General features: G+C 66.8%; 51 protein-coding genes, 1 pseudogene and 1 riboswitch (2 of these 53 only partly in view). Of the genes and pseudogenes, 25 read left to right on the top strand and 27 right to left on the bottom strand.

The annotated features are described in order from the left end of the window. The 10 genes and pseudogenes from AZKH_RS02770 to AZKH_RS27600 form a co-directional block, all read left to right on the top strand. Nucleotides 1–1,204 carry the 3' portion of a hydantoinase/oxoprolinase family protein gene (locus tag AZKH_RS02770; protein WP_015434215.1) on the top strand. It extends 944 nt beyond the left edge of the window, so 1,204 of the gene's 2,148 nt are visible here — the last part of the coding sequence; the start codon falls outside the window, past its left edge; its stop codon occupies nt 1,202–1,204. 14 nt (nt 1,205–1,218) lie between these two features. Beyond that, nucleotides 1,219–3,543 (top strand): hydantoinase B/oxoprolinase family protein, encoded by a 2,325-nt coding sequence (locus AZKH_RS02775; RefSeq protein ID WP_015434216.1) that lies wholly within the window; start codon nt 1,219–1,221, stop codon nt 3,541–3,543. Nucleotides 3,544–3,566: 23 nt separating this feature from the next. Next, a complete protein-coding gene (locus tag AZKH_RS02780; protein ID WP_015434217.1) occupies nt 3,567–4,070 on the top strand; it encodes an acetone carboxylase subunit gamma in 504 nt (167 codons plus the stop codon). Nucleotides 4,071–4,268: 198 nt separating this feature from the next. Then, complete coding sequence (locus AZKH_RS02785) at nt 4,269–5,288, top strand: YCF48-related protein (RefSeq protein WP_015434218.1); 1,020 nt, start codon at nt 4,269–4,271, stop codon at nt 5,286–5,288. A 10-nt stretch (nt 5,289–5,298) separates the two neighbouring features. After that, nucleotides 5,299–7,674 (top strand): RND family transporter, encoded by a 2,376-nt coding sequence (locus AZKH_RS02790; RefSeq protein ID WP_015434219.1) that lies wholly within the window; start codon nt 5,299–5,301, stop codon nt 7,672–7,674. Nucleotides 7,675–7,757: 83 nt separating this feature from the next. Continuing rightward, entirely contained in the window at nt 7,758–9,326 is a 1,569-nt protein-coding gene (locus AZKH_RS02795) for a DUF1302 family protein (protein ID WP_231874455.1), read from the top strand. 17 nt (nt 9,327–9,343) lie between these two features. Beyond that, on the top strand, nt 9,344–10,639 hold the full coding sequence (locus AZKH_RS02800; RefSeq protein ID WP_015434221.1) for a DUF1329 domain-containing protein: 1,296 nt from the start codon (nt 9,344–9,346) through the stop codon (nt 10,637–10,639). A 154-nt stretch (nt 10,640–10,793) separates the two neighbouring features. After that, entirely contained in the window at nt 10,794–12,782 is a 1,989-nt protein-coding gene (locus AZKH_RS02805; protein ID WP_015434222.1) for an AMP-binding protein, read from the top strand. 19 nt (nt 12,783–12,801) lie between these two features. After that, nucleotides 12,802–13,485, top strand: a pseudogene (locus AZKH_RS27595) (CoA transferase subunit A); the annotation flags it as partial. A gap of 48 nt (nt 13,486–13,533) precedes the next feature. Further along, nucleotides 13,534–14,187 (top strand): 3-oxoacid CoA-transferase subunit B, encoded by a 654-nt coding sequence (locus AZKH_RS27600; protein ID WP_231874524.1) that lies wholly within the window; start codon nt 13,534–13,536, stop codon nt 14,185–14,187. A 132-nt stretch (nt 14,188–14,319) separates the two neighbouring features. On the opposite strand, the gene ruvA is transcribed toward AZKH_RS27600, so the two are convergent. After that, nucleotides 14,320–14,919, bottom strand: a complete 600-nt coding sequence (gene ruvA / locus AZKH_RS02815; RefSeq protein WP_015434224.1) for a Holliday junction branch migration protein RuvA — start codon at nt 14,917–14,919, stop codon at nt 14,320–14,322. A 21-nt stretch (nt 14,920–14,940) separates the two neighbouring features. Beyond that, entirely contained in the window at nt 14,941–15,888 is a 948-nt protein-coding gene (locus AZKH_RS02820) for a prenyltransferase (RefSeq protein WP_015434225.1), read from the bottom strand. A 505-nt stretch (nt 15,889–16,393) separates the two neighbouring features. Here AZKH_RS02820 and AZKH_RS02825 point away from each other — a divergent pair. From AZKH_RS02825 to AZKH_RS02845, 5 genes are read left to right on the top strand one after another with little or no spacing between them, the layout of a single operon-like run. After that, on the top strand, nt 16,394–17,815 hold the full coding sequence (locus tag AZKH_RS02825) for a UbiA family prenyltransferase (RefSeq protein ID WP_041655838.1): 1,422 nt from the start codon (nt 16,394–16,396) through the stop codon (nt 17,813–17,815). Beyond that, nucleotides 17,812–19,131: an FAD-binding oxidoreductase gene (locus AZKH_RS02830; RefSeq protein ID WP_015434227.1), complete on the top strand. Its 1,320-nt coding sequence runs from the start codon at nt 17,812–17,814 to the stop codon at nt 19,129–19,131. The genes AZKH_RS02825 and AZKH_RS02830 overlap by 4 nt, the downstream gene beginning before the upstream one ends. After that, nucleotides 19,128–19,868, top strand: coding sequence for an SDR family oxidoreductase (locus AZKH_RS02835; protein WP_015434228.1), 741 nt, complete (start codon nt 19,128–19,130; stop codon nt 19,866–19,868). Before AZKH_RS02830 ends, AZKH_RS02835 begins: the two co-directional genes overlap by 4 nt. Further along, nucleotides 19,865–20,875, top strand: coding sequence for a lysylphosphatidylglycerol synthase transmembrane domain-containing protein (locus AZKH_RS02840; RefSeq protein WP_015434229.1), 1,011 nt, complete (start codon nt 19,865–19,867; stop codon nt 20,873–20,875). Before AZKH_RS02835 ends, AZKH_RS02840 begins: the two co-directional genes overlap by 4 nt. 48 nt (nt 20,876–20,923) lie before the next feature. Then, a complete protein-coding gene (locus AZKH_RS02845) occupies nt 20,924–22,372 on the top strand; it encodes a hypothetical protein (protein ID WP_015434231.1) in 1,449 nt (482 codons plus the stop codon). Between the two features lie 95 nt (nt 22,373–22,467). On the opposite strand, the gene rng is transcribed toward AZKH_RS02845, so the two are convergent. Then, nucleotides 22,468–23,922, bottom strand: a complete 1,455-nt coding sequence (gene rng / locus AZKH_RS02850; protein ID WP_015434232.1) for a ribonuclease G — start codon at nt 23,920–23,922, stop codon at nt 22,468–22,470. A gap of 100 nt (nt 23,923–24,022) precedes the next feature. Beyond that, nucleotides 24,023–24,643, bottom strand: a complete 621-nt coding sequence (locus AZKH_RS02855) for a nucleoside triphosphate pyrophosphatase (RefSeq protein WP_015434233.1) — start codon at nt 24,641–24,643, stop codon at nt 24,023–24,025. Between the two features lie 197 nt (nt 24,644–24,840). Here AZKH_RS02855 and AZKH_RS02860 point away from each other — a divergent pair, with 197 nt between their 5' ends. Together AZKH_RS02860 and AZKH_RS02865 are read left to right on the top strand one after the other, a co-directional pair. Beyond that, nucleotides 24,841–25,308, top strand: coding sequence for a cupredoxin domain-containing protein (locus tag AZKH_RS02860; protein ID WP_015434234.1), 468 nt, complete (start codon nt 24,841–24,843; stop codon nt 25,306–25,308). A gap of 4 nt (nt 25,309–25,312) precedes the next feature. Continuing rightward, nucleotides 25,313–26,236 carry an ethylbenzene dehydrogenase-related protein gene (locus tag AZKH_RS02865; RefSeq protein ID WP_015434235.1) on the top strand — a complete coding sequence of 308 codons (924 nt, stop codon included), beginning with the start codon at nt 25,313–25,315 and terminating at the stop codon, nt 26,234–26,236. A gap of 27 nt (nt 26,237–26,263) precedes the next feature. Here AZKH_RS02865 and rlmH read toward each other — a convergent pair whose 3' ends face one another. From rlmH to AZKH_RS02905, 8 genes are all read right to left on the bottom strand, one after another. Next, entirely contained in the window at nt 26,264–26,734 is a 471-nt protein-coding gene (gene rlmH, locus AZKH_RS02870; protein ID WP_015434236.1) for a 23S rRNA (pseudouridine(1915)-N(3))-methyltransferase RlmH, read from the bottom strand. A gap of 16 nt (nt 26,735–26,750) precedes the next feature. After that, nucleotides 26,751–27,104 carry a ribosome silencing factor gene (gene rsfS / locus AZKH_RS02875; RefSeq protein ID WP_015434237.1) on the bottom strand — a complete coding sequence of 118 codons (354 nt, stop codon included), beginning with the start codon at nt 27,102–27,104 and terminating at the stop codon, nt 26,751–26,753. Further along, the gene (gene nadD / locus AZKH_RS02880; protein ID WP_015434238.1) at nt 27,104–27,787 is read right to left on the bottom strand and encodes a nicotinate-nucleotide adenylyltransferase; all 684 of its coding nucleotides are present in this window, start codon (nt 27,785–27,787) and stop codon (nt 27,104–27,106) included. The genes rsfS and nadD overlap by 1 nt, the downstream gene beginning before the upstream one ends. Next, nucleotides 27,768–28,541 carry a BPSS1780 family membrane protein gene (locus AZKH_RS02885; protein WP_015434239.1) on the bottom strand — a complete coding sequence of 258 codons (774 nt, stop codon included), beginning with the start codon at nt 28,539–28,541 and terminating at the stop codon, nt 27,768–27,770. Before AZKH_RS02885 ends, nadD begins: the two co-directional genes overlap by 20 nt. Nucleotides 28,542–28,546: 5 nt before the next feature. Then, entirely contained in the window at nt 28,547–29,359 is an 813-nt protein-coding gene (locus tag AZKH_RS02890; protein ID WP_015434240.1) for a BPSS1780 family membrane protein, read from the bottom strand. Between the two features lie 3 nt (nt 29,360–29,362). Further along, the gene (locus AZKH_RS02895) at nt 29,363–30,304 is read right to left on the bottom strand and encodes a homoserine kinase (protein ID WP_015434241.1); all 942 of its coding nucleotides are present in this window, start codon (nt 30,302–30,304) and stop codon (nt 29,363–29,365) included. A gap of 46 nt (nt 30,305–30,350) precedes the next feature. Further along, on the bottom strand, nt 30,351–30,671 hold the full coding sequence (locus AZKH_RS02900; RefSeq protein WP_041655840.1) for a DUF2782 domain-containing protein: 321 nt from the start codon (nt 30,669–30,671) through the stop codon (nt 30,351–30,353). A gap of 73 nt (nt 30,672–30,744) precedes the next feature. Then, nucleotides 30,745–31,470, bottom strand: coding sequence for a TIGR00730 family Rossman fold protein (locus AZKH_RS02905; protein WP_041655841.1), 726 nt, complete (start codon nt 31,468–31,470; stop codon nt 30,745–30,747). Nucleotides 31,471–31,562: 92 nt separating this feature from the next. On the opposite strand from AZKH_RS02905, the gene polA reads away from it, so the two are divergent. Continuing rightward, the gene (gene polA / locus AZKH_RS02910; RefSeq protein WP_015434244.1) at nt 31,563–34,298 is read left to right on the top strand and encodes a DNA polymerase I; all 2,736 of its coding nucleotides are present in this window, start codon (nt 31,563–31,565) and stop codon (nt 34,296–34,298) included. A gap of 55 nt (nt 34,299–34,353) precedes the next feature. Then, nucleotides 34,354–35,985: a carbamoyltransferase C-terminal domain-containing protein gene (locus AZKH_RS02915; protein ID WP_015434245.1), complete on the top strand. Its 1,632-nt coding sequence runs from the start codon at nt 34,354–34,356 to the stop codon at nt 35,983–35,985. A 4-nt stretch (nt 35,986–35,989) separates the two neighbouring features. On the opposite strand, the gene AZKH_RS02920 is transcribed toward AZKH_RS02915, so the two are convergent. The 6 genes from AZKH_RS02920 to AZKH_RS02945 are packed head-to-tail and all read right to left on the bottom strand — an operon-like array spanning nt 35,990 to nt 42,432. Then, nucleotides 35,990–36,751: a polysaccharide deacetylase family protein gene (locus tag AZKH_RS02920; RefSeq protein WP_015434246.1), complete on the bottom strand. Its 762-nt coding sequence runs from the start codon at nt 36,749–36,751 to the stop codon at nt 35,990–35,992. Nucleotides 36,752–36,808: 57 nt separating this feature from the next. After that, nucleotides 36,809–37,882 carry a glycosyltransferase gene (locus AZKH_RS02925; protein ID WP_015434247.1) on the bottom strand — a complete coding sequence of 358 codons (1,074 nt, stop codon included), beginning with the start codon at nt 37,880–37,882 and terminating at the stop codon, nt 36,809–36,811. Continuing rightward, nucleotides 37,879–38,970 (bottom strand): glycosyltransferase, encoded by a 1,092-nt coding sequence (locus tag AZKH_RS02930; protein ID WP_015434248.1) that lies wholly within the window; start codon nt 38,968–38,970, stop codon nt 37,879–37,881. The genes AZKH_RS02925 and AZKH_RS02930 overlap by 4 nt, the downstream gene beginning before the upstream one ends. Further along, on the bottom strand, nt 38,967–40,034 hold the full coding sequence (locus AZKH_RS02935; protein WP_015434249.1) for a glycosyltransferase family 9 protein: 1,068 nt from the start codon (nt 40,032–40,034) through the stop codon (nt 38,967–38,969). The genes AZKH_RS02930 and AZKH_RS02935 overlap by 4 nt, the downstream gene beginning before the upstream one ends. Beyond that, entirely contained in the window at nt 40,031–41,356 is a 1,326-nt protein-coding gene (locus tag AZKH_RS02940) for an O-antigen ligase (protein WP_015434250.1), read from the bottom strand. Before AZKH_RS02940 ends, AZKH_RS02935 begins: the two co-directional genes overlap by 4 nt. Continuing rightward, on the bottom strand, nt 41,353–42,432 hold the full coding sequence (locus AZKH_RS02945) for a glycosyltransferase family 4 protein (protein ID WP_015434251.1): 1,080 nt from the start codon (nt 42,430–42,432) through the stop codon (nt 41,353–41,355). The genes AZKH_RS02940 and AZKH_RS02945 overlap by 4 nt, the downstream gene beginning before the upstream one ends. Before the next feature lie 97 nt (nt 42,433–42,529). On the opposite strand from AZKH_RS02945, the gene AZKH_RS02950 reads away from it, so the two are divergent. The 5 genes from AZKH_RS02950 to AZKH_RS02970 are packed head-to-tail and all read left to right on the top strand — an operon-like array spanning nt 42,530 to nt 47,469. Next, complete coding sequence (locus tag AZKH_RS02950) at nt 42,530–43,465, top strand: sulfotransferase (RefSeq protein ID WP_156822030.1); 936 nt, start codon at nt 42,530–42,532, stop codon at nt 43,463–43,465. A 2-nt stretch (nt 43,466–43,467) separates the two neighbouring features. Further along, nucleotides 43,468–44,577, top strand: coding sequence for a glycosyltransferase (locus AZKH_RS02955; RefSeq protein ID WP_015434253.1), 1,110 nt, complete (start codon nt 43,468–43,470; stop codon nt 44,575–44,577). Beyond that, on the top strand, nt 44,574–45,683 hold the full coding sequence (locus AZKH_RS02960) for a glycosyltransferase (protein WP_015434254.1): 1,110 nt from the start codon (nt 44,574–44,576) through the stop codon (nt 45,681–45,683). The genes AZKH_RS02955 and AZKH_RS02960 overlap by 4 nt, the downstream gene beginning before the upstream one ends. After that, nucleotides 45,680–46,804 carry a glycosyltransferase gene (locus AZKH_RS02965; protein ID WP_015434255.1) on the top strand — a complete coding sequence of 375 codons (1,125 nt, stop codon included), beginning with the start codon at nt 45,680–45,682 and terminating at the stop codon, nt 46,802–46,804. The genes AZKH_RS02960 and AZKH_RS02965 overlap by 4 nt, the downstream gene beginning before the upstream one ends. Nucleotides 46,805–46,806: 2 nt before the next feature. Further along, on the top strand, nt 46,807–47,469 hold the full coding sequence (locus AZKH_RS02970) for a sulfotransferase family 2 domain-containing protein (RefSeq protein WP_015434256.1): 663 nt from the start codon (nt 46,807–46,809) through the stop codon (nt 47,467–47,469). Nucleotides 47,470–47,487: 18 nt separating this feature from the next. Here AZKH_RS02970 and msbA read toward each other — a convergent pair whose 3' ends face one another. The 9 genes from msbA to cobU form a co-directional block, all read right to left on the bottom strand. Beyond that, nucleotides 47,488–49,266, bottom strand: a complete 1,779-nt coding sequence (gene msbA / locus AZKH_RS02975) for a lipid A export permease/ATP-binding protein MsbA (RefSeq protein WP_015434257.1) — start codon at nt 49,264–49,266, stop codon at nt 47,488–47,490. Beyond that, nucleotides 49,263–49,925: a tyrosine-protein phosphatase gene (locus AZKH_RS02980; RefSeq protein WP_051071727.1), complete on the bottom strand. Its 663-nt coding sequence runs from the start codon at nt 49,923–49,925 to the stop codon at nt 49,263–49,265. Before AZKH_RS02980 ends, msbA begins: the two co-directional genes overlap by 4 nt. Before the next feature lie 17 nt (nt 49,926–49,942). Then, a complete protein-coding gene (gene rfaD / locus AZKH_RS02985; RefSeq protein WP_015434259.1) occupies nt 49,943–50,890 on the bottom strand; it encodes an ADP-glyceromanno-heptose 6-epimerase in 948 nt (315 codons plus the stop codon). A gap of 14 nt (nt 50,891–50,904) precedes the next feature. Next, entirely contained in the window at nt 50,905–51,855 is a 951-nt protein-coding gene (gene rfaE1, locus AZKH_RS02990) for a D-glycero-beta-D-manno-heptose-7-phosphate kinase (protein WP_015434260.1), read from the bottom strand. 84 nt (nt 51,856–51,939) lie between these two features. Continuing rightward, nucleotides 51,940–52,491, bottom strand: a complete 552-nt coding sequence (gene cobC / locus AZKH_RS02995) for an alpha-ribazole phosphatase family protein (protein WP_015434261.1) — start codon at nt 52,489–52,491, stop codon at nt 51,940–51,942. Next, nucleotides 52,476–53,246 (bottom strand): adenosylcobinamide-GDP ribazoletransferase, encoded by a 771-nt coding sequence (locus tag AZKH_RS03000; RefSeq protein WP_015434262.1) that lies wholly within the window; start codon nt 53,244–53,246, stop codon nt 52,476–52,478. The genes cobC and AZKH_RS03000 overlap by 16 nt, the downstream gene beginning before the upstream one ends. 13 nt (nt 53,247–53,259) lie before the next feature. Continuing rightward, nucleotides 53,260–54,297, bottom strand: coding sequence for a nicotinate-nucleotide--dimethylbenzimidazole phosphoribosyltransferase (cobT, locus tag AZKH_RS03005; protein ID WP_015434263.1), 1,038 nt, complete (start codon nt 54,295–54,297; stop codon nt 53,260–53,262). A gap of 58 nt (nt 54,298–54,355) precedes the next feature. Next, nucleotides 54,356–55,765 (bottom strand): diguanylate cyclase, encoded by a 1,410-nt coding sequence (locus AZKH_RS03010; RefSeq protein ID WP_015434264.1) that lies wholly within the window; start codon nt 55,763–55,765, stop codon nt 54,356–54,358. 210 nt (nt 55,766–55,975) lie between these two features. Beyond that, nucleotides 55,976–56,527 carry a bifunctional adenosylcobinamide kinase/adenosylcobinamide-phosphate guanylyltransferase gene (cobU, locus tag AZKH_RS03020; RefSeq protein ID WP_015434265.1) on the bottom strand — a complete coding sequence of 184 codons (552 nt, stop codon included), beginning with the start codon at nt 56,525–56,527 and terminating at the stop codon, nt 55,976–55,978. Nucleotides 56,528–56,611: 84 nt separating this feature from the next. Beyond that, a riboswitch (cobalamin riboswitch) is annotated at nt 56,612–56,857 on the top strand. A 126-nt stretch (nt 56,858–56,983) separates the two neighbouring features. Here cobU and AZKH_RS03025 point away from each other — a divergent pair. Further along, on the top strand, nt 56,984–57,169 hold the 5' portion of the coding sequence (locus AZKH_RS03025; RefSeq protein WP_015434266.1) for a TonB-dependent receptor. The gene runs 1,749 nt beyond the window's last position; only the first 186 of its 1,935 coding nucleotides appear in the window; its start codon is at nt 56,984–56,986; its stop codon lies off the right edge, out of view.

Here is a 57,169-nt window from a genome sequence, read left to right on the forward strand (position 1 = left end):
GCTGATCACCAAGGGCAGCTTCGCGATCAAGTCCGACCCCGACATGGCGCGCCTGGTGCTGTCACTGCCGCTGGTAGCGATGGACTCGGTCGGTGCCGGTGCCGGCAGCTTCGTGCGCCTCGACCCCTACAGCAAGTCGATCAAGCTCGGCCCCGACAGCGCCGGTTACCGCGTCGGTACCTGCTGGCCGGAAAGCGGCCTCGATACGGTGTCGGTGTCCGACTGCCACGTCGTGCTGGGTTACCTCAACCCCGAGAACTTCCTCGGCGGCGCGATCAAGCTCGACGTGCAGCGCGCGCGTGACCACATCAAGGCGCAGATCGCCGATCCGCTCGGCCTGTCGGTCGAAGACGCGGCGGCTGGCGTGATCGAGCTGCTCGACCTGACGCTCTCCGAATACCTGCGCGCCAACATCAGCGCCAAGGGCTACAACCCGGCCGAGTTCACGTGCTTCTCGTACGGCGGTGCCGGCCCGGTGCATACCTACGGCTACACCGAAGGGGTCGGCTTCAAGGACGTCGTCGTGCCCGCCTGGGCCGCCGGTTTCTCGGCCTTCGGCTGCGCCTGCGCCGACTTCGAGTACCGCTACGACAAGTCGGTCGATCTGGGCGTGGCGCAGTTCGCCAGCGACGCAGAGAAGGCGGCGGCTTGCGCCAGCTTGCAGGAAGCCTGGAGCGAACTGGCGGTCAAGGTCATCGATGAGTTCATCATCAATGGCTACAAGCCCGAAGACGTGATGCTGATCCCCGGCTACAAGATGCAGTACATGGGCCAGTTGAACGACCTCGAGATCGTTTCGCCCGTATCGACCGCGGCCACCGCGGCCGACTGGAACCAGATCATCGAGGCCTTCGAGAACACCTATGGCCGCGTCTATGCCAACTCGGCACGCTCGCCGGAACTCGGCTTCTCGATCACCGGCGCGATCCTGCGCGGCATGGTCGTGACGCAGAAGCCGGTGCTGCCGGAAGACGCGGATTGCGGCCCGACACCGCCGAAGGAAGCCTATCTGGGCACGCGTCCGTTCTATCGCCACAAGCGCTGGGTCGATGCCGCGCTGTGGAAGATGGAGTCGCTCAAGGCCGGCAACCATATCGTCGGTCCCGCGATCATCGAATCCGACGCGACGACCTTCGTTGTGCCCGACGGCTTCGAGACGACGGTCGACAAGCACCGCCTGTTCCATCTCAAAGAAGTGAAGTAAGGAGGAGACCCGCCATGAACATGATGACAACCAAGGAAGTCGGCTTCGCCGATTTGCTGAAGAACGGCCAGACACTCAAGCAGTTCCGCGACGGCATCATCGAGCGCACCAAGGCCACCGGCTACTACAACGGCCAGGAAAAGCTCGAATTCCGCGACAGCGATCCGATCGGCTACGAGAAACTGTTCTCGAAGCTGCGCGGCGGCCTGGTGCATGCCCGCGAAACCGCGAAGAAGATCGCCGCGAGCCCGATCGTCGAGCAGGAAGGCGAGCTGTGCTTCACGCTGTACAACGCCGCGGGCGACTGCGTGCTGACCTCGACCGGCATCATCATCCACGTCGGCACGATGGGCGCGGCGATCAAGTACATGATCGAGAACAACTGGGAAGGCAACCCCGGCATCAATCCCGGTGACATGTTCACGACCAACGACTGCGCGATCGGCAACGTGCACCCCTGCGACATCGCGACGATCGTGCCGATCTTCTGGGAAGGCAAGCTGATCGGCTGGGTCGGCGGCGTGACGCACGTGATCGATACCGGCTCGGTGACCCCGGGCTCGATGTCGACCGGCCAGACGCAGCGCTTCGGCGACGGCTACATGATCACCTGCCGCAAGACCGGCATCAACGACGAGCCGCTGCGCGACTGGCTGCACGAGTCGCAGCGCTCGGTGCGCACGCCGAAGTACTGGATCCTCGACGAGAAGACCCGTATCGCCGGCTGCCACATGATCCGCGAGCTGGTCGAGGAGGTGATCAAGGCGGACGGCATCGAGGCCTACGAGAAGTTCGCCTACGAAGTCATCGAGGAAGGCCGCCGCGGGCTGATGAGCCGCATCAAGGCGATGACGCTGCCGGGCAAGTACCGCAAGGTGTCCTTCGTCGATGTGCCCTACAAGCATGACGACGTGCAGGTGTCGAACGCCTTCGCGAAGCTCGACTCGATCATGCATTCGCCGTGCGAAATGACGATCCGCCCCGACGGCAAGTGGCGGCTCGACTTCGAAGGCGCGAGCCGCTGGGGCTGGCACACCTTCAACGCGCACCAGGTGGCCTTCACCTCGGGCATCTGGGTGATGATGTGCCAGACCCTCGTGCCGACCCAGCGTATCAATGACGGCGCCTACTTCGCCACCGAGTTCCGCCTGCCCAAGGGCACCTGGTGCAACCCGGACGACCGCCGCACCGGCCACGCTTACGCCTGGCACTTCCTGGTGTCCGGCTGGGCGGCGCTGTGGCGCGGTTTGAGCCAGTCCTACTTCAGCCGCGGCTACCTCGAGGAGGTCAACGCCGGCAACGCCAACACCTCGAACTGGCTGCAGGGCGGCGGTATCAACCAGGACGGCGAGATCCACGCGGTCAATAGCTTCGAAGCCTCGTCTTGCGGCACCGGCGCTTGCGCGGTGAAGGACGGCCTCAACCACGCCGCCGCGATCTGGAACCCCGAAGGCGACATGGGCGACATCGAGATCTGGGAGATGGCCGAGCCGCTCCTGTATCTGGGCCGCAACGTCAAGGCCAACTCGGGCGGCTACGGCAAGTACCGCGGCGGCTGCGGCTTCGAGACCCTGCGCATGGTGTGGAACGCCCAGGACTGGACGATGTTCTTCATGGGCAACGGCTTCATGAACAGCGACTGGGGGATGATGGGCGGCTACCCGTCGGCGACCGGCTACCGCTTCGAAGCGCACAAGACGGGCCTCAAGGAGCGCATCGCGATCGGCGACTCGCTGCCGCTCGGGGGCGACCTCGATCCGACGCATCCAGACTACGAGCGTCACATCGATGCGACCGCCGTGGTCAAGCGCGACAAGCAGTGCATCACGACCGAAGACTGCTACGACAACCATGACCTGTACCTGAACTACCTGCGCGGCGGCCCGGGCTTCGGCGATCCGATCGATCGCGAGCCGAAGGCGATCGAGAACGACCTGAACCAGAAGTTCCTGCTGCCGGAGTACGCGCAGAAGGTCTATGGCGCGGTCTTCACGCAGGACGCGAAGGGCGTGTTCACGGTCGATGTCGCGAAGACCCAGGCGCGTCGCGCCGAGATCCGCAAGGAGCGTCTCGCCCGCGCGCTGCCGACCCGCGAGTGGATGAAGGAAGAGCGCGAACGCATCGTCAACAAGCATGCGGCCGTGCAGGTGCAGCACATGTTCGCGACGAGCTTCGCGCTGTCCGAGAAGTTCACGAAGGAGTTCAAGGCGTTCTGGAGCCTGCCGGCCGACTGGCAGCTGCTCGAGGAGGAGCTGGGCGTGCCGTCCTACGGCTCCAAGCACCGCATGGACCTGTCGCTGCTGCCGGACGTCACGACCGTCGTCCAGGTCGAAGAGTGATCACCGAATCGAGGAGTTGAGAAATGTCTACCTACACCAATGAGCAGGTCGCCCACCTCATCGAGGGCACCCTCGACTGGGAAACCACCTTCCGCATGCTGTCGATGCCCAAGGACAACGGCCGCTTCGAGCAGTACCTGAAGGCGCTGCAGGCGAAGGTGAGCTTCAAGGAGAAGATCGTCCTGCCGCTCGGGCCGCATCTGTACATCGTGCAGAACGCGAAGAAGCAGTGGGTCACGCAGTGCGACTGCGGCCATGTGTTCGGCGACTACCGCGAGAACTGGAAGCTGAACGCGGCGATCTACGTGCGCGACACCGAAGAGGCGATGACCGAGGTGTATCCGAAGCTGATGGCGCCGGATACCCAGTGGCAGGTCTACCGCGAGTACTACTGCCCGACCTGCGGGACGATGCATGACGTCGAGGCACCGACGCCGTGGTATCCGGTGATCCACGACTTCGAGCCGGACATCGAGGCCTTCTACAAGGAGTGGGTCGGCCTGCCGGTGCCTGAACACGCGGCGTAAGCCGTCCCGGCCGGGCGGGATGCCCGGCGGCTGATGGCCGGCGCTTTCGGTTGGAAAGCGCCGGCGGGGGCCGCAGTCCGGGGCCCCCAAAATTTTCCCGAACAAGGTAACGAACCATGCGAGGCGAATGCCTTGCAGGGATTCGGCTGCCCAAAAAAAGAAAGCGCGCGCCGTTCCCGGGGCGTGAAGGAGACTCTGATGCTGCGTCGATTGAGAAAATATGGAGGCGGCGCCCGCGGCGTCGTCACCTTGATGACGTCGTCCGCACCCCTTGTGATCGTTGGCGGACTGCTGTACGCGGGCCTGTTCGTCAAGGCCGAGGCGGTGGTGCAGAAAGTCGAACCGCCTGCGATCGAGCGTCGCGACACGTTTTACGGCGTCGCCGCTTCCGACGACCGCGTGATCTGGGCGGCCGGGGCGGGCGGCAAGATCGTCCGCAGCGAGGATGGCGGCAATTCCTGGGCGCGTCAGACCTCCGGTACCGACGTCAATCTGCAGGGGATCGCCGCGTGGGACAGCGCCGGCGCCATCGCCGTCGGCAATGACGGCGTCGTGATCGTGACGGCCGACGGCGGCCACAGCTGGACGAGTGCGGCGCTTCCCGCGAGCAGCAATCCGAACAAACTGTTTCGCGTCCGTATCGCGAACGGGGTGGCGTGGGCGGTCGGCGAATTCGGTGCCGTGCTGCGCTCGGATGACCGCGGCGCGACCTGGTCGCGCGTGCTTCCCGAGGAAGACCGTGCGTGGAACGACATCGGCTTTGTCGGTGACGCCGGTTGGCTGGTCGGGGAGTTCGGCGCCTTGATGCGGACCACCGACGGCGGTTCGACATGGACGCCAGTGAGCACGCCGAACAAGGTCAGCCTGATGGGCGTCGCCTTCCGCGACGCCCGGCACGGCGTTGCCGTGGGCCTCGCCGGCACCTTGCTGGTCACGGCCGACGGCGGCGCGTCGTGGCGCCAGGTGCCGGCCTTCACCCGCGAACATTTCTACAGCGTGATGTGGGACGACGGCCGCTGGCTCGTGGTCGGCGACAAGGGCGTGATGGCCAGCGCCGAAGCGGACGCGCAGCAATGGCAGCTTGGCCGGGTCGCGGACGGCGACGTGTCGTGGCGCACCCAGGTTGCCCGTGCCGGCACGCGCTACTTCCTCGCCGGCAGCAATCTCGGCGTACTCGACAACGGCGCGCTGCGCGTCGCCGGCCAACAGCGGATGTGAGGGAACGACGGTGAAAAACACGACATTCGGCAAAGTCGATCGCGCCTTTGCCTTCCTCATCCGTTTTCGCGCGCTGGTGGTGACGGCGGTGGCGCTGGTGACGCTGGTGATGGGCTACCAGGCGAGCCAGATCGAGGTGAAGACGATCTTCAGCGATCTGTTGCCGCGCGACCATCCCTACGTCGAGGTGAACCAGCGCTTCAAGCAGACCTTCGGCGGCTCGAACATGGTCAGCATCATGCTCGAGGCCGAGCACGGCGACATCTTCAACCCCGTGGTGCTGGGCAAGGTGCAGAAGCTCACCGTCGATCTGCAGCAGGTCGAAGGCGTCGATACCTACCAGATCATTTCGCTCGCGTCGAAGAAGATCAAGGAGGTGCGCGCCTCGACCGAGGGCGTCGAATCGCGTCCGCTGATGTGGCCCGAACTGCCGCGCGACGACGCTGGGCTCGCCGCGCTGAAGGCGTCGGTCCTCAACAATCCGTTGGTCTACGGCCCCTACGTGTCGACCGACATGAAGGCGACGCTGGTCACGGTCGATTTCAGCGACGGCAACATCGACTACACGCGTGCCTTCAACCAGCTGATGACCCTGGTAGGAGAGGCGAGCGGCGATGGCGTGCAGGTGCGCATCGTCGGCGAGCCGGTGCTCTACGGCTGGGTGAATCACTACCTGCACGAGACGCTGACGATCTTCTTCATCGCGGTGGCCGCGCTGGTGCTGCTGCTGTGCCTGATCACGCGGACCTGGCACGGCACCACGCTGCCGCTGCTGGCGGGGACGGTGAGCGCGATCTGGGCGCTGGGTGCGGCGCGGCTGATGGGCTTCCACCTCGACCCGCTGGTCGTCGTGGTCGCGTTCCTGATCACCGCGCAGGCGATCTCGAATTCGGTGCAGCTCATCGCCCGCTTCGACGACGAGACCGGGCACGGCGTCGCCTCCGCGGAAGCCGCCGCGCGGGCGAGTGCGCGCAACCTGTTCAAGCCGAGCATGCTGGCGATCGTCGCCGACGCCGGCTGCGTGCTGGTGGTCGCGCTGACGCCGATTCCGCTGCTGCAGAAGATTTCCTTCATCGGCACCGTGTGGGTGCTGACGATCCTCATCAGCGCGCTGGTGCTGACGCCGGTGATGTTGTCCTGGGTCAGCGCGCGCCAGCGCTACATCCACCCGGTGAACATCCACCCGGTGCTGATGGGCATCCTCAGACTGTGCTCGGCGATCGTCACGACGCGCTGGCGCTACGCGGTGCTCGGGGCGGCCGGGGCGGTGTTCGTGGTGTCCGGCCTGTACGCCTTCAACCTGAAGGTCGGTGACGCCAATCCGGGCTCGCCGATCCTGTGGCCGGACTCGAGCTACAACCGCGACGCCGCCGAGATCAATCGGCAGTTCCAGGGCTCGGACCGGATGTTCGTTGTCGTCGCCGGCGACAAGCCGGGGGCGCTGCGCGAGCCGGAGGTGTTGTCGAGCATGACGCGCTTCCAGAAGTACATGGAGGCCCAGCCGGAGGTCGGCGGCAGCATCTCGCTCGCCGACATCCTGCCGCAGGTCAAGCGCGTACTGCGTGAAGGCAACCCGATGTACCAGGAGCTGGGGCAGAGCAGCGACGAGAACGGCGAGCTGATGTACATGTTCGTTTCCGGCTCCGATCCCGGGGACATGGACCGCTACGCCGATGCCGACGCGAAGAACGGGGCGGTGACGCTGTTCTTCCGCGACCACCAGGGCGAGACGATCCGCACGGCAGTGGCCCGCGTGCGCGATTACGTCGCCCAGCATCCGGTCAAGGACGCCCAGTACCTGCTCGCCGGCGGCCTCGTCGGGGTGCTGGCCGCGGTCAATGAGGTGATCCTCGCCGGGCAGATCGAGGCGATCGCGCTCGCGCTGCTGGTGCTGGTGGTGTGCTGCACGATCACCTACCGCTCCACGGTCGCGGGGGTGTTCTTCATGATCCCGGTGCTGCTCTCCAACACCATCACCTTCAGCTACATGGCGTGGCAGGGCATCGGCATGAACATCAACACCCTGCCGGTGGTTGCCCTCGGCATCGGCCTCGGCGTCGATTACACCTTCTACATCGTCGATGGCATCCGCGAGAACCTGCACCGCTCGCACAACGTCGAGCGCGCCATCGTCAATGCGCTGATGGGGCCGGGCAAGGGCGTGCTGATCACCGCGATGACGCTGATCACCAGCGTCGTGCTGTGGCACTTCTCGTCGCTGCGGCTGCAGGCCGACATGGGCGTGCTGATCGCGCTGTGGCTGTTCATCTCGGCGTTCAGCGCCCTCTTCATCATGCCCGCCCTGGTCTATGTGTTCCGGCCGGAATTCATCGTGGGCAGCAAGCGACATCCGATCGAGCAGGCCGAGCCGGTGATGGTGGCCTGACGCCGTCCGCCAATGAATCCCTTCCATGCAGTGCCAAAACCATAAGGAGCGAGGAGATGAGCAAGGGAGTTGCAAGAAGAGGAGTGGCAAGAAGAAAGATCGCAGCGGCCGCCGTTGCCGCCGCGATGGCCGGGCTCGCGGGGAGTCCGGCCCGGAGCGCCGAGAGTCCGGCCCGCGGCGCCGAGGATGATGGGTCCTGGGCCAAGGATTTCAGCTTCAACCTGTCCGGCTATGCCCGTGGCTGGGTGTCGATGAACCTGGAGGACCAGCCCGAGCTGGACGCGATCGACAAGAAGAGCAAGGGCAAGCTGTCGATGGTGCGCGGCTCGCTGCTGCTCGACGCCGACGCCCGCACCGGGCCGGTGAAGTGGAAGGCGATCGGCCGCCTCGATCGTGAAGCCAAGACCGACTACCTCCGCGATCTCGAGAAGCTGCGCGAAACGAACGGCACCGCCGGGGGCAACAGCATCCTCGACAACTACAACCAGCGCGAGCTGCGTGAGCTGTGGGCCGAGTTGCCGCTCGGCGACCGGGTGACCGTGAAGGCCGGCAAGCAGCAGCTGGTGTGGGGCGAATCCGACTTCTTCCACGCGATGGACCTCGTGCATGGCTACGACATGTCGTGGCGCTTGTTCTTCGAGGGCGAGAACGAGGAGTGGCGCAAACCGCTGACGCTGATCTCGACCAAGATCCGCGTGCCCGAGGCCGACGGCATGCTCGCGGCCTACGTGCGACCCGGCTGGGACAGCTGTGAGTCGATCGGCAACACCTACGATATCCGCGGCGGGCGCTGGTTCTTCCAGCCCTATCGCGGTTTCGACCTCAGCAAGGTGACCAACAAGGACTGCAAGCACCCGGATGGCGACTACCGCGACGTCACCGGCGGCGTGCGCTGGTCGGGCGAGGCCCTGGGGCTGAGCTATTCCTTCGCCTGGCTCACGACCTTCTCCGCCGATCCGGTCGCGAACTCCACGTTCAAGCCGTTCGAGAAGGCACCGTCCGGTTCGGTGTTCGACCTGATCCACCCGCGCATCGACGTCTACGGCATGACGGTCAGCGGCTACAGCGGCCCGCTCGACGCGGTGCTCAGCGCCGAGATCGCCTACACCCAGGACCAGCCCTACAACATCGGTACCGGGGCCTTCCTCGACCCGCGCGTGCCGGGCAATGTCGGGATCGGCCTGGGGGGGGTGAAGAAGAAGGACACGCTGACGACGATGCTGCGCATCGACAAGAACCTTGGTCTCGAAAGCCTCCTCGGCACGTCGCGGCCCTCGTTCTCGTCGATCCAGCTGTTCGACACCCAGGTGCTGAACTTCAAGGAGTCCGACGACCTCGTGCGCCTGTTCGCCTATGGCACGCCGCTCACCGAGCACAACACCATCCTGACCGCGTTCACGACGCTGAACTACCGCAACGACACGATCAACCCCGGTTTCGCGATCGGCTTCGACCTCACGCATGGCGGCGGCTTCGCCATCCCCAGCGTGTCGATGACGCTCTCCGAGCAGTGGCTGGCGAAGATCGAGGCCGACCTGTTCTGGACCGGCGACCGATCGAACAAGGTCCCGTTCAGCAACCAGAAGTCGCAGTTGTTCGGCTATTTCGACAACGCCAGCCAGATCGTTTTCCGCTTGACCCGGCAGTTCTAAAAAAGGAGGAGACCACCATGCATAACGAATCCCGAATCATCGGCGGCGCCGTCGGCCTGATGCTGCTGTTCGCGGCACAGGGTGCGCAGGCCAAGGTGCTGGAGCCCGGCTTCATCATCACCAAGGACAACCTCGCCAGCGTCAAGAACGACACTTTCGAGGGCAAGACCATCGCGAGCATGATTCCCGAAAAGCTCGAATGGATGATCAACAACTACGACCTGACGATCAAGATCGCCCACTCGAAGAAGATCGAGATGGATCCGAAGTACGTCGAGGCGACCAAGAACTGGTCGAAGGACGTCAAGTTCAACCCCGCCGACCGTACCGTCACGGGCTGGAAGGCGGGCATGCTGTTCCCGCCCGAGGCGATCAAGCTCGACGACCCCAACGCCGGCGACAAGGTGATCTGGAACCTGCGCGCGGCGACCTACGGCGCGACGATGGACCTGCGCGACATCGCCTGGGTCTTCCTCGACGCCAAAAAGGGCTTCGAGCGCGTGCAGCGCTTCCAGTCGCGCCGCTACTACATGGAAGGGCGCCTCGACGGCGGGCCGATCTCCGTCGGCGACGGCAACATTGCGCAAAAGACCTACTTCGTCGCCACCAGCCCGCAGGAGATCCGCGGCATCGGCTCGTTCTCGGTGCGCTACAACGAGGCCGACTCGAAGAAGCCGGATGACGCCTACGCGTATCTGAAGTCGGTGCGGCGCACCCGGCGACTGTCCGGCGGGGCGTGGATGGACCCGATCGGCGGCACCGACCAGCTCTATGACGACTGGGATATCTGGGATGCCTGGCCGACGAAGTACACGTCGAACAAGCTGATCGAGAAGCGCTGGATCTTCGCCATCGCCCACAGCCCCGAGATGAGCGTCGACAACAGCCAGACCGGCAAGTCGATCGAGAAGGAATATCCGCGCATCGGCATGAGCGAGCCGCCGTACTTCAACCCGGCCAAGGACATCGAGTGGGAGCCGCGCGAGGTGTATGTCGTCGAGGGCACGCCGCCGCCGGAGCACCCGTACAGCAAGAAGGTGGCCTACATCGAGGTCGATTTCCCGCGCCCGTATCTGGGCTACGCGCTCGACCGCAAGGGGGAGTTCTGGAAGATGTTCATCTTCCAGAATCGCCCCGATACCGGTGACGACGGCTACAAGGCGGTGATGCCGGTCGTGGGCCACATCATCGACGTCAAGCGCGGTCACGCCACCAATTGGTCGTCCAACATGAAGTCCAACCCGAAAGGCGTGAAGGAGACCGATGTGTCGCTGAACGTTCTGGAGGAGGTTGCGACGGGGGCGGGCCGCTAAGCGGCCCCTGCGGACGCCCCCTGCGCCGGGACTGCAGGCTCTCCCCCGCTTGGTCCGCCCCTGGTTGCTTCGGGGGCGGACATTTTTCCCGCGCGACGGGCGGGAGCGGTGCGGTCTGCGGCATCGACCACGACAACGGAGGGAGAACTCCGACATGAACATCTATACGCCCACGGGCGATGAATGGCGCACGACGCAACTCGCGCGCTTCATCGCGCGCCACGGCTACCGCGACCTCGACGACCTGCGCGAGCAGGCGGCGCGCGAACCCGGACTTTTCTGGGACCAGGTGATCCAGGCGATCGGTCTCGACTGGGTGATGCCGTACCGCCAGACGCTCGACGTGAGTGACGGCGTGATGTGGCCGAAGTGGTTTGTCGATGGGCGCCTCGACCTCGTCGACAACCTGGTCGGCAAGCACGCCCGCGCCACGCCGACCAAGATCGCGATCCGCTGGGAGGGCGACCGCGGCGAGCTGCGCACGATCAGCTACGCCGAGCTGGCCGCCGAGGTGGAGCGCGTCGCGGCCGGGCTGTGTGCGATGGGCGTCGGCGCGGGCGATCGCATCGCGCTCTATCTGCCGATGATCCCCGAGGCCGCCGTGACGATGCTCGCCGCGACCCGCATCGGCGCGATCTTCATCCCCTTCTTTTCCGGCTACGGCGCCGACTCGGTCGCGCAGCGCATCGCCGACTGCGAGGCGCGCGTGCTGGTGTGCGCCAATGGCTATTACCGCCGCGGCAAGCGCGTGCCGATGCTCGACGACGCCCGTGCCGCGGCGCGCGCGAGCCCGTCGCTGCGTCAGCTCGTCGTCGTGGACCGGCTGGGCATCGGTCCGGCCGACGCCGATGACGCCGGCGAAGCGTCCTGCGTCGAATTCGAATACCGGCGGCTGCCGGGCTACCTGTCTACCTGTTCGCGGGTGGCCTTTCCGGCCGACCAGACGCTGATGCTGATCTACACCTCGGGCACCACCGGCAAGCCGAAGGGCGTTGTGCACACCCATGCCGGCTTCCCGGTGAAGGGCGCGCAGGATCTGCAGATGGCCTTCGATCTGCGCGCCGACGACACGCTGATGTGGATCACCGACATGGGCTGGCTGATGGGGCCGTGGATGGTCTATGGCGGACTGATGCTCGGCGCGACCCTGGTGTTCTACGAAGGCACGCCGGATTACCCCGACGCGGGGCGGTTGTGGGATGTCGTCGCGCGCCACCGGGTCACGCATTTCGGCCTGTCGCCGACGCTGGTGCGGATGCTGATGGCGAGCGATGGGAGCTTGCCGCCGCCGGGCGCGCTCGACACGCTGCGCGTATTCGGTTCGACCGGCGAAGCGTGGAACGAGGCGCCGTGGCGGTGGCTGTTCGAGCAGGTCGGCGAATCGCGCCGGCCGATCATCAACTATTCCGGCGGCACCGAAATCGGCGGCGGCATCCTCGCCTGCTTTCCCGGCCTGCCGCAAAAGCCATGCGCTTTCAATGGACCGATCCCCGGCATGGCGGTCGAGGTCCTCGATGGCGACGGCCGCCCGGTGCGCGGCAGCGTCGGCGAACTCGCGATCCGTCAGCCCTGGCCGGGCATGACCCACGGCTTCTGGCGCGATGCGGAGCGATACCGCGAGGCCTACTGGTCGGTGTGGCCGGACGTGTGGATGCATGGCGACTGGGCATCCGTGGACGAGGACGGCTACTGGCTCGTGCATGGCCGCAGCGACGACACGATCAAGATCGCCGGCAAGCGCGTCGGTCCCGCCGACTTCGAATCGGCGCTGGTGTCGCACCCGCTGGTCGTCGAGGCGGTGGCGGTCGGTGTCCCCGACGAACTCAAGGGCGAGGCGGTGGTGTGCTTCGTCACGGTGCGCGACGGCGAGGCGCTGGCCGCGCGCCCCTGGGACGAGTGGGAAGCGGAACTCGTCGAACACGTGGGCCGCCAGCTCGGCAAACCCTTGCGGCCGGCCCGTGTGCATCGCGTCGAGGCGATCCCGAAAACACGTAACGGCAAGACGGTGCGGCGCGTGATGCGCGCCGCCTACCTCGGCACTCGCCCAGGCGATCTGTCGGCAATCGAAAACCCGGATGCGATCGACGCGGTGTCCGCGATCGGGCTCACCGCGCGACGCGTGGTGGATGCAGTCGGAACATGATCTTTACCAGGAGAACAATATGAGCAAGGTGTATCCGGACGCCGAATCCGCGCTGGCTGGCGTCGTGCGGGACGGGCAGACCATCGCCGCTGGCGGCTTCGGCCTGTGCGGCATCCCCGAGAACCTGATCGGCGCGCTGCTCGAGACCGGCACGCGGGAGCTGACCATCGTCGGCAACAACGCCGGCGTCGACGACTTCGGCATGGGTCTGCTGCTGCAGGCGCGGCAGGTGAAGAAGGTCATCGCGTCCTACGTCGGCGAAAACAAGGAGTTCGAACGCCAGGTGCTGGCGGGCGAGCTGGAACTGGAGCTCGTGCCCCAGGGCACGCTTGCCGAGCGGCTGCGCGCGGGCGGCGCCGGCATTCCCGGCTTCTACACGCGCACCGCCTTCGGCACCCGTCTCGCCGCCGGCAAGCCGGTCGAGATCTTCGACGGCAAGGAATACGTCCTCGAACGCGGCATCACCGCTGACGTCGCGATCGTCAAGGCCTGGCGCGGCGACCGCGCGGGCAACCTCGTCTTCCGCAAGACCGCGCGCAACTTCAACCCGATGATCGCGACCTGCGGCCGCATCACGATCGCCGAAGTCGAGGAACTGGTCGAAATCGGCGATCTCGATCCGGACCAGATCCACGTCCCAGGCATCTACGTCGACCGCATCCTGCAGGGCGCAGGCTATGAGAAGCGCATCGAATTCCGCACGACTGCCGGCGCGGCGGCGACCAAGAAGGAGACGCCGGTACGCCTCCGGATGGCGCGCCGCGCGGCGCAGGAATTGCGCGACGGCTACCATGTGAACCTCGGCATCGGCATCCCGACGCTGGTCGCGAACTACATCCCTTCGGGCATGCAGGTCACGCTGCAGTCGGAGAACGGCCTGCTCGGCATCGGCCCCTTCCCGAATGACGACGCGGTCGACGCGGACCTCATCAACGCCGGCAAGCAGACCATCACCGCCGCGCGCGGCGCGAGCTTCTTCTCCAGCGCCGACTCCTTCGCGATGATCCGCGGCGGCCACGTCGATCTGTCGATCCTCGGCGCGCTGGAAGTCTCGGCGACCGGCGACCTCGCGAACTGGATGGTCCCCGGCAAGATGGTCAAGGGGCCGGGCGGCGCGATGGATCTCGTCGCCGGGGTGAAGCGCGTCGTCGTACTGATGGAGCACTGCGCGCGCGACGGCTCGCCGAAGATCGTCGAGCGCTGTTCGCTGCCGCTCACCGGCACCGGAGTCGTCGACGCGATCATCACTGATCTATGCGTGTTCGCGGTCGAGAAGGGACGTGGACTGGTGCTGACGGAGCTGCAGCCGGATGTGACGGTCGGCGAAGTCAGGGCACGCACCGGCTGCGACTTCGCCGTCGCGCCGTCCTTGGGGCAGATGGCCGATGCGGAGGCGATCGCCTGACGATTTAACCCCGCGAGCCGTTTCTTGACGGGGGCACGCAGCACCGGCAAAAGGGACCTGGATCCCTCTCCTCAAACATGCCCTTCTTCGCCGGATGTGCCCCCGTTTTTTTCTGGATGGCAGCGGGCCGAGTCAGCCCTTCGACAAGCTCTTCAGCGCCTGGCGGATGCCGTCCGAGACGCCGCTGTCTTCCGGCACCGCCTTCATCGCGCCGAGCGCTTCCTTCTCGTTGTAGCCGAGCGCGAGCAGTGCATTGAGGATGTCGCTGCGCGCGTCCGGTGCGGCCGCGATGACGCCGGCCGAGACGGTCGCGCCCAGCGTCGGCAGCGCCTTGCCGAGCTTGTCGCGCAACTCCAGCAGCAGGCGTTCGGCGGTCTTCTTGCCGATGCCGGGGATCTTCACGAGGCGCCCGGCCTCCTGCAGCGCGACGGCCTGCGCAAGGTCCGTCACCGATAGGCCCGACAGCACCGCGAGCGCCGTCCGCGCGCCGATCCCCGACACCTTCAGCAGCTGGCGGAAGGCCGCGCGCTCGTCCGCGCTCGCGAAGCCATACAGGAAGTGCCCGTCCTCACGCACCGCGAGATGCGTGAAGAGTGCGACCGGCTGGCCCGTCGCCGGCAGGCCGTAGAAGGTGCTCATCGGCACGTCGATCTCGTAGCCGACGCCGTGCACGTCCACGACGATCTGGGGCGGGTTCTTTTCCAGCAGGATGCCGGCGATGCGTCCGATCATTGGGTCAATCCGAAAGAGAAGTCAGGTGTGGCGGCCGAAGGCGAGCGTCGCCGCGAGCACGAAGCCGTGCAGGTTCGTCGCGAGAATCGTCAGCTTGATCGCCGGTGCGAGCTTCGCCGGTTCGTCGGCATGCTCGCGCAACAGCCGCGCCGCATGGAAGGACAGCACCAGCGTCAGCGCCGCGGCCGCGCAGGCCTGCGGCAGGTTGTAGCGCCCGACCTGCAGCACGAGCCAGCCATAGGCCACGAGCGCGATCGCGAAATAGCCCCATTTCGCGCTGTCGGCGCCGAGTTGCACGACGAGCGTGCGCTTGCCCGCCGCCTCGTCGCCGGCCCGGTCCGGGAACTGGTTGATGTACAGCAGGTTCGCGACGAGCAGCGCGAACGATACGCCGGCCGCGACCGGCGTCCAGGCGAAGGCGCCGCGCTGCACGAAATCGGCTCCGACGACGATGAGCAGCCACGCCGCCGCAACCGCGAACTCGCCGAGGCCGCGGCTCGCGAGCTTCAGCGGCGGCGCCGAATAGGCCCAGCCGAGCACGAGGCCCGCAAGCCCGATCGCAATCAGCCCCGGACCCGATCCGGCCGCGAGCCAGATCCCGGCCGGAACCACCGGCACCAGCAGCGCCCAGCCCAGCCGCGCCGTCTCGCGCTCCGTCAGCACGCCGTTCTGGATGAAGCGGCTGCCGCCGGTGAAGGGGAAGATCCGCTGCGTGTTCGCCGCATCCGCGCCGCTCAAGGCGTCGTGGTAATCGTTCAAGACGTTCGCCCCAGCGTGCGCGAGCAGCGCGAAGACGACCGTGACGACCGCGTGCAGCGCGTCGAACGGAACGCCATCCGAATGCGCCGCGGCGAGCCCGATCAGGCAGCCGGCGAGCGTGACGCTCAGGAAGGCGGGGCGGGTCGCGAGGAACCAGCGCAGCGGGGACGCGCCGAAGCGTTCCGGCGTGGGTTCCGAGGGCAGGGGCAAAGAATCAGGTATCAAGAGGAATGGCCCCCTTCAGGAGGACCGTGCGAGCAGTTTGAGATTCGGGACGAAGCGGGAGGTGGGACTGACCCAGCAGCCCGCTTCGCGGCGCAATTCGTCAGCGATTAGACGGAATGGAAGATTTGAATATGCTTATTGCTTGCGACGATTGCAGTTCCGGCCCGCATTGCCTGTTCGCACGCCATGACCGCTGGCCGACGGATGACTGCGAGTGAAGCGGCGAGATCCTTGTCTTGTGCGTTCGGCAATTCATGCGGTCTCATTCGTTCTCCCTGCGCTTGGGCAGTACGCATCTCTTGTCGAAATTGTCGTTGATTGACCGGCTGCTGACTACCTGTCTTTTCGACTTTGAGATGTTCGTCCGCGGCCCGTGTTTGGGGAATGTCGAGATGACGTGCGACGTACTCTGTGTAGAATGTAAATATTTGTGATTGCCCATAGCTTGGAAAGACACAGTCTATTCACCGACGAGAAGGAACTCGGGTTCGTGGAACCGCCTCTCGTCGTCGACCTCGACGGCACCTTGCTGCGCTCGGACTTGCTGATTGAGACCGGGCTTGAGTTTCTGCGCGACAAGCCACTTCGAGCGCTCGCGCCGCTGCAATGGCTTCTGCAGGGGAAGGCTGCGCTCAAGCACGAGCTTGCGCACGCGACGAACACCGACATGTCGGTCCTGCCGTACGAGCAATCGGTCATCGAGTTCATCGAGGCCGAACGCGGGCGAGGACGGCGAGTGATCCTCGCGACCGCCAGTCACCATCTACTCGCTGAGCGCGTCGCGGCACACCTGGGGCTGTTTGATGAGGTCATCGCTTCGAATGCTGAACGAAATCTCTCCGCTCAGTCCAAGCGCGACGCGTTGATTGCGAGTTTCGGCGATTGCGGTTTCGACTATGTCGGTAACTCGCGCGACGACCTTGCCGTCTGGGGCGCCGCCCGGCACGCCTACATCGTCAATGCATCGCGAGATGTGGAACGACGTGCCCGGAAGGTTGGCAATGTAGCGGCGGTGCTCGATTCCGATCGCTCGACGCCGCGGGACTGGATGAAGGCGCTGCGCCTGCATCAATGGCTCAAGAATCTGCTGATCTTCGTTCCCCTGTTGGCCGCGCACCTTTACACGGACGTGACGCGAGTGGTCGAGGCGATCCTCGCCTTTCTGTGTTTCGGATTGTGCGCATCGAGCGTCTACATCCTGAACGATCTGCTCGACCTGCGTGACGATCGGCACCATCCCCGCAAGCGTTTCCGACCGTTCGCTGCGGGGCGTCTGTCGATTCCTGCCGGATTGGTCGCCTTTCCCGTCTTGCTTGTAACCGCTTTTGCGCTCGCGCTGTGGATGCTGCCCCCGGTATTCACGGCCGGCCTCGCCACCTACTACGTCTTGACGCTCGCGTATTCATTGAAGCTCAAGCGCCTGATGGTCGTAGACGTCATCGCGCTTGCCGGACTCTATACGACACGCGTCATCGTCGGCTCCTTTGCGGTGGAGATTCCGCTGAGCTTCTGGTTGCTGGCCTTTTCGATGTTCATATTTTTGAGCCTTGCGCTCGTCAAGCGCTATGCGGAACTCTTCGAGGCGCGAGCTCGCGGCAGCAAGAAGAGAGCCCGAGGACGTGGCTACTTTCCGAGCGATCTTGAAATGATCGCGTCCCTCGGTGCGGCATCGGGCTATATGGCCGTGATGGTGCTTGCGCTCTATATCAACGAGGTCCGCACGGCTCAACTGTACCGACGCCCGGAAATCATCTGGTTCTGCTGCCCACTTCTTCTGATGTGGATAAGCCGGGTGTGGATGCTTGCCCATCGGGGACGGATGCATGAGGATCCGGTGCTCTTCGCCGTCCATGATCGCGCCAGTCTTGCGACCACGGCACTTCTGGCGCTCGTTTTGTGGGTCGCCAAGTGAGTGCATGCCGGCTGCGCTCGTGGGGCAACTATCCGGACTTTCCGCAAACTCCGTTCGCTTGCCACTGGCGCAGCGAGTTACCCGACCAACTCGCATCACTTCGGGCGGAGAGTGGTTCAACTTTGCCGTATGGCATGGGACGCAGCTACGGCGACAGTTGCCTGGCGGCGAGTGATCATGTGCTTCACATGCGACCGCTCGACCGGTTTATCAGCGCAGACTGGAGTGCCGGGATCCTGAGCGCCGAGGCCGGCGTTACTCTCGAGGAGATCCTTGCGGTTGCGATTCCTCGTGGCTGGTTCCTTCCGGTCACGCCGGGTACGAAGTATGTGACGCTCGGCGGCGTGATCGCCAACGACGTGCATGGCAAGAACCATCACCGCAAGGGAACATTTGGGCGGCACGTACGCCGGTTCGGGCTTCTGCGATCGGATGTCGGACGTCTAACGTGCTCGGCCGTCGAGCAGCCTGAGTTTTTTGCCGCCACGATCGGCGGCCTGGGCCTCACCGGCGTCATTGAGTGGGCCGAGATCCAGCTCATGCGGATCGGCGCGAGCCGCATCCGGAGCCTCACTCAGCGGTTCAACACACTGGATGAATTTTTCGCCCTATCCAGCGAATTGGATGCAAGGCACGAGTTCTGCGTGTCCTGGATCGACTGCTCAGCGACCGGGTCGACCATCGGTCGCGGTATATACACGGCAGGCGATTTTTCGGACGAGGGCCCCCTTGCGACGGAGTCGCCGCAGAAGCGGTCGATACCCTTGACGCCCCCCATCCCGCTTTTCAACCGCCTGTCACTCAAGGTTTTCAACGAAGCCTACTGGCGAAGAGCGCCAGCCGCGCGCACCTCGGCAGATGTCGGCTACGATGGCTTCTTCTACCCGCTCGACGCGATCCGGCACTGGAACCGTATATACGGCCCGAAGGGGTTTCAACAATACCAGTGCGTAATTCCTGAACCCGAGGCACGCGCCGGCGTCCATGCGTTGCTGGAAACCATCGCGAAATCGGGGGCAGGGTCGTTTCTGGCTGTTCTCAAACGATGCGGAGACATCGCCTCGCCGGGCTTGCTGTCCTTTCCCTTGCCGGGGACGACTCTTGCCCTTGATTTCCCCCAATCGGCGCAGCTTGAGGCGAATCTGTTTCCGCGACTCGATGCCATCGTGCGGGAAGCCGGCGGGCGCCTCTATCCCGCCAAGGATGCCCATATGAGCGGCGAGGACTTCCGTCGTAGCTACCCGGAGTGGCGTCGCATCGAGGCCCTTCGCGACCCGGCACTGTTGTCCCGTTTCTGGCAGCGCGTTACCCAATGAAAAAAATCCTCATCATCGGCGCGACTTCGGCCATTGCCGGCGCCTGCGCCCGCTTGTGGGCCGCACAGGGCGCAAGTCTGTTCCTGGTCGCGCGCGACGCGGCGAAACTCGATGCGCTCGCGGCCGACCTGGGCGTACGTGGTGCAGCGGCGATCCATAGTTGGCAAATGGACGCGACGGATCTCTCGTCTCATGCGCCGATGCTGGACGCTGCACTTGAGACCCTCGGCGAAATCGACATTGCCCTGATCGCCCACGGCACCTTGCCCGACCAGGCTGCCTGTGAGGCCGATGCCGCTTGTGCGCTGCGCGAATTCGCGACGAACGGCACCTCCGTGATTGCGCTGTTGACCTTGCTCGCAAGCCAGTTCGAGCGGCAGCGCGACGGTACGATTGGCGTCATCACCTCGGTCGCGGGCGATCGGGGGCGCCCCAGCAACTACGTCTACGGCAGCGCCAAAGCGGCCGTTTCGGTGTTTTGCGAAGGGCTTCGGGCGCGGCTCTTCAAGGTCGGCGTGGCGCTCACCGATATTCGTCCGGGATTTGTCGCCACCCCGATGACTGACGGACTTCCGCTGCCGGGCCCGCTCGTCGCGCAACCCGATATGGTCGCCCGGCGGATCGTGAGCGGCATCGAGCGTCGTGCAGATGTCGTCTACGCCCCCGCATTCTGGGCCTTGATCATGGCCGTGATCCGCAACATCCCGCGCCCCGTCTTCAAGCGCCTGAAACTGTGACCGCCCTTCCATCATCGCCGCGCGCCAAGGAGGATGACTTCGTCGTTCTGTCCGGCTGGCGATACCGTGCCGTCGCGTGGTCAGTCCTGTTCGCCGCGGTTGGCTACCTGGGCTTCGCCATGTGGAGCGGCTGGCACGAGGTCGCAGCCGCCGTTCGCAAGGTAGGCATTGTTGGCGCCGGTGTAGCCTTGCTGCTGTCGCTGCTGAATTACGGGTTGCGCTTCATTCGGTGGCAGGCCTACCTCGCAGCCATGGATCATCCCGTGCCCTGGCGGCCAAGCCTAAAAATCTACCTGGCCGGCTTTGCTCTGACCACGACCCCTGGTAAAGCGGGAGAGGCCTTGCGTGGGGTCTTCCTGCGACGTTGGCACATGCCCTATGCGATGAGCCTCGCCGCATTTCTCAGCGAACGCCTGTCCGACCTGCTCGCGATCGTGGTGTTGACGCTCTTCGGTCTCAGCGAGTATCCCGCCGCGCAGCCACTCGTCGCTGCGGGGAGCGTCGGGATTCTCGCAGCACTGCTCGTGCTGTCGAACCAGAAGGTCCTTGTATGGCTCCATGATGTCGTAAGCGACACGACGCGGACCTCGCGCCTGATACGCCACCTGCTGCAGATTCTTCTCCAGGCCCGGCGTTGCCACGCGCCAGTGCTGCTCCTCACGGCAACCGCCCTGAGCATCGTGGCCTGGTCGGCCGAAGCTTTCGCGTTTCACCTGATCCTGGACTGGATGAATCTCGACATTCCACTGCCGTTCGCATTCTTCGTCTACGCCGTGTCAATGCTTGCGGGCGCGCTGAGCTTCATGCCAGGCGGGCTTGGCGGCGCCGAGGCCTTGATGGTCACTTTGCTGGTTTGGAAGGGCGTCGGCGAGGCCGAGGCGGTTGCCGCTACGGTCCTCATCCGCCTGGCGACCCTGTGGTTTGCGGTCGGCATCGGTGCGGTAATCCTGTCATCGATTGCCGGGGGCAGGTCAGGCAATCGCAACAAGGCCACGCTCACCGGGTAGCGTCCAAGCGGCAAGAATGCGAATCCCGAGAAAAGTCAGAAAACGACCATGATGCAAAACCTGCTCAAACGCTGCTCGTCAGGGCCTGCTCCTCTGGCTCTGATCCTCTTCGTGTGTGCCGTGGTCTTTCACTTCATGAAGAAGCTGACCCTGTCGTTTCACACACGCGACTACCCGTACTACCTGGTCGCGCTCGACTCCCGCATCGGATCACTGTTCGGGGAGACCCGGCAACTCCTACTGCAACCGAAAGGCGTCAACATCTTCGGGTTCAGTGGAATCGATGGCTTTCCCTACGCCCATAACGACGTCCACTTCTCTCCGCTGACCTATATCCTCTCTGCGGGCTTTCAGATAGGAGGCGAACCACTGATCGTCGCTTTCTATGCGGCGCTCAGCGTGCTCTGGGCATTTCAGCTGAGCGGTTATGCCTTGCGGCGACCTGCGGAGGAGCGGAAAAGAACGGTCATCATCCTCGCGCTCGCCGGTTTCTTCCTGCAGTTCTGCACCTATGACCTGCGTGTCTGGATCCCCCTCGTCGGCTTCACGGTTCTCCTCGCCATGGCGGTCGATCGGGACGAAACGCCGAGGAAGATCCTCTTCCTGGCCTTGCTAACGCTGTTCACGCGGGAGGAATCGGTATTCTTTGTCGGCATTGCCGCCGCCCATCTGTTCTGGAAACGCCGGTATGCGCTCGCGCTCACGGTTGGCTTGGCGACAGTCCTGAATGTGGTAGCCGGATACCTCTATTTCTTCAAGACGACCGCCTTTACCTTTTCATTCACGGCACGCAACCTCGTCTTTTTGGCCGCCCCCCTGATGCTATTCGTCGCTTTGGCCGGGGCGCGAGCGGTTGCTGTCTACTCACTCCAGCTCGGCCGCATCGCAGCCCTCGGTCTGCGAGTATCCGCCGCCGGGCGTCGCCTCTACGACAGGCTTTTTGATTCCCCCTTCTTCGTCTGGATCAATATCTACCTGTTCCCGCTGTGGGCCAATTGGGCTACGACCAAGCATAATTTCAAGACGCTCCTGTCGCCGCGATACATGGTTCTGCTCTTCGTCGTCGCTTGCCTGATCATGCGAAAGGTGTCGCTGAACTCGCGGCGGCGCGCGGCGATCGCCTACGGTGTCGCGAGCGTGATCCTGATCCATTCAGTCGTGAGCGCCCGGCCCGCGACAGCACTCAAGAATCTGGCGACTGGTCGAGAGGTCTGGGCTCTTTCGCGGGAAATCGGCCATGACACGCCGATCGTCACGAATTTCACGTACAAACAGGTTTTCTGGAATCATTCTGCTGTCACCGTCGAGCGCCTGCCCGCCGAGTCGGCGGACGACGAGGAGCGCGCTTGGCCGCGAAATCGGCGGCGACTTGTGCCCTACATCGAAGCCGCGGAATATGTCGTGCTGGACAATGAAGGGGGGGCGATGATCGGAAGCCTTCTGCCTGAACGAATCAAGTGCGCGCAAGCGGCCACGGTATCGATTTGCCGCCCGTAGCGCATGGGCACGGGCGATAGACGCCGGAGCCGGGCTGGAGCGTCGATCGTTTTCGGATACCGACGCTCCACCGCTTCAGCGCGGCTGGACTGCGGCTACAGCAGCACGATGTCGAACTGTTCCTGCTGGTAGCTCGCCTCGGCGTGCAGCGAGATCTTCTTGTCGATGAAGTCCGACAGCATCGCGAGCGACTGCGACTCCTCATCGAGGAAGAGGTCGATCACGCTCGGGGCGGCGAGGATGCGGAATTCGCGGGCGTTGAACTGGCGGGCCTCGCGCAGCAGTTCGCGCAGGATCTCGTAGCACACGGTGCGGGCGGTCTTCACCTCGCCGCGCCCGCTGCAGGTCGGGCAGGGCTCGCACAGCAGGTGGGCGAGCGATTCGCGCGTGCGCTTGCGCGTCATCTCGACGAGGCCCAGCGCGGTGAAGCCGTTGACGGTCATCTTCGTGTGGTCGCGCGCGAGCGCCTTGCGGAACTCGTCGAGCACCATGTCGCGGTGCTCCTGGCTTTCCATGTCGATGAAATCGATGATGATGATGCCGCCGAGGTTTCGCAGACGCAGCTGGCGCGCGATGGTCTGCGCGGCTTCGAGGTTGGTCTTGAAGATCGTGTCGTCGAAGTTGCGCGCGCCGACGAAGCCGCCGGTGTTCACGTCCACGGTCGTCATCGCCTCGGTCTGGTCGATGATCAGGTAGCCGCCGGATTTCAGGTTCACGCGCCGCGCGAGTGCCTTCTGGATCTCGTCCTCGATGTTGTGCAGGTCGAAGAGCGGCCGCTCGCCGCCGTAGTGTTCGAGCAGCGGCAGCACCTTGGGCGTGTACTCGGCGGCGAAGGTGCTGAGCTTCTGGTAGTTCTCGCGCGAGTCGACGAGCAGGCGCGACGTGTCGTCATCGACGAGGTCGCGCAGCACGCGCTGGGCGAGGCTCAGGTCCTCATACAGCAGCGTCGGCGGAAAGCGGCCGGTTGCGCTGTTGCGGATCTCGCCCCACAGCTTCCTCAGGTAGGCAATGTCCGCGGACAGCTCGGCGTCGGAGGCCGATTCCGCCATCGTGCGCACGATGAAGCCGCCCGGTTCGTCCTCCGGTACGAGGCGCGTCAGCCGCTCGCGCAGCGCCTCGCGCTCGCTCTCGTCCTCGATGCGCTGCGAGATGCCGATGTGCTTCTCCTGGGGGAGATACACGAGGAGGCGCCCGGCGATGCTGACCTGCGTCGAGAGCCGCGCGCCCTTCGTGCCGATCGGATCCTTCAGCACCTGCACCATCAGGCTCTGGCCTTCGACGAGGATGCGCTCGATCGGCCGTCCCGTGTCGCCGTTGTGGCGGTCGCTCCAGATATCGGCCACATGGAGGAAGGCCGTGCGTTCGAGGCCGATGTCGATGAAGGCGGACTGCATCCCCGGCAGCACGCGCACGACGCGGCCGAGATAGATGTTGCCGACGATGCCGCGACTCGCGGTGCGCTCGACGTGCAGTTCCTGGACGACGCCCTGTTCGACGATGGCGACCCGCGTCTCCTGCGGGGTCACGTTGATGAGGAATTCGATGCTCATGAAGACGGCCGCTTAATGGGGAATGCGCAATCGCAGTGGCAGTGTCGAACAGCGATTGCGCATTGCCCATCGGATGCAATGCGCGCGAACCGGGTGCCGGTCAGAGAGGATAGCCGAAGGTATCAAGCAACTGCGCGGTTTCGTACAACGGCAGTCCCATGATGCCGGTGTAGCTGCCGCGGATCTCCTCGATGAAGATCGCTGCGTGGCCCTGGATCCCGTAGGCGCCGGCCTTGTCCATCGGCTCGCCGCTCGCGACGTAGTGCCGGATCTCCGACTCCTTCAGTTCGCGGAAGCGGACTTCGCTGACGTTGATGCGGCTGCGGATCTTCGTGCCGTCGCTCATCGCGACCGCGGTCAGCACGCGGTGCGTGCGGCCGGACAGGCGCTGCAGGATCGCCGTGGCGTCGGCGGCGTCCGTCGGCTTGCCGATGATCGCGCCGTCCAGTTCCAGCGTGGTGTCGGCGGCGAGCACGGGGTTGAAGGGCAGCGAGCGCCAATGCAGGCGCTTGAAACCGGCCTCGGCCTTGGTCAGCGCGAGGCGCTCGACATAGCGCTCGACCGGCTCATTCTCGAAGGGCGTCTCATCGACGTCGGCGTCCTCGCCGCGCTCGCCGCTGCGGAACACCAGCACATCGAAATTCACGCCGATCTGGCGAAGGAGGTCGCGCCGGCGGGGGCTGCGCGATGCGAGGTAGATGCGTGGGGGCAGGCTGGTCATGGCGTTCTGGTGCCCGAAGCGGTAATGGTCGGGGTATCGCGGATTCTACCCTGCTGCCGGCATGCAGCGTTGCTGCCGCCGGGTCGGAGTGGCGCAGGCGCTTGAAAATAATTGATACAATCGCGGGGTTAATATGCTGCGTCCATCGCCACCGTTTCGATGGCGCGCCGTTCCGACCTTTCGAGGAGATCACCGTAATGCGCAAGTCCTTCCTGGCCCTGGCCGCCTCCGCGGCTTTCGTCCTCGCTGCCCCCGTTGTCATGGCCGCCGACTACATCGTCGACGGTCCCGCGATCGTCAAGGCGGCAAACTGGGACGCAATGGAAACCGTGACCATCGAACTCGAGGACTTCAGCTACTCTCCGCAGGACCTCAAGTTGAAGGCCGGGCAACCCTACAGGCTCGTGATCAAGAACAGCGGCGAGAAGGATCACTACTACACCGCGGCCGACTTCTTCAAGAACGTCGCCTGGCGCAAGGTGCAGACGCCCAAGCCGAGCGGTGCCGAGATCAAGGCGCCGTATTTCAACGCGGTCGAGGTGTATAAGGACGGCGGCACGGCCGAACTCTTCCTCGTGCCCGTCACCAAGGGGGAGTACGAAGTGCATTGCACGATCGACGACCACAAGGACAAGGGCATGCACGGCACGATCACCATCGAATAATCGCATGAAGATCCGCCCGTCGATGACGCTCTCCCCGCTGTACAGGCTGCTCCTTCCGCTGGCGCTGCTGCCGCAGCTCGCATTCGCCGACGCGCCGCCGCAGGTGGTGCCCGTGCAGAACCTCGCCGCGGCGCCGAAGGTCGATGGCGAACTCGGCGAGTGGGGCAGCGACGGCTGGATCAAGGTGCCGGTCAAGCCCGCGCTGCCGCGCGACGAGCGCGCGAAGTATGGGCTCGAACCGTCGGGCGAGCGCAACACGACCGGCAAGCTCGAGGTCGAGATGAAGGCGGGCGTCGCCGGCGGCAAGCTCTTCATCGCCGTGCGCTACCCGGACGACGCCGCGGACACGCAGTACAAGGACTGGGTCTGGCGCGACAACAAGTACCAGCGCGACAACCAGTTCGACGACATGTTCGCGCTGCGTTTCCATCTCAGTGGCGATTACGACCGCACGATGCTGTCGACGAAGGAGTACCGGGTCGACGTCTGGCTGTGGTCGGCCGCCCGCAGCAATCCGACCGGTTTCGCGGAGGACATGAATCACTACATCACGACCAAGATGCAGGATTCGGCGGCCGAGTACCAGGTCAAGGACGGCCCGGTGATCTACATCACCAAGCAGCGCGACGAAGGTGCCGGGCCTTACGACGTGGTGCAGCGCCCGCGCGAGAACAAGGGCGACAAGCTGGTTTCCTTCGTCGCCGCTACGCCTTCGGGCAGCGGAGCCGACGTCGCGGCGAAAGGCGTGTGGAAGGCGGGGCACTGGTCGATCGAATTCGCCCGTGCGCTCAACACCTCGCGTGCGGACGACGTCGTGTTCAAACCGGGCAGCAAGCTGCTCGGCCAGATTGCGGTGTTCAACCGTTCGGGGGCAGAGAACAAGAGCGTCTCCGAGCCGCTGCTCTTCGATTTCTCCGCGGTGAAGTAAGCGACGCGCCGGACCGAGGAGTCGCCGCTACTCGCGATGGTAGGGGTGGTTCTTCAGCACCGTCCACGCCCGGTATAGCGCCTCCGCGAGCAGCGGACGCACCAGCGCATGCGGCAGCGTCAGGCTCGACAGGCGCAGGCGTTCGTGGGCCGAGGCCTTGATTGCCGGGGCGAGCCCGTCCGGCCCGCCGACGATCAGCGCGACGTCCTCGCCTTCGCCCTGCCAGCTCTCCAGGCGGCGCGCGAGTTCCATCGTCGTGAGGTCGGAGCCGCGCTCGTCTAGGATCACGCGGCGGCAGCGCGGCGGCAGTGCGGCCTCGATGCGCGCTGCTTCCGCCGCCATCATCGCTTCGACGGTCTTGCCGGTGGTGCGCGGCTCGGCCTTCACCTCGACGAGCTGTAGCGGCAGTTCGCGCGGCATGCGGCGGGCGAATTCGTCGAAACCCGCCTCCACCCAGGCGGGCATGCGGGTGCCGACGGCGACGATCAGGAGTTTCACCGGAGAGGCGGCGCCGTCAGGCGACGGCGCTGCGCGCGCGGCGGACCGAGCTGCCGGTCCACAGTTCCTCGAGGTTGTAGTAGGCGCGCACTGCGGGCTGCATGACGTGCACGACGATTTCGCCGAGGTCGACCAGCACCCATTCGCCGCTCTCTTCGCCTTCGACGCTGATGACCGTGCCGCCGGCTTCACGCACCTTTTCCTGCACGTTGCGGGCGAGCGCCCGGGTCTGCCGGTTGGAGTCGCCGGAGGCGACGACGATGCGGTCGAACAGCGAAGTCAGCTTCGTGGTGTTGATGACTTCGATGTCCTTGGCCTTGATGTCTTCGAGAGCGTCGACAACGAGTTTTTCGAGCGTGTGGATGTCCATCAGGTTTTGCAATAGAGGTGGTGCAGCCCAATATAGTCGAGAACCGGATCGGGCAGCAAATAACGGGCGCTGTGTCCGGACCGGATCAGGTCGCGGATCAGCGATGCGGAAATGGCCAGTGGCGTCATGTCGAACGGGACGATCTTTCCCGCCGGCGACTGCCGCAGCACGGCGGGGTCGGTGGCGATGCGGCCGGCGCAGGCGGCATCGAGTTCCTGCGATAGCGTCGCCGGCCAGCGCCGGCCGTGCGGGGCGTAGCCCGGGCGGTTGGCGACGGCGACGTGTGCGAGCTCGAAGAGATCCTGCCAGCGGTGCCAGCCAGGCAGGCCGGCGAAGGCGTCGGCGCCGAGGATCAGCACGAGCGGCCGGGCGGGTCCATGCTGTGCGCGCAGTCGTTCGAGCGTGAGTACGGTGTAGCTGGGGCCCTCCGCGAAGACTTCGCCCGCATCGACCATGAATCCGGCATTGCCGGCGGCGGCGAGTTCCACCATCGCGAGGCGTGCCGAGGCCGGCGACTGGGGCATCCCGCGGTGTGGCGGGGAGCCGGCCGGGATCAGCGCGACCTGTTCGAGCTGCAGCGCTTCGCGCGCCTCTTCCGCCAGGCGCAGATGGCCGAAGTGGATGGGGTCGAAGGTGCCGCCGAGCAATCCCAGCGGACCGGCATCAGTCGCCTGCCGAGGCATCGCGGGGCGGGCCGAAGACGTCGCAGGCGTTGACGTAGAAGCTCGCGAAGACGATCGGGATCACGACCAGCGGGAGCGGCACCGACAGGATCGTCGCGAGGACCGGCGACAGCCGGCCCACGAGCGCCAGCACCATGCTCGGCAGCACCGCGGCGAAGATCGCCAGCGCGATCGAGTACATCAGGAAGGGACGCCAGTTGCGCTGGCAGGCGATGAAGCTGAAAAACATCGCCTTCGGCGCCGGAATCTCCCACCAGCCGGCGAGCACGGGGGCAAACCAGTAGGCCATCATCACCGGCGTGGAGAGCGCGATCGCGACCAGCAGCGCGATCGTGAAGCCGGTGCTGCCGGTCGCTTCAGGATCGATCTTGGCGCCGGTGGTCATCATGCTCAGCAGCGTGCCGCCGTCGGCGACGATCGTGATCCCGAGCACGAGGACACTCGCGACGAGATAGATCGCGCCGATCATCACGAGGGCGGGAAGGTTCTGCTGGAAGCCGGAGAACAGCACGTCGGGGCCGGCCTTGCGCCCTTTGTCGATCGCAAGACAGGTGTTGAGCACGCCGAGCGAGAGCACCGGCATCAAGAGCGATGCGATCGGCTGGCCGATGAAGGGGACGATGCTGACGAGGAGCAGCGTCAGCAGGTAGCCGAAGGACACGAAGGTGAGCAGCGCCGGGTTGCGGCGCCAGAGTTTGAAGCCTTCGCTGAGCCAGGCGAAACCGCGCTGCGAGGGGAGTTGTCGGGCATCCATCGCCGTCACGCCGCGTTGTCGGGGGTGGATCGGGAGTCGGCGGCGGGCGCGAGCAGCGCCGGGCGCGACTCGCCAAAGGTGTCCTTCCAAGCCGCATGCAGCGCGCCGGCCAGCACCGGCACGAGCACGAGGATACCGAGCCCGGCGGGCAGCATCGCGAGCCAGGTGACGATGTAGAGCGTCAGGCCGAGCACGAGGAAGCTGACGAAGTTCGACAGACAGGCCTGGGCCGAGAGCTTCATCGCGTCGAGCGGCGAGACGTTCTGCAGCATCACCAGCGCCGGCGCGAACCACAGCGCCATCAGCAGCAGCACCCACAGCACGGTGAATACGGCCACCGCGAGCATCACGCCGCCCGCGGCGAGACCCACGCCCGCGAAGGCGCCGACGAGCATGCCGGTGAGCGCGGCGCTGCTGCCGACGGCGGCCGCGATCAGCGCGGCGAGCAATGCGCCGAGCAAGTGGAAGCCGCCGATCATCAGCAGGTTGCCGGCGTGGCGACGCACGCCGTCGAAAAGGTGGTCGATGCGCAGCGGTTCGCCCTGGTCGAGCGCGTGCGCGCCGGCGAGCATGCCGGCCGCGAGCACCGGCAGCACCAGCGGCGCCAGTGCCCAGCCGAGCAAGGGCACGATGCCCACCGCGCTCAGCACGACGATCAGGATCAGGGTCTGGATGATCCAGGTGCCGGGGCTGGCGGTGAAGGTCTTCCAGCCCGCGGCGAGCCATTGCAGGGTCTGGGCGGGCGTGACGTGGCCGGCGTGGGGCAGGGGATGCCGGCGGCGATGGTTGTTGGCGGAGGCGTTGGATGTTTCGGTCATGGGTCAGACGGGCAGCGAGTGCGGCTGGGCAATGCGCAGGCGCAGGATGTCTCGGTATTCGGCGGGGGGCTTCACGAGCACCATCTCGCCCGGCTTGGGCAGATGGAAGTCTTCGGCGCGCGACAGCCAGAAACGCAGCGCGGCGGCGCGCAGCATTGCGGACCAGTTCGCGCGTTCGGCATCATCGAAGGGGCGTTCGGAGTGATAGGCGTCGAGCAGCGCCTGGGTGCGCTCGGGATCGAGCTCGCCGTCGGGCGTCGTGCACCAGTCGTTGACGGTGACGGCGACGTCGAAGAGCAGCGCGTCGTGGCCGGCGAAGTAGAAGTCGATCACGCCGCCGATGTAGTCGCCGTCCCACAGCACGTTGTCGCGGAAGAGGTCGGCGTGGATCACGCCCTGCGGCAGGCGCGAGTAGTCGTTGCCGGCCTGGAAGGCGAGTTCGGCGTCGAGCAGCGTGCGTTCTTCGACCGGCAGGAAGGGACGCACGCGCCCGGCGGTCGCGTGCCGCCACGCGGCGCCGCGCGGGTTGTCCTGGCGGCGACCGTAGGACAGGCCCGCGAGGTGCAGGCCGGCGAGCATCGCGCCGACGCGCGCGCAATGCGTCGCGGTCGGGGCCATCTCGGAACGTCCCGACAGGCGCATCACGAGCGCGGCCGGCTTGTCGCTGAGCGTGCCGAGGTATTCGTTGTCGCGGTCGGCGATCGGGCCGGGCACGGGCAGGCCGTGGCGCGCGAGGTGCGCCATCAGGTGCAGGTAATAGGGCAGCTCGGCGCGCGGGATCCCTTCGAACAGCGTCAGGACGTAGCGGCCGAGCGTGGTCGTGACGAAGAAATTGCTGTTCTGGACGCCCGCGGAAATGCCCTGCAGCTCGACCAAGCGGCCGATGGCGTAGTGGCCGAGCCAGTGGGCGAGCGATTCGTGGGCAACCGGGGTGAAGACGGACATGGCAGGGTGAAACGGCAGGTTCAGGAGCCCGGAAGCGGGGCGGGAGTTACCAGGACTTGAGCACCCAGAGCGGCACGGCCAGCGTCGGCATCACGTCCTGGCGGGTCATGACGCCGTTGCCTTCCTGGTCGATCAGGTAGTAGGGCACGCCGTGCGGGGGCGTGACCTTGATCATGTAGAGCTTTCCCGAGATCCGGTATTCCTGCACGGTGTCTTGTCCGCGCTTGATAATCGTGACTTGCGGTTCCGGCGTTTGGTCGGAAGGCATCGGGGGCGGTTCGGGCAGCGGTTCGAGTTTCGGCGGCTGCTGGGCGGCAAGCGGGGTTGCCGCCACCACCATCAGCAGCGCGATCAGCTTGCGGCGCATGGTGTTCTCCTTGTTTGGCGCGGATTTTAGCAGGGACCCGCGTTGCTCGCCCGTCATTAAGATCAAACTCGCATCAAAGGTTGAGCAGCAATTCGTGTTCCTCGGGCAGCGGCAGGAAGCCGCGGTGTTCGTAGTGCTTGAAGATCGCCTCGACGACGTCCTCGGGTTTGTCGATAACCTGGATCAGGTCGAGGTCATCGGGGTTGATCATGCGTTCTGCCACCAGCCGGTCGCGGAACCAGTCGATCATGCCTTTCCAGAAGGGCTCGTGCACGAGGATGATCGGGATCTTGCGGCTCTTGCCGGTCTGGATCAGCGTCAGCGCCTCCATCAACTCGTCGAGCGTGCCGAAGCCGCCGGGCAGCACGACGTAGGCCGAGGCGAAGCGTACGAACATGAATTTGCGCGCGAAGAAATGCTGGAAGGTCTGCGAGATGTCCTGGTAGGGGTTCGAGCTCTGCTCCATCGGCAGCTGGATGTTGAGGCCGATCGAGGGGCTCTTGCCGAAATAGGCGCCCTTGTTGGCTGCTTCCATGATGCCCGGTCCGCCGCCCGAGATCACCGCGAAGCCGGCATCCGACAGCAGGCGGCTGATCTTTTCGGTGAGGATGTAGTACATGTGGTCTGGCGGGATGCGCGCGCTGCCGAAGATCGACACCGCGGGCCGGATCGAGTTCAGCCGTTCGGTCGCCTCGACGAACTCTGCCATAATTCCGAAGATCCGCCAGGACTCGCGCGCGTTGAAGCGCGGCGCGGTACTGCTTGGGGCGCTGTGCGGGATTTTGTCTTTCGCAGTCATTTTGTTCTCGTCGTGTCGTTTTCCGGCTTCTGCGCCGGTATTCATTCGAGGCCCGGCCTGTGCGGCCCGGTTTCGCGCAAGGATTTTTTTTGATGCCTGTCCTGTTGCTCGTCGATGGTTCCAGCTATCTGTATCGCGCATTTCACGCGTTGCCGGATCTGCGCAACTCGAAGGGGGAGCCGACCGGGGCGATCCGGGGCGTGTTGTCGATGCTACGTCGGCTGGAAGCCGACTACAAGGCAGAATTCCGCGCGTGTGTCTTCGACGCCAAGGGCAAGACTTTCCGCGACGACTGGTATCCGGAGTACAAGTCGCACCGCCCTCCGATGCCGGACGACCTGCGCTTGCAGATCGAGCCGCTGCATGAGGCGGTGAAGGCCGAAGGCTGGCCGCTGCTGTGCGTCGACGGCGTCGAAGCGGACGACGTGATCGGCACGCTGACGCGCCAGGCGCTGGAGCGCGGCTGGGAGGTCGTGATCTCGACCGGCGACAAGGATCTGACGCAGCTCGTGCGCCCCGGCGTGAAGTGGGTGAACACGATGAGCGAGGAGGTGCTCGACGAGGCCGGCGTCGCCGAGAAGTTCGGCGTGACGCCCGAGCGCATCGTCGATTACCTGGCACTCGTCGGCGATACCGTGGACAACGTGCCGGGCGTGGAAAAATGCGGGCCGAAGACGGCAGTGAAGTGGCTCACCGAGTACGGCACCTTGGACAACCTCGTCGCGAACGCCGACAAGGTCGGCGGCAAGGTCGGCGAGAACCTGAGGAAGCACCTCGAATTCCTGCCGCTCGGGCGCAAGCTCGTGACGGTCGCGACCGACATCGCGCTGCCGGTCGCGCTGGAAGACCTGCCGGCGCGCGAGGACGACAAGGCGGCGCTGCGCGCGTTGTACGAGCGCTTCGAGTTCCGGGGCTGGCTGCAGAGCCTCGACGGTGCGGCGGCCGCAGCCGCTGCTGGTGCGGGTGCCGCTCCGGGTGCCGTCGCCGCGGCCGCGGAGGATCCTCCGGCGCCGGGCGCACATCGTCAGGGCTATGTCTGCATCGGTGACTGGGAGACGTTCGAGGCTTGGGCCAAGAAGCTCGAGGCGGCCGAACTCGTCGCCTTCGACACCGAGACGACGAGCCTCGATCCGATGGCGGCGCAGCTGGTCGGCATGTCCTTCGCGACCGTGGAGGGTGAGGGGGCCTATCTACCGCTGTCCCATCGCGGCCCCGACCTGCCTCGGCAGCTGCCGCTCGCCGAGGTGCTCGCGCGACTGAAGCCCTGGCTCGAATCGGACGCGCACGCGAAGCTCGGCCAGAACATCAAGTACGACGCGCATGTGCTCGCCAACCACGGCATCCGCCTCGCCGGCATCGCGCACGACACGCTGCTCGAGTCCTACGTGATCGAGAGCGACAAGCCGCACGACATGGATTCGCTCGCGAAGCGGCACCTGGGCATCACGACGATCCCGTATTCGGACGTGTGCGGCAAGGGGGCGAAGCAGATCGGCTTCGACCAGGTGCAACTCGAACGCGCGACCGAATACGCGGCCGAGGACGCCGACGTGACGCTGCGCCTGCATCGCAAGATGTGGTCGGAGCTCGAGGCCGAACCGGCGCTCGCGGCGCTCTATCGCGACATCGAGATGCCAGCGATGCAGGTGCTCTTCGACATGGAGCGCACCGGCGTGCTGATCGACGCCTTCCTGCTCGCGCAGCAGAGCGAGGAGCTGGGGCGCCGGATGATGGACCTGGAACGCGAGGCGCACAATCTCGCCGGTCAACCGTTCAACCTCGCGTCGCCGAAGCAGCTGGGCGAGATCCTATTCGGCAAGCTCGGCCTGCCGGTCGTCAAGAAGACCGCCACCGGCCAGCCTTCGACCGACGAGGAAGTGCTGCAGCAGCTCGCGGAAGACTTCCCGCTGCCGAAGCTGCTGCTCGACCACCGCGGCTTCGCGAAGCTGAAGAGCACCTACGCGGACAAGCTGCCGCGCATGGTCAATCCGAAGACCGGACGCGTGCATACGAGCTTCTCGCAGGCGGTTGCGGTCACCGGGCGGCTCGCGAGCTCTGAGCCGAATCTGCAGAACATCCCGATTCGCACCGCCGAAGGGCGTCGCATCCGCGCCGCCTTCATCGCGCCGCGCGACCACGTGATCGTGTCGGCGGACTATTCGCAGATCGAGCTGCGCATCATGGCGCACCTGTCGGGCGACGCGCGTCTGCTGGAGGCCTTCGCGCAGGGCGAGGACGTGCACCGCGCGACCGCCTCCGAAGTGTTCGGCGTCGCGCCGGCGGAAGTCACGAGCGAGCAGCGTCGCTATTCGAAGGTGATCAACTTCGGCCTCATCTACGGCATGAGCGCGCACGGCCTCGCGAAGAATTTGGGCATCGACCGTTCGGCGGCGCAGGGCTGGATCGACCGCTATTTCGCGCGCTATCCGGGTGTCGCCGACTACATGGAGCGCATCAAGGGCGAGGCGAAGGCGAAGGGCTACGTCGAGACGGTGTTCGGGCGGCGGCTCTATCTGCCGGACATCCGCGCGCAGCAGGTGGGGCGTCGCCAGGGAGCCGAGCGCGCGGCGATCAACGCGCCGATGCAGGGCACGGCAGCGGACCTGATCAAGAAGGCGATGATCGCGGTGCATGGCTGGCTCGGCTCGTCGGGGCTCAAGTCGCGGCTGATCCTGCAGGTCCACGACGAACTGGTGCTGGAAGTGCCGCGCGACGAACTCGATCTGATGCGGCAGGAGCTCCCGGTACACATGGGCGGTGTGGCGGATCTCGCGGTGCCGCTACTCGTCGAGGTCGGGGCGGGGGACAACTGGGATGAGGCGCACTGAGGATCGGCATTGACGCGGCGATCGGCGGGTCAATATCACCGCCTGAGACTTTCCCTTGGCGTTCACCGTTCTCGGCCTTTCCGGTAGCCGGACCTGCGATCCGGCGGCGGCCTTGTATGTCGACGGCCGGCTCGTCGCGGCAGCGGAGGAGGAGCGTTTCCTGCGCGAGCGCCATGCGCGTGGGCGAATGCCGCGCGAGGCGGCGCGTTTCTGCCTCGCGTCGGCAGGAATCGCGCCGGACGAGGTCGATGTCGTCGCGGTCGCGTTGGCGTCTCATGGCGAGTCGGTCGAGGATCGGGCGCGGGTCGAGGCGTTTCTCGGCGACCTGGGCTTCGATGTTGCGCGCACGCCGATCGAATCCGTCAGCTATCTCGATTCGCACGCCGCGAGTGCCTATCACTGCTCGGGCTTCACCGAACGCACGGCGATCCTGGGTCTGACGGAGTCCGGCAGTTTCGTCGGATACGGCGAAGGCGGACGCATCCATCGCCTTCGCGAATCCCCCTATCCGCATTCGCTGTGGGCGCTGTACGGCGCCCTGACTGAGTATCTCGGCTTCGAGATGGGCGACGGCGAGTACAAACTGATGGGGATGGCGCCCTACGGCGATCCGCGCCGCTGCGACCTGTCGCGGCTGGCGCGCTTCGAGGGCGGCGAGTTGGTCGTCGACACCTCGTATGTGAATGTCGCCGATAGCGAGCGCTATGTGGAAGACGGGCGAAGTTACCCGTTTTCGCGCCGGCTCGTCGACTGGCTCGGACCGCCGCGGCGCGGCGATGCGGCCGACGAGCCCTACGTGCATTACGCGGCGGCCACGCAAGCGCTTTTCGAGGTGCTCGTGCTGCGGATGATCGACCACGACCTCGGCGACATCCTGCGTGAGACGGGGCGGATCGCGTTCGCGGGGGCGGGGGCGCTCAACGTCAAACTGAACCAGCGCGTCGTCGCGCGGGGGGACGTCCGAGAGCTTTTCGTGCAACCGGCGGCGGGCGATGCCGGGGCGGCGCTCGGGGCTGCGGCGGCGGTGTCGGCAAAGCGCGCCGTCGCGGTCGAACGCATGGAGCATGTCTATCTCGGGCCGCGCCATACGAACGGGGATGTGATCGCGGCGTGCATCGCTCACCCGGCGCGGCCACGATGGCAGATGCTCGACGACGTTCCTGGTCGCGTCGCGCGGCTGCTCGCCGACGGGCATCCGGTGGCGTGGTTCCAGGGGCGCATGGAGTTCGGGCCGCGGGCGCTGGGGGCGCGCTCGATCCTCGGTTGTCCGAGCGTTGCCGGGGTGGCTGACCGCATCAACGAGCAGATCAAGTTCCGCGAACGCTGGCGGCCCTTCGGGCCGGCGATGCTGGATCGCGTCGCGCCGCAGATGCTCGCGGGCGTGCATCTGGCGCCCTTCATGACGCTGACCTTCGACGTCGCCGATTCGTGGAAGTCGCGCGTGCCGGAAGTCGTGCACGAGGACGGCACGGCGCGCGCGCAGGTCGTGCGGCGCGAGCTGCATCCGCGGTACTACGCGCTGATCGAAGAGCTCGAAAAGCTCACCGGCAACGGCGTCGTGCTGAATACGTCGCTCAACCGCCGGGGCGAGCCGATCGTGTGTTCGCCGCAGGATGCGCTCGACATGTTCTTCGGCTGCGACCTGCGCTACCTCGTGATGGAGGATGTGCTGGTCGAGAAGGGCTGAGACTTCAGGCGGAGAGCGCGAACTCCGCGCGCCGGATCGGCGGGTGCTTCGGCGTGTTCTTGAGGTGCATCTTCCACAGCACGCCGACCAGCGTGTCGCCGTAGGACACGGCCTTGCGCGGCAGGGTCAGCGGGTCGTCGGCCGAGGTCGCCGGCGCGCGCAGGCAGGTCGTCGCGCAGGTGTAGCCCGCTTCGGCGACGGCTTCGACGGCGCGGATGTCGTGGCTGCCGTAGGGGTAGCAGAAGTGCGGCACGGATTCGCCCAGCAGGTCTTCGAGCATCGATTTGCAGTCCGTGACTTCGCGCCGGATGGTCGCGGTGTCCTGCTCGGCGAGCTTCACGTGATTCACCGAATGGCCGCCGAAGTCGCAGCCTTCACGGCGCAGCTGGCGGATGCGCTCGGCGTTCATCAAGGGCGGGGTGTCGCGGCCGTCGCGTGCGAACCATTCCGACGGCTTGCCGATCAGCCCGGTGATCAGATAGACCATCGCCGGAAACTTGTAGCGCTGCAGGATCGGCCACGCGTGTTCGTAGAAGTTCTCGTAGCCGTCGTCGAAGGTGAGCGCTACGGCACGTTCGGGGATCGCCATCTCGCCCTTCACGCAGGCCAGCACCTCGTCCATCGACAGCACCCGGTAGCCGAAGCGGTGCAGCCAGGCCATCTGCGCGGCGAAGCGGTCGACGCGGCAATAGGTCGAGCGGTGGGCCTTCATCGGCGCGAAGTCGCCGATCTGGTGGTACATCAGGATGTTGATGCCGTGGCTCATGGCGGTGACGGGCGGTGGTCAGGTTCGCATTCTCGCACGGAGCGGCGTGCGTCCGTTTCAGCGACCGACGAGCCGCGTGTAGAGTTCCTGGTAGCGCGCGAGGATCGCCGCCTCGCCGAAGTCGTCGGTGACGCGGCGCACGCCCTGCGCGACGAAGGCGGTTCGCACGGCGGCGTCGCTGAGCAGGCTCTCGATGCCGGCGGCGAGTGCTTCCGGGTCGTCGCAGGGGACGATCCAGCTGTCCTCGCCGTGACGGGCGATCTCGCGCGCGCCGCGAAAGGCGGTGGCGACGAGCGGCTTGCGGTAGGCCCAGGCTTCGAGCACCACGTTGCCGAGCGTCTCCTCGTCGCGCGACGGGAAGACGACCGCGTCCGCGAGGTGGAACCACTGGGCCGGCTCGTGCTGCCAGCCGGCCCAGACGATGCGGTCCATGATGCCGAGTTCGCGCGCCTGCGTTTCGAGGGCCTCGCGCAGCGGGCCGTCGCCCATCAGGATCAGGCGCGGGCGGCGGTCGGCGATCTCCGCGGGGAGACGCGCGAAGGCCGCGAGCAGCGTTGCGTGGCCCTTGACCTTCACGAAGCGCCCCGGATGCAGCAGCAGCCAGTCGTCGTCGCGTGCGCCAATCTGCGTGCGCAATGCCGCGACCTTTTCGGCGTCGACGGGAATGGGCGCGTCCGCAAAATTCGTGATGTGATGGACGCGCTCTGCGGGCAGGCCGTGCTGGATCATCCAGTCGCACAGGCCCTTGGTGTTGCCGATCCAGGCGTGGGCGTGGCGGAAGGGGTGCAGCGCGTAGTAGCCGCCGAGGCGCGCGACGTGGATCTGGCCGCGGCCGGGCTTGAGGTGGGTCAGGCGCGAGGCGCGGCCCATGTAGGTCTGCACGATCGGCATGCGGCTCGCGCGCGCGTAGGCGCTGACCTGCCAGCGCGAGAGCGGGTCCCAGACGGTGCGCATCGGCAACTCGTGCGTCGGGATGCCGGCGAGGTGGTGCGTGGCGAGGTCGCCGCCGCTACGCACGAGCGCCTGCACCGGCAAGCCGGCGCGCTGCATGGCGCGCAGGAAGCGCACGAACCAGCGTTCGGCGCCGCCCATTTCGCGGCTGCCGATGATGTGGAGCGACGGAATCGTCATGGGGTTCGGTTCCCGAGAACTTGCTGGTAGACGGCGAGGTTGCCCTCAACCATCGCGTCGATGGAAAACTCCGCGAGAATGCGGGCGCGGCCGGCTTCGCCGAGCCGGCGCCGCAGTGCGGGATCGGCGAGCAATTGCCGCAGCGCGCCGCCGAGCGCGGCGACGTCCCCGGGCGGGATCAGCAGGCCGGTGACGCCGTCGGCGACCGCTTCGGGCAGTCCGCCCGCGCGGCTCGTGACAATCGGCACGCCAGCGGCGGACGCCTGCAGCAGCGCGATCCCCAGTCCTTCCATGTCGGCCGGGTGGGCGAGGATGTCGGCACCGCCGAGCCAGCGCGGCAGGTCGTTGCGGAAGCCTGCGAGGCGCACGCGATCGGCGAGGCCGCGGGAGGCGATCTCGGCGCGCAACTCGGCTTCGAGCGGCCCCTTGCCGAAGAGCACGGCGTGCAGCGTCGGAAACTCGGCGAGCAGCGGCGGCAATGCTTCGAGCAGATAGCGGTGACCCTTGCGCGGGATTAGCTGCGCCGCCATCGCGATCGTCAGCGTGTCCGCCGGCAGGTCGAATTCGCGGCAGAAGGCGGCGCGGTCGACCGGGGCTAGCCAGGGCGTTGCGTCGAGCGCGCTGCGCACGCAGGTGACCTTCTCGGGCGCGAGTCCTTCGGCGAGGAGCACCTCGCGGATACCTTCCGAGATCGTGATCACATGATCGTAGAGCCGGTACTTGAGCGCGACGAGCCAGCGCGGCTCGGGGTTGTCGACGCGGCGCGACAGCACGCAGGGTACGCCGGTCATCCGTGCCGCAATGCCGCCCCACAGGTCCGCGCCCCGGCGGCTGTGCAGATGCACGACGTCGGGCTTATGCGCGCGGATCTGCGCGGCGAGGCGGCCTGCGAGGCCGAGGTCGGCGTCGCCGCCCATCGCCATTGGCACGACGGTCGCGAAGGGTGCGGCAGCCGTCGCGATGTCGCTGCCGGCCGGGCAGGCGAGGACGTTGTCGACGCCGCGCGCGCGCAAGCCTTCGAGGATGAACACGACTTGGCGCGCGCCGCCATAGAAGTGCTTGCCGGCCTCGACGTGCAAGACCTTCACGCGCCGGCTCCGGCGGCGATTGCGAGACGCGCTTCGGCGAGCGCGCGATCGGCGCTGATGTCGCGCAGGCAGGTGAAGGCGCCGTTGCAGGTCGGGCTGCGCTTGCAGGGCGAGCAGGACAGGCCCAGCCAGATCACGCGAGCGTTACGGCGCCCGGTGTCGAGGTAGGGCCGCGTCGAGCCGAAGATCGACACCGTCGGCCGCGCGAAGGCGATGCCCATGTGCGTGAGGCCGGTGTCGACGCCGATCACGAGGCCGGCGTGTTTGACGATCGCGGTCGCCTCGGGGAGCTTGGTCGCACCCGCGAGGTTGAGGATGCCGGTGCCGGGCGCGGCGATGCGGGCGGCGGCGTCGCGGTCGCCGGGGCCGCCGAGGATCACCGGCGTGAGTCCCAGCTCAGTCGCGACCTTTGGCCCCAGCGCCTGCCATGCGTCCTCGAACCAGTGCTTCTGCGGGCGCGTGGTGAAGGGCGCGAAGACCGCGTAGCGGCCGGGCTGGAGGCCGTGCTCCGCGAGCAGCGCGAGCGCGCGTTCTTCGGCCGCGGGATTGACGTGCAGGAAGGGCACGAAGTCGCCCGCCGGCAGGCCGAGCTCTTCGGCGAGGAAGCGGTACTCCGAGCTGATGCGCTCGATGATGCCGCCCTTCGGCACCACTTCCGTCATCAGGAAACGGCTGCCTTCGCGCGAGCCGAGCCCGATGCGGCGCTTCGCGCCCGACAGCCAGGTCGCGATGCCGCTCTTCAGCAGGCCCTGCATGTCGAGTGCGAGATCGAAGCGCTCGGCGTGCATCCTGCGACGGAACTCGCGCACCGAGCGCCACAGTTCCATGAAGCGCCGCTCGCGCCACAGCTTCGCCCATTCGGCCTTGGGCCAGGGCAGCACGGCATCGACGTCCGGATCGTCGGCGACCAGCGCGCCGAGGCCGGGTTCGGTGAGCCAGGCGATGTGCGCGTCGGGATAAGCCTTGCGCAGCACCGAGGGGAAGGGCGAGGCGAACACGATGTCGCCGATTGCCGAGGTACGGACGATCAGAATGCGCAAGGGGCGTTGTTCGGTTCGGGTCATTGCGGTCGAAGAGGGGGCTGCTCGCCCTGCTCTGGTGCACCGGCCTGGCTCAGCAGGCGCAGCGAGAGCAGCGACAGGATCGTGAAGAATTGCATGTCGGGGTGCGACAGGCGGTAGTCGAAGAAGGCCCAGATCGCGGTGTAGCCGATTGTCGCCAGGACGACAGGGACGACGGCGCGCACGCGGGCATTTTGCCTGGCGCTGCGCAAGAGGTCCCGCAGCAGCGCGGCGAGCAGCAATGCCCACAGTGCCGTGCCGACCAGCCCTTGGCTCCAAAGCGTCTGGAGATAGGTGTTATGGACGTGGTCGAAGCCCTTTTGCCCGGGGAAGGCGGTGTGCACGTCCAGATCGCGTTCCATGACGCGTTCCAGGTTGCCGAACCCATGGCCGATCCACGGTGCGCGCCGGATGCCTTCGAGCGCATATTGCCACATGCGCAGGCGTGCGGTGATCGACGAGGCGGGGGCGTTCTGCAGCCCGCTTTCCTCGACTGTCTGCACGACGTCCTGTTCGGCGCTCAAGCGCTCTTCGAGTATGTTGTGGTTGAGTCCGATCACGGCTGCGCCGATCGCCAGCGCCAGCATGAGTGCCGGAAGGCTGCGCCGGAGCAGGCGGTGATCGCCGATGCGCAGCATCGAGCTGATCCAGTACGCCGCGGTAAGCGCAGCCACTGCGGCGAGGCCGAGAAAGGTGCTGCGGTTCTGCGCAGTCGCCAGGACTTCGAGATAGGCGAGGATCGCCGCGACGGCGCCGATGCGCAGCTGCCAACGCCATTTCGGGGCGTTCCACCAATAACGCCACAGGCCGACCAGCATGATCACGAAGCAACCTGCGTAGAGACCGATGCCAAGCGGCCGGTTCAGGTGGAACCCGAGCCGTTCGCCGGACCACAGCACGCTGATGCCGCGCGAGAAGAGAAATTCGGCAATGCCGAGGGTGCAGCCGGCGAGGGCGCAAAGCCACAGGATCGCCGTGCGGCGGACGGGATCGGTGCCCGGCAGCGTCGCGAGTGGCGCGAACGCGAGCACCAGCATCCAGTCGTTGAAGACGGTGACGCGTTCGAAGAGCGCGGGATCGCCGAGACCCAGCGTCTGCAGCAGCCCGCGTAGCGCGAGCCAGACGGCGAGCGCGAGGGCGATGCGCTCGACGGTGTCCCAGCGGCGTTCTCGCACGCTCGCGCCGTCGGCGAAGGCCTGGAACAGCGCGAAGCCGACGGCGACATAGGCGGGCGCGGTCTTCCACACGGCGCTGAACGCGAAGAAATACAGGCCCGGGACCCCGAGCCGCGCCGCCGCGCCCCTGATCGTGGCCACCAGCTTCACGCGGCGCGCAATCCGGTCAGCGCCAGAAGCCGCTGCGCGCGCGTGTCCCAGCCATAGTCGCGTGCGGTGGCCCGGCCGGCCTCGGCAAGTGCGAGCGCAGCTTCGGGGTTTGCTCGGACCTGGGCCATTGCGGCGATCCATGCGGCCGGGTCGTCCGGATCGACGAGCAGTCCGTTTTCGCCGTGGCGCACGACCTCACGGATCGGCGGCAGGTCGGACGCGACGACGAGGCGTCCGGCTGCCATCGCCTCGAAGAGCTTGATCGGGCTGATCGTCGCCGCGTGCTGCAGGTGCGCCTGGTAGGGCATCAGCGCCACGGCAGCGCGGGCTAGGCAGGCGGGGACCTGGGCGTGCGGCACCGTGCCTTCGATCTTGAGGTTTTCGCTGCGGACGGTCGGCTCGTCGTCACGCGGCCCGACGAGCGTGACGGGATGGCCTGCGGCGGCGACCGCTTCGAGCAGATCGAGACCGCGGTCGCGGCTGATGCGCCCGACGTAGATCGCGCGCGCGGCACGGAAATCCTCGATGCCCGGTATCGGGATCGTGCTGAACGCGCCGAGATCGACCCCGCTCGGCAGTACGCCAAGGCGCTCGGCCGCAAAGCCGAGATCGACGAGTGCGGCGCGCCCGGCCTCGCTGATCGCGATCAGTCCGCGCAACACGCCGGACTGCGCCGCCTTCAGGAGCGCAGGCGCAAGTCCCTTGCCGACCAGCGTCTCGGTGTCGTGCACTTCGAGGAAGTGCGGGATCCCGTTGCGCGCAAGCAGCTGCGAGAGTTCCGGCACGCGTGTGTAGACGACCTTCGCCCCCAGCAGCTCCTTGCGATGCAGCAGCACGAAAGGCCAGCCGGCCCAGCGACGGTTGAGGCTGGCGCGGCAGCGCAGGTCGATCGGATGGCGGATGCCCATGCCGGCGAGAAAACCTGGCAGATCGAAGCTCCCCGGCACGCTCGGCAGGTACAGGCGCGTTCCCACTCCGGCCGCGGAGAGCGCCTCGACGGTGTGCAGCGTTTGGATCAGGTTTGCGCGCGGGCGTTGCGGCCGGCCTCTGGCCAGGTAGATCAGATCGGGGGGCATCGCCAACTGAGGGGCAAGATAAACAGATTATAATACCCGACAAATCAGGGGGTGTTCGCAGTGCTGCCGCCCCGCGGAAGCTAAAGGAGCGTGTGCATTGAGTCGCAGGAAAGTGGTATTCGTGATGGGCAACGGCCATAGCGGGTCGACCCTGCTCGAATTGATCCTCGGCGGCCACCCGAAGGTTCGCGCGCTGGGAGAGCTGAACAACCTGCACAAGGCGGTCGATGCCGACGAACCGGGCGAGCCGCGGCTTTGCCATGTCTGCGAAGGCTATTGCGAATTCTGGAACGGTCAGGTCGATCGCGCGATCATCGCGCGTCACGTCTCGCAGCGCGGCCTGCTCGCGCCGCTCAAGCGCGGGATCAGTCTGTTGCGAAACGACCTCTATCGCCACCTCTTCACGAAGAGCGGCGCCGAAATCCTGGTCGACGGCAGCAAGAGCGTCAGCTGGATCTCGCGCCAGGTACGCCCGCGCCTGAACTGGGGAGACGTCAGCCCCTTCCTCCTCTACATCGTCCGTGACGGCCGCGCCGTCGTGAATTCGCGCCTGCGCAAGTACCCGGATCGCACCGTGGAGCAGGAGGCGCGCCACTGGAAGCGCATCACCGAGCGCCTGCACGCCTACTACGACAAGTTCCCGGCCGACCGCCGCTACCGGGTCTCCTACGAGGATCTTGCGACCAAGCCCGAAGAAGTCATTCGCGGCGTGTGCCAGGCGCTGCAGATCGACTTCCGTCCGTCGATGCTGCGCTACTGGGAACACGACCACCACACGACTTTCGGCAACACCGGCACCCGCTCGCTGATCGCGCGTTACCGCACGCAATTCGGCGTCGCGGACGCGCCGGCTGCAGCGGAATCGGTCGAGATCACCCGCGCGCGCCACGGCGAGCATTACGACCAGGTCGGGCTCGCGATTCGCCTCGACGAGCGCTGGAAGCGGGAGTTGAGCGAAGAGCAGCTCGCGGCGTTCGATTCGATCGGCGGCGAACTCAATCGCCAGCAACTGGCTTTCTTCGGCCGCTCGTAACGATGCGCCTGGCCCTGTTCATGCCGTCCTTCGGTGATGGCGGCGTCGAGCGGATGCTCGTCAACCTCGCGGGCGGGCTCGTCGAACGCGGCGTGCAAGTCGATTTCCTCACGCGCAGCCGCAAGGTCCCCTATCTCGACCGTCTCGATGCGCGCGTGCGCCTGATCGAGACCGGGAAGTCGGGCCGGCTGTCGGTGCAGCCCGCGATGTGCCGCTACCTGCGCGAGGCGCGGCCGGACTTCGTGCTATGTGGCAAGGACCGTGCGGCGCAGGCGGCGCTGCTCGCGCGTCGGCTGTCGGGTGTGCCCTTCGAACTCGTGATGCGTCCGGGCACGACGGTGTCGGAGCGCGTTGCGCGTCGCGGCTTCATCAAGCGTTGGCGCGCGTTTCGCCTGATCCGCAGCACCTACGGGTCGGCGGCGGCGGTCGTCGGCAATTCGGAAGGCGTGGTGCGCGACGTGCAGATGATCGCGGAGCTGCCCGACGCGCGCATGCACCTGATCCGCAATCCGGTCGTCACGCCTGACCTTGCCGCGCAGGCGGCGGAGCCGGTCGAGCACCCGTGGTTCGCGCTCGGCGAGCCGCCGGTGATCGTCGGAGTCGGCGGGCTGCGGACGCAGAAGGGCTTTGACACGCTGTTGCGCGCCTTCGCGCAGGTCCGTGCGCAGCGGGCTTGCCGCCTGCTGATCCTTGGCGAGGGGCGGCTGCGTGAGGAACTCCAGGACCTCGCGCGCGAGCTTGACGTCGCCGAGGACTTCGCGCTGCCCGGCTTCGACCAGAATCCCTACCGTTTTGTGGCCCGCGCCGGCCTCTTCGTGCTCGCGTCGCGCTGGGAAGGTTCGCCGAATGCGCTGACCGAAGCGCTGGGCTTGGGAGCGCCGGTCGTCGCGACCGACTGTCCGTCGGGCCCGCGCGAGATCCTTGCCGGCGGCACGGTCGCGCCCCTGGTGCCGGTCGACGATGTCGCCGCACTCGCTGCCGCAATGAATCAGGTGCTTGACAACCCGGGTGATGCCCAGAAACGGCGCGCTGCGGTCGCCGAATATACGGTGGAAACCTGCGCGGCGCGCTATCACGCGCTGTTCGAAAAGATCCTGTGGGAGCGGCGATGAGCGTCGATCTCGCCGTGTTCGCCGCAACCTCTGGCCACAGCGGCGTCGACCGCGTGCTGCGCAATCTCGTGCCGGCGATCGCGCGGCTGGGGCTGCAAGTGGATGTCCTCGGCGTCGAGGGCCACGGGCCGAAGTTCGAGATGCCGCCGCAGGGCGTGCACCTCGTGCCACTCGGCGCGCGTCACGTGAACTCCGCGCTGCCGGCGCTGGTGCGCTATTTGCGCCGCGAACGGCCCTCGGCGATGCTCTCCGACAAGGACCGCGTCAATCGCGCGGCGATCTTCGCGCGCTGGGCGGCGCATGTGCCGACGCGCGTCGGCGTGCGCCTGGGCACGACGGTGTCGGTGAATCTCGCGAGCCGCGGCGCGTGGGAGCGTGCGGTGCAGACCGCGTCGATGCGCTGGATCTATCCCGCGGCCGATGCCGTCCTCGTGCCCTCGGCCGGTGCGGCGGACGACTTGGCGGAGCACGCCAAGCTGCCGCGCGAATCGATCAGCGTCGTGCCGAGCCCGATCATCACGGCCCGCCTGCACACGCTCGCCGACGAGGCGCCGGAGCATCGCTGGCTGATCGACGGCGGCGCGCCGGTGATCCTTGGCGTCGGGGAGCTCTCCGAGCGCAAGGATTTCGCCTGCCTCGTGCGCGCCTTCGCACGCGTGCGCGCGACGCGTCCGTGTCGTCTGCTGATCTACGGCGAGGGACGGAGGCGCAGCGAGCTCGAGCAACTCGCGGCTGAACTCGGCGTTGCCGCCGACGTCGCGCTGCCCGGTTTCATCGGCAATCCCTATCCGGCGATGGCGCGCGCCGCGGTGTTCGCGCTCGCTTCGCGCTGGGAAGGCATGCCCGTCGTGCTGATCGAGGCGTTGGCGCTCGGGACGCCCAGCGTCGCCTGCGACTGCCCGAGCGGCCCGCGCGAAGTGCTCGATGGCGGCCGGGTCGGACCGCTGGTGCCGGTTGGCGACGACGCTGCGCTTGCCGCCGCGCTCGCGACCCAACTCGACCACCCGACACCGCGTGCCGACTCCAAGGCCGCTGTCGCCGGCTACACGGACGAGGGCAGCGCGCGTGCCTACCTTGCCGCGCTCGGCTTCCGGGAGTTCGCATGAGCCGGGTCGCGGTCCTGATCTCCTTCTCCGGCGAAGGCGGCGTCGAGCGCATGGTGCTGAACCTCGTTGAAGGCTTTGCCGCACGCGGCATTGCCGTCGACCTGCTCGCGATCCGCGCCGACAGCGCCCACCTCGGCACGCTGCCGCCGGGCGTCCAGCTGATCGACCTCGGCGTGCGCCATAGCGCGCTCGCGATCGGCCCGCTCGCGCGCTATCTGCGCCGGGTCCGTCCCGCAGCGCTCCTCGCGGCGAAGGATCGTGCGATCCGTGCGGCCGTCGCGGCGCGTGCCATTGCCGGCGTGCCCTGCCGTATCGTCGGCCGTCTCGGCACGAACCTGTCGGCGGCGCTCGAAGGGCGCAGCGGTCTCGCGCGCTGGTTGCGCGTGGCGCCGATGCGGCTCTTCTACCCGCACGTCGACCACGTCGTCTGCGTGTCCGACGGCGTGCGCGAGGACGCCGCACGCCTCACCGGTCTCAACGGCGAGCGCCTGTCTGTCGTGCGCAATCCGGTCGTCACGCCGCGGCTCGCAGCGCTTGCGCAGGAGGTGCCCGAGCATCCTTGGATCGCCGACCGCAGCGTGCCCCTGGTCCTCGGTGCCGGGCGGCTGACGGAGCAAAAGGATTTTCCGACGCTGATCCGCGCCTTTGCGAAGCTGCGGGCGAATCGCCCGGCGCGCCTCGTGATCCTCGGCGACGGCCGCGGTCGCAAGCGCCTCGAGCAGCTCGCCACCGAACTCGGCGTCGCCGACGACGTCGCGATGCCCGGCTTCACGCCGAACCCCTACGCATGGATGACGAAGGCGCGCCTTTTCGTGCTGAGTTCCGCGTGGGAAGGTTCGCCCAATGTGCTGACCGAAGCGCTGGCGTTGGGCGTGCCGAGCGTCTCCACCGATTGCCCGAGCGGGCCGCGCGAAGTTCTCGCCGGCGGACGCTGGGGGCCGCTGGTGCCGGTCGGCGACGCGGACGGCCTCGCCGCCGCAATGGCCGCGACGCTCGACGCCCCCCAGCCGCCGGAGGTGCTGCGTGCCGCGGTCTCCGCCTATACGCGCGACGCGGCCGCCGGCGCTTACCTCGAGCGCCTCGGCGTCACCCCGAACAATGAATTGCCCTTGAAAGGCTAAAGATGCTGCTGTCCCTGAAATACAACTTCCTCTTCGTGCACACCGCCAAGACCGGCGGCACCTCGGTGCGCGACGCGCTCAGCCCGCTGCGTTTCCGTGATCCCTGGTATCCGGTGCAGTTCCTGTGCTCGCGCCTGTCGGCGTTGTCCGGGCACCGGCTCGGGATCAAGTTTCCGCGTCACTCGAAGATCGTCGCCGCGCAGGAGATGCTGCCGCAGGAACTCTTCGAGAAGCTCTTCAAGTTCGTCTTCGTGCGCAACCCGTGGGACCTGCAGGTCAGCTCCTTCCACCACATTCGGCGCGAACGTCCGCACCTGATGAGCCATGTCGAGACCTTCGAGGAGTTCATCCGCTGGAAGCTCGATCCGGAGCGGCCCTACCAGTACCACGTCGACACCAGCATCGACCTGCAGTCGGACTACGTGATCGACCTGCACGGCAAGGTGCTGGTGGATTTCATCGGCCGCTACGAGAGTCTTCACGACGACTTCGAGGAAGCCTGCAAGCGCATCGGCGTCAAGGCGCCTGAGCTGCCGCACAAGCGCCAGGCGAAGGACCGCGGCAAGGACTACCGCAGCTACTACACGGACGAACTCGCCGAGCTGGTCGCCGAGCGCTTCGCGCCCGACATCCAGCTCTTCGGCTACACCTTCGACCCGCAGTAAGCGCCGCAGGCCGCCCGCTCAGGAGCGCTGGGGGGCGGCTTCCTGCGGCAGCGACTCGGCCTCCGGCGCGATGCCTTCGCCGCTCGCGAGGAGCCGCGCGTAGGCGCCGCCCGCGACCGACAGTTCGGCGTGGCTGCCCTGTTCGACGATGCGGCCGTGCTCCATCACGACGATCAGGTCCGCGTCGCGGATCGTCGATAGCCGGTGTGCGACGACCAGCACGGTGCGGTTCTGGCGCAGCTCGGCGAGCGCTTCCTTCACCGCCCGCTCCGACTCGTTGTCGAGCGCCGAGGTCGCCTCATCGAGCAGCAGGATCGGCGCGTCCTTCAGGAAGGCACGCGCGATCGCGATGCGCTGGCGCTGTCCGCCCGAGAGCTGGCTGCCGTTCGCGCCGACGCGCGTGGCGAGGCCCTGCGGCAGCTTCTCGATGAATTCCATCGCGTGCGCATGGCGTGCCGCGCGGACCACGTCCGCTTCGGCGACGTCCGGCCGGCCGTAGGCGATGTTCGCGGCGACCGTGTCGTCGAAGAGCACGACCTGCTGGCCGACCCACGCGATCTGCGCGCGCAGCCATGCGAGCGGCGCTTCGCCAATCGGCGCGCCGTCGAGCAGGATGCGGCCGGATTCGGGTTCGAAGAAGCGCGCGATGAGCTGGATCGTCGTCGTCTTGCCGCTGCCCGAGGCGCCCACCAGCGCGATCGTCTTGCCGGGCGGGATGTCGAGGGTGAAGTTGCGGATCGCGGGCTCGGTCTGGCCGGGATAGCGGAAACCGACATTCTCGAAGCGCAGCGAGCCCCGCGCCCGCGGGCCATCGGCGCCCTCGGCATCCGGTTCGGGCTCGCGGTCGAGGAGTTCGAAGATGCTCTGCGCGCCGGCGAGCCCCTTCTGGATCACCGTGTTGACGTTGGTGAGGCGCCGGATCGGCTCGAACAGCATCGCCATCGCGGCGACGAAGGCGACGAAGGTGCCGGGCGTCAGGCGGTCCTGCGCCGACAGCGCGGAGGCGACCCAGATCACGAGCGACACCGCGGTCGCCGCGAGCACCTGCACCAGCGGCACGTTGACGGACGAGATGCGCACGGTGCGCATCGTCTCTTTCCGCAGCCGCTCCGAGATGTCGGCGAAGCGGCGATCCTCGTGCTCGTGGGTGCCGAAGAGCTTGATCTCGCGGATGCCGGCGAGGCTTTCGCCGACCGTCCCGGTCATGTTCGCGGCGGTCTCCTGCATCGCGCGGTTGCCGCCGCGCAGCTTGCGGCTCGCGTTGCGGATCGCCCACGCGACGGCCGGCGCGATCGCGAGCAGCAGCAGCGTCAGCTCCCACGCCGTCCACAGCAGGTAGCCCGCGAGCCCGATGATCACCAGCGTGTCGCGCACGACGATGATCCAGGCGTTCGACAGGGCGCTGCCGACCTGCGGGATGTCGTACAGGATGCGCGACATCATGCGGCCCTGCGCCTCGGCCTGGTGCACGGACAGCGGCAGGTGCATCTGGTGGCGATAGACGCGCTGGCGCAGATCCGTGATCGCCTTGTTCGCGACCCACTGGCTGGAGACGCTCGCGGCGTACTCGGCAAGGCCCTTCGCGAGGAAGGCGAGCATCAGGAAGAGGGGCACCTGCCACTGTGCGGAGTGGTCCTTCGCGATCAGGCTCTTGTCGACGAGCGGCTTCAAGAGTGCCGGCATCACCGGCTCGAGCGACGCGGCGGCGATCATCGCGATCACCGACACCGCGACGACCTTGCGGTAGGGCAGGACGCTCGCCAGCAGGCGGCGGTACAGGGCAAAGGCTTGCTTCATTCGCGGTGCAGGACCTTGTCGACGACGAGGCTCGCCCAACCTTCGGCGCGGAATTGCGATTTGAGCTTGCGGTCGTCGTACACCGTCTGGACCCAGTCCATGAACTCGATCGGCTTGAGCGCGTTGTACGCGAGATAGCTCATCAGGAAGAAGTCGAGGACGCCCGTGCGCGCCTGCTTGAAGTGGCCGTAGCGCCAGGACAGTTCTTCGAGCGTATCGGCGACCGCGTGCTTGAGGTGGAAGATGCGGTACAGCGCAGCGCCCAGCCCCGCGCGGTCGGCGCCCGATTTGCAGTGCATCAGCGCCGGATACTCCATCATCTCGAAGAGATCGCGCAGCTCGCGCACGCGCTCGGCGCTCGGCGGGATGCGCGAATGCAGGCGGATGTCGTGCAGCGTGATGCCGAGCTCGCGGCAGACATCGCGTTCCAGTTCGTAGGAGCCGTATTCGCTGCTGCCGCGCAGGTTGACGATGCTGCGGATGCCGTAGCGCTTGTGGTATCTGCGGATCTGCGCCGGGCTCGGCTGGCTGCAGCGGTACATGCCGCCGCCGAGGTCGTGGAAGTTGTTGTAGGCGGCACGGAAAAAACCGTGGTCGACGATGTGCATGTTGAGCCATGCACGCAGCCGTGCCTGCGGGGTCGGAAACGTAGGGGTCATCGAATGAAGCAGTCTGTTCACGCGCGTTGCGCGAGCCAGTCGAGGTAGCGCGGAACGCCATCCTCCACGGGCATGAAGGGCTTGTCGTAGCCGGCCGCGCGCAGCGCGCCGATGTCGGCTTCGGTGAAGCTCTGGTAGCGGCCCTTGAGGTGGTCCGGGAATGCGATGTAATCGATGCCGCCGCCACCGTGCCAGTTGATCGTCGCTCGGGCGACCGCGTTGAAGGCCTGGGCGCGGCCGGTGCCGACGTTGAAGATGCCGCTCACCTGAGGGTTGTCGAGCAGCCACAGGTTCACCGCCACGACGTCGTCGACGTGGATGAAGTCGCGCAGCTGTTCGCCCGGTCCGTAGCCGTCGCAGCCGTCGAAGAGGCGCAGCCGGCCGCATTCGTTCAGCTGGTTGTTGAAGTGGAAGGCGACGCTCGCCATGCTGCCCTTGTGCTGCTCGCGCGGGCCGTAGACATTGAAGTAGCGCAGGCCCGCGACCTGGCTCTTGAGGCCGGGCAGTTGGGGGCGCAGGTGGCAGTCGAAGAGGAACTTCGAGTACGCGTACATGTTGAGCGGGCGCTCGAACTCGCGCGACTCGCGGAAATTCGGGCCCATGCCGTAGACCGAGGCCGACGAGGCGTACAGGAAGGGCAGCCCGCGCGCGACGCACCAGCCGAGCAGCGTCTTGCTGTACTCGTAGTTCACGCCCATCACGAAGCGGCCGTCCCATTCCGTCGTCGAGGAGCATGCGCCCTCGTGGAAAACTGCCTCGACCGTGCCGAACTCCTCGCCGGCCTGGATTCGGCGCAGGAAATCGTCCTTGTCCATGTAGTCGCGGATGTCGGCGTCCGCGAGGTTCAGGCATTTGTGGCCGTCGCTGAGGTCGTCGACGACGAGGATGTCGGTGATACCGCGGGCGTTGAGGCCCTGCACGATGTTGCTGCCGATGAAGCCGGCGCCGCCGGTCACGATGTACATGGCGTTTCCTCCGTTCAGCTCGCCGCGGCGAGGGCCGCGCGCAGTTCGTCGAGGCTGACCGTCGCGGTGCCGAGCTTGCCGACGACGATGCCGGCGGCGATGTTCGAGAGCGCGGTCGCATCCGGCAGCGACAGGCCGCAGGCGAGGCCCGCGCCGAGCACGGCGACGACGGTATCGCCCGCGCCGGTGACGTCGAACACGTCGCGCGCGCGCGTCGGCAGGTCGAGCGGGGCCTGGCCCTGCTGCAGCAGGGTTACGCCGCGTTCGGAACGCGTGATCAGCAGCGCTTCAAGTCCGAGCGCATCGCGCAGCGCGGCGCCGCGTTCGCGCAGCGTCGCATCGTCGGCACAGTGGCCGACCACGGCTTCGAACTCGGTGAGGTTCGGGGTGATCACCGTCGCGCCGCGGTAACGGGCGAAATCCGTGCCTTTCGGGTCGACGACGACCGGCACCGAGCGGCTGCGGGAGATGGCGATCAGCTCGCCGACCTGCGCGAGCGTGCCTTTGCCGTAGTCCGACAGCACGACCGCGCCGCACGCGTCGATCGCGTCGCCGAACTCGCGTTCGATACCGGCGCTGTCGAGCACTGCGAAGTTATCTTCGAAATCGAGCCGGATCAGTTGCTGGTGACGGCTGATGATGCGCAGCTTGGTGATCGTCGGGTGTTGCGGCGCCTCCAGTAGATGGCAGGCGACCTTCCCGTCAACCAGGCGTTCGCGCAGCAGGCGCGCGGCCTCGTCACGGCCGACGAGGCCGACCAGCGAGGTTGCCGTGCCCAGCGAAGCCGCGTTGAGCGCGACGTTGCCGGCGCCGCCCGCCCGGTATTCGTCGCCTTCGACCTTCACGACCGGCACCGGCGCTTCGGGCGAAATCCGCGTCGTCGAGCCATGCCAATAGCGGTCGAGCATCACGTCGCCGGCGATGAGGATGCGACCGGCGGAAAAGTCGGGCAGGGGAGGCAGCATTGAGTTCCGGAACGCCCAGGGCGCTGAAAAGTCTGCAATTATCCCACGAACCGGGTCATCCCACGCAGCCGGGTGCCGGATCGTTCAGCGATTGAACCACTTGAGGACCACGCCCCAGCTTTCGACGTCGATGCGGGTGACGTGGCCGCAGGCGAAATCGAGTGCGAGCCAGTGTTCGGCGGGCATCTTCAGCAGGTGGCCGGCGATCGCGCGCAGCGGTCCGCCGTGGGCGACGATCACGACCGGATCGGCGGGCGCGGCCGCGACGAGGACGTCCAGCCATTCGAGCACCCGCGCCGCCATGTCCCGCGCCGACTCGCCGCCGGGCGCGCGGAAACCCAGCGGGTCCTGTGCCCAGGCGTCGATCGCGGGGCCGATCTCCGCGAAGGGGCGTAGCTCCCAGTCGCCGAAATGCATTTCCTTGAGGCGTGCGTCCAGCACCGGCTCGCCGAGCGCCTCCGCCAGCAGGCGCGCGCGCGCGAGCGGGCTCGCGTGCAGCACGAAGCGTTCGGGCAGCAGCGGGCGCAGGCGCGCGGCAACTGCCTCCGCGGCTTCGGCGATCCCGACGTCGGACTGCCCGTAGCACACACCGGCGGCCACGTCCGGCCGCGGGTGACGGATCAGATGAAGTTCCATGCCGCGACGATCGCGAGATAGCAGGCGAGTTCGGCTGCCTGTTGCAGCGCGCCGAGGCAGTCGCCGGTGTAGCCGCCAAGGCGCCGCACGAAGAGGCGCGCGGCCCAGACCGTCACGGTGGCGGTCGCAAGGAGTGCCGCAAAGCCTTGCAAGGGTGCGAGCAGCGCGAGCGGCAGCAGGCCGAAGGTGCAGGCGATCGCGAGTTCCACGTGAGTGAGCTGGCGCGCGAGCGGCTTGGATTTTGAGCTCAGGTCTTCGCGGACGTATTCCAGCGTGTGGATCAGGCTCGTCGAGGCGAGCCGGGACAGCGGGTGCGCGGCGAGCAGCGCAGCGGCGGCGATCATGTGCCCACGCGCTGCGAGTTCGGTGAGCGCCGCCGCCTTCGCCAGCAGCATCAGCACGATCCCGATCGTGCCATAGCTGCCGATCCGCGAATCCTTCATGATCGTCAGCACCTGCTCCTTGCTCCAGCCACCCCCCAGCCCGTCGCAGGCATCGGCCCAGCCGTCCTCGTGGAAGGCGCCGGTCGCGCGGATCGTGACCGCCATCGACAGCAGCACCGCGAGCGAAGGCGGCAGGATCTGCGCGAACGCGAGAAAGCTCGCGGCGCCGATCCCGCCGACGACCCAGCCGACGAGCGGGAAGTAGCGCGCCGCGTGGTTGAGCCGTTCGGGCGACCACGGCACCCAGGCGGGGACCGGCAGGCGCGTGAAGAAGCCGAGCGCCGTGAAGAAGAGTTCGAGCTGGTAGCGCATCGCGCCGTGCGCGTCAGGCGGTCTTGTCGCTGACGCCCGCGGAGTCGAAGCTCGCCATCTCGTTGAGGAAGTTCGCAGCGGCCTGCAGTAGCGGGAAGGCGAGCGCCGCGCCGGTGCCTTCGCCGAGGCGCAGGTCGAGCGAGACCAGCGGATCGGCGCCGAAGTGCTTCAACTGGGCGGTGTGGCCCGGCTCCTGCGAGCGGTGCGCGAATACGCAGTAGCCGAGGATCTCGGGGGCGATCGCGTGCGCGACGAGCAGTGCCGACGTGACGATGAAACCGTCGATCAGCAGGACCATGCCCTTTTCGGCCGCGCCGAGCATCGCACCCGCCATCATCGCGATCTCGAAGCCGCCGTATTCGGCGAGCGCCTGCAGCGGGTCGGTCGGGCGGCCGCCGCGGGCGAGCGCCTGGCCGAGGAGTTCGCGCTTGCGGGCGAGCCCGGCGTCGTCGAGGCCGGTGCCGCGGCCGGTGACGGTCGCGAGGTCCGTGCCGGTGAGGCAGTGCGTCAGCAGCGAGGCCGCGGCCGTGTTGCCGATGCCCATCTCGCCGAAGCCGACGACGTTGCAGCCGTTGGCCGCCAGCGCATGCGCGAGTTCGCGGCCGCGGGCGAGCGCGGCGTCGCGTTGCTCGGCGCTCATCGCGGGCTTTTCGAGGTAATTTTCGGTGCCGTTCCCGACCTTCGCGCCGATCAGGCCGGCGCGCTGGCCGAAGTCGTGATTGACGCCAGCGTCGATGACCGTGAGGCCGAGACCCATCTGGCGCGAGAAGACGTTGATCGCGGCGCCGCCGGCGAGGAAGTTCTCGACCATCTGCCAGGTCACGTCTTGCGGGTAGGCCGAGATGCCGGCCCGCGCAGCGCCGTGGTCGCCGGCGAACACCATGATGTGCGGCTGGCGGATCTCCGGCGTCAGCGTCTGCTGCACGAGGCCCAGCTGCAGCGCCAGCGCTTCGAGCCGGCCGAGAGCACCGACCGGCTTGGTCTTGCGGTCGATGCGGTGCTGGAGCTCGGTGGCGAGGGTCTGGTTCGGCGCGGAAATCGTGATCTGCATGGCGGGCTCGTGACGGTGTCCTTGAAGGGCTGCGATGTTAGCACGCCCCTTCGTCCGTTTACCCGCTTGTGGGCCAGGCAGCGACGGAGCCGCGACCGCCGCCCGTTTCGCGCTGATTGAGCCGCTTGCCTTCCTTGCTGCGCCGCATCAGCTTGGCCGCATGCTTGAGAAGCGCCGAGGCATCGGTGCCGCCGTCGGGGTAGATCGCGCTGCCCAGCGAGACCGAGACGTCCAGGATCTCGTCGCCGATGCGGAAGGGCTGCGCGAATTCCTCTGCGAGTGCCGCGACGACGCGCTGCAGGTCTTCCGCGTCGAACACTTCCTCGAGCACGATGACGAATTCGTCGCTGTCGGGCCGCGCCACCGTGTCCTGCTCGCGCACGATGCCGCGCAGGCGCGTCGCGATCATCTTCAGCAGCGCGTCGGTCGTGTCCTGGCCGAAGGTTTCGAAGAGCGCCTGGAAACCATTGACGTCGACCATGATCACGGCGGTGCGGGTGTTGTGGCGCTTCGAGCGGATGATCCCCTGCTCGATGCGGTCGGTGAGCAGCAGTTGGTTCGCGACGCCGGTCAAGGGGTCGAGATGCGACATCTGCTGGAAACGGTGCTCGCTTTCCTGCAGGCGCCTCGTGAGCTGGTCGACTTCCTGGTTGCGCAGGCTGAGGCTCTGCGTGAGCGTGTGCTCGGCCGCAATCAGGGCTTCGATCTGCTGCTGCGCATTCGCGAGGGCCTCGTCCTGGTCGATGGCGAGTTCCCGAACCTGCGCCCCGGCGCGTTCGGACAGCGCAAAGGAAAGCATGAGGATGCCGAGCGCCGAAAAGACCGGCGTTGCGCCTGAGGTCAGCGCGCTGTCGCTGAGGACGTCGATTCGTGTCCCGATCAGCACCATGACGCCAGCGAGCAACGCAGTCCATCCGAGGACGTTCAGGCGCGCCCCCGGCGTGTTCAGCTTGCGGCAGCGCATCGCGGACACGATCGCGAGCACCCCGAAGAGCGGGCCGGCAAAGGCCAGGAAGGTGTTGACGAAGCCGAAGGGCAGGACGAACCCGATCAAGGCGACGGCGGCGAAGATCGCTGCGAACAGGCGCAGCGCATTGTCGAGGCGCGGGGCTTGCACGGGCGTCTGCAGTACCTCGCGCATGAAGAGCGCGCCCCCGATGCCTGCGATGGCGAAGCCGGTCGGAAGGAGCATGTCCGGCCATGAGCCGGACCAGCCGAAGAGCCCCCTGCCTACGCCGCTCCATCCGATTTCGGCGGCGGCGATGCCGAGCGTGAACAACGCGTACTGCAGGTAGCAGCGGTCGCGGCCGGTGACGAAAAGCACCCCGTTGTAGACGGTGACGGCTGCGAGCGCGCCGAGATAAAACATGACGCCGGCGATTCCGCCGGTGAGGAACGAGGCGGCCGACCCCGGTGCCGTGTCTGCGGCGAAGCTCGCGGTCGCTGCAAATGCCAGGATGGCGAGCAAGGAGGACGCTACTGCTTGCCCAGTCCCTTTTAGCGGTTTGTGTAAGCTGTGCCGAGTCTTCCCGCCGCCGAACATTTGCGTCTCTCTGCCAGTCTCTTGTCCATCGGCGATTGTATGGGCTCGCCGGACGCTTGGGGCAAACTAAATGCACTTCGAGTGCCCCTTTTCGGGCGGGAAAGTCGATATTCGACCCGAGCTACCGGAAAGCCCTTACCCGTTTCCCTTTAGCACGAGCGGTAGCCCGGCGGCGACGAAGGTGACGCGCGCGCAGGCGGACGCCAGCGCCTGATTGAGGCGCCCGGCTTCGTCGCGGAAGAGGCGGCCGAGCGGCGTTTCGGGGACGAGGCCGAGGCCGACTTCGTTGGAGACGAGCAGCACCTCTCCTGCCACCTCGGGCAGCAGGTCGAGCAGAGCGGTGCGTTCGGCCTGCAGTTGCTGCAGGCTGCCGGCGTCGGGCGGTTCGGGGAGGTTCTCGGCGCCGGCCATCAGGTTGAGCAGCCACAGCGTGACGCAGTCGACGATCACGCAACGGCCTTCGCGGGCCTCGTCGCGCAGCGTCTCGGCGAGTGCGACGGGGGTTTCGACAGTGCGCCAGTGGCTCGGCCGGTCGTCGCGATGGCGGCGGATGCGGGCGGCCATTTCGGCATCGAGGGCTTCGGCGGTGGCGATCACGGTGACCGGCAGGCCGCTGGCGCGGGCGAGGTTTTCGGCGAGGCGACTCTTGCCGGAGCGGGCGCCGCCGAGGATCAGGTGTGCGGGCATGTCCTTGGAATTGCGAAGGTTTTCCGCGCTGCGGAAAGTGATGGAACAGGGTAAACAGGGTATTATCCGCCCTCGCGCCCCGAATGGGGTGTGCGTGTGTAAGGTGCCCGACGGCGTTAGTGCCTAGGGTTAAACGGGAAACAGGTGCGTGACCGGCTCTCATGCCGGTGCGACAAGGCCTGTGCTGCCCCCGCAACGGTAAGTGGACGCAAGGCGCATCCAACCGCCACTGGACGGACGTCCGGGAAGGCGATGCGACCGGTCCGGCGCTCGCGACGAGCGACGGCCAGCCCACGAGCCCGGATACCGGCCTCGACACGCGATGGCGGAAGTGCCGCGGGGTGGCGGCGACGGGCGTGGTGTTTCGCGGCTCCCGGCGCGTATGCCCGGCGGACGCTTCCTTGTTGAAATGACCGGGGAGCGGGGACGCTGACTCCGGTGCAGGGAGAATCCCCAATGAACATCCGCTTGTCCGCAACCGCCGTCGCGGTGGCTGCTGCCTTTCCGTTTGCCTCCGTCGCGCTCGCGGCCGACGAGGCCGTCGGCGAAACCGTGATCGTGTCCGCGAACCGCATCGACACCCCCGACGTCGCCGCGACCTATGCCTCGGAAGTGCACACCCGCAAGGACATCGAGCGCTCG

This window comes from Azoarcus sp. KH32C (genome assembly GCF_000349945.1).
Classification (GTDB): Bacteria; Pseudomonadota; Gammaproteobacteria; order Burkholderiales; family Rhodocyclaceae; genus Aromatoleum.

What these genes read in the sequence shown, in the direction of transcription:
- AZKH_RS02775 (WP_015434216.1), top strand. Translation starts at nt 1,219, where the DNA reads ATGAACATGATGACAACCAAGGAAGTCGGCTTCGCCGATTTGCTGAAG.
- AZKH_RS02780 (WP_015434217.1), top strand. Translation starts at nt 3,567, where the DNA reads ATGTCTACCTACACCAATGAGCAGGTCGCCCACCTCATCGAGGGCACC.
- AZKH_RS02785 (WP_015434218.1), top strand. Translation starts at nt 4,269, where the DNA reads ATGCTGCGTCGATTGAGAAAATATGGAGGCGGCGCCCGCGGCGTCGTC.
- AZKH_RS02800 (WP_015434221.1), top strand. Translation starts at nt 9,344, where the DNA reads ATGCATAACGAATCCCGAATCATCGGCGGCGCCGTCGGCCTGATGCTG.
- AZKH_RS02805 (WP_015434222.1), top strand. Translation starts at nt 10,794, where the DNA reads ATGAACATCTATACGCCCACGGGCGATGAATGGCGCACGACGCAACTC.
- AZKH_RS27600 (WP_231874524.1), top strand. Translation starts at nt 13,534, where the DNA reads ATGGCGCGCCGCGCGGCGCAGGAATTGCGCGACGGCTACCATGTGAAC.
- ruvA (WP_015434224.1), bottom strand. Translation starts at nt 14,919, where the DNA reads ATGATCGGACGCATCGCCGGCATCCTGCTGGAAAAGAACCCGCCCCAG.
- AZKH_RS02835 (WP_015434228.1), top strand. Translation starts at nt 19,128, where the DNA reads ATGAAAAAAATCCTCATCATCGGCGCGACTTCGGCCATTGCCGGCGCC.
- AZKH_RS02845 (WP_015434231.1), top strand. Translation starts at nt 20,924, where the DNA reads ATGATGCAAAACCTGCTCAAACGCTGCTCGTCAGGGCCTGCTCCTCTG.
- rng (WP_015434232.1), bottom strand. Translation starts at nt 23,922, where the DNA reads ATGAGCATCGAATTCCTCATCAACGTGACCCCGCAGGAGACGCGGGTC.
- AZKH_RS02855 (WP_015434233.1), bottom strand. Translation starts at nt 24,643, where the DNA reads ATGACCAGCCTGCCCCCACGCATCTACCTCGCATCGCGCAGCCCCCGC.
- AZKH_RS02860 (WP_015434234.1), top strand. Translation starts at nt 24,841, where the DNA reads ATGCGCAAGTCCTTCCTGGCCCTGGCCGCCTCCGCGGCTTTCGTCCTC.
- AZKH_RS02865 (WP_015434235.1), top strand. Translation starts at nt 25,313, where the DNA reads ATGAAGATCCGCCCGTCGATGACGCTCTCCCCGCTGTACAGGCTGCTC.
- rsfS (WP_015434237.1), bottom strand. Translation starts at nt 27,104, where the DNA reads ATGGACATCCACACGCTCGAAAAACTCGTTGTCGACGCTCTCGAAGAC.
- nadD (WP_015434238.1), bottom strand. Translation starts at nt 27,787, where the DNA reads ATGCCTCGGCAGGCGACTGATGCCGGTCCGCTGGGATTGCTCGGCGGC.
- AZKH_RS02885 (WP_015434239.1), bottom strand. Translation starts at nt 28,541, where the DNA reads ATGGATGCCCGACAACTCCCCTCGCAGCGCGGTTTCGCCTGGCTCAGC.
- AZKH_RS02890 (WP_015434240.1), bottom strand. Translation starts at nt 29,359, where the DNA reads ATGACCGAAACATCCAACGCCTCCGCCAACAACCATCGCCGCCGGCAT.
- AZKH_RS02895 (WP_015434241.1), bottom strand. Translation starts at nt 30,304, where the DNA reads ATGTCCGTCTTCACCCCGGTTGCCCACGAATCGCTCGCCCACTGGCTC.
- AZKH_RS02900 (WP_041655840.1), bottom strand. Translation starts at nt 30,671, where the DNA reads ATGCGCCGCAAGCTGATCGCGCTGCTGATGGTGGTGGCGGCAACCCCG.
- AZKH_RS02905 (WP_041655841.1), bottom strand. Translation starts at nt 31,470, where the DNA reads ATGACTGCGAAAGACAAAATCCCGCACAGCGCCCCAAGCAGTACCGCG.
- polA (WP_015434244.1), top strand. Translation starts at nt 31,563, where the DNA reads ATGCCTGTCCTGTTGCTCGTCGATGGTTCCAGCTATCTGTATCGCGCA.
- AZKH_RS02920 (WP_015434246.1), bottom strand. Translation starts at nt 36,751, where the DNA reads ATGAGCCACGGCATCAACATCCTGATGTACCACCAGATCGGCGACTTC.
- AZKH_RS02925 (WP_015434247.1), bottom strand. Translation starts at nt 37,882, where the DNA reads ATGACGATTCCGTCGCTCCACATCATCGGCAGCCGCGAAATGGGCGGC.
- AZKH_RS02935 (WP_015434249.1), bottom strand. Translation starts at nt 40,034, where the DNA reads ATGACCCGAACCGAACAACGCCCCTTGCGCATTCTGATCGTCCGTACC.
- AZKH_RS02945 (WP_015434251.1), bottom strand. Translation starts at nt 42,432, where the DNA reads ATGCCCCCCGATCTGATCTACCTGGCCAGAGGCCGGCCGCAACGCCCG.
- AZKH_RS02955 (WP_015434253.1), top strand. Translation starts at nt 43,468, where the DNA reads ATGCGCCTGGCCCTGTTCATGCCGTCCTTCGGTGATGGCGGCGTCGAG.
- AZKH_RS02960 (WP_015434254.1), top strand. Translation starts at nt 44,574, where the DNA reads ATGAGCGTCGATCTCGCCGTGTTCGCCGCAACCTCTGGCCACAGCGGC.
- AZKH_RS02965 (WP_015434255.1), top strand. Translation starts at nt 45,680, where the DNA reads ATGAGCCGGGTCGCGGTCCTGATCTCCTTCTCCGGCGAAGGCGGCGTC.
- AZKH_RS02970 (WP_015434256.1), top strand. Translation starts at nt 46,807, where the DNA reads ATGCTGCTGTCCCTGAAATACAACTTCCTCTTCGTGCACACCGCCAAG.
- msbA (WP_015434257.1), bottom strand. Translation starts at nt 49,266, where the DNA reads ATGAAGCAAGCCTTTGCCCTGTACCGCCGCCTGCTGGCGAGCGTCCTG.
- AZKH_RS02980 (WP_051071727.1), bottom strand. Translation starts at nt 49,925, where the DNA reads ATGACCCCTACGTTTCCGACCCCGCAGGCACGGCTGCGTGCATGGCTC.
- rfaD (WP_015434259.1), bottom strand. Translation starts at nt 50,890, where the DNA reads ATGTACATCGTGACCGGCGGCGCCGGCTTCATCGGCAGCAACATCGTG.
- rfaE1 (WP_015434260.1), bottom strand. Translation starts at nt 51,855, where the DNA reads ATGCTGCCTCCCCTGCCCGACTTTTCCGCCGGTCGCATCCTCATCGCC.
- cobC (WP_015434261.1), bottom strand. Translation starts at nt 52,491, where the DNA reads ATGGAACTTCATCTGATCCGTCACCCGCGGCCGGACGTGGCCGCCGGT.
- AZKH_RS03000 (WP_015434262.1), bottom strand. Translation starts at nt 53,246, where the DNA reads ATGCGCTACCAGCTCGAACTCTTCTTCACGGCGCTCGGCTTCTTCACG.
- cobT (WP_015434263.1), bottom strand. Translation starts at nt 54,297, where the DNA reads ATGCAGATCACGATTTCCGCGCCGAACCAGACCCTCGCCACCGAGCTC.
- cobU (WP_015434265.1), bottom strand. Translation starts at nt 56,527, where the DNA reads ATGCCCGCACACCTGATCCTCGGCGGCGCCCGCTCCGGCAAGAGTCGC.